The organism is Methylobacterium sp. Leaf91, assembly GCF_001422815.1.
Classification (GTDB): domain Bacteria; phylum Pseudomonadota; class Alphaproteobacteria; order Rhizobiales; family Beijerinckiaceae; genus Methylobacterium.
Map to the genome: position 1 here is coordinate 283,340 of NZ_LMMP01000023.1, position 56,455 is coordinate 339,794.

Sequence of the window (56,455 nt, forward strand, 5' to 3'; positions counted from 1 at the left end):
TCCTCGGGGATGAGGACCGTCTTGATGCCGCCGCGCAGGGCAGCGAGCAGCTTCTCCTTCAGACCGCCGATGGGCAGGATGCGGCCACGCAGGGTGACCTCTCCGGTCATCGCCACATCCTTCCTCACCGGGATGCCGGTGAGGGTCGAGATGATGGCGGTGGCCATGCCGATACCGGCCGACGGACCGTCCTTCGGGGTCGCCCCTTCCGGAACGTGGACGTGGATGTCGCGACGCTCGAACAGCGGCGGCTCGATGCCGAAGTCGAGGGCCCGGGAGCGGACATAGCTCGCCGCCGCCGAGATCGACTCCTTCATCACGTCACGCAGGTTGCCGGTGACCGTCATCTTGCCCTTGCCGGGCATCATGACGCCTTCGATCGTCAGCAACTCGCCGCCGACCTCGGTCCAGGCGAGACCCGTCACCACGCCGACCTGATCCTCCTCGTCGATCTCGCCGTAGCGGAACTTCGGCGCGCCGAGGAAGACCGGCAAGTTCTCTTCGGTGACGGCAACGGCCTTCACCTTGGTGATGAGGATCTCCTTCACCGCCTTGCGGATCAGGTTCGAGATCTCGCGCTCCAGGTTACGCACGCCCGCTTCCCGCGTGTAACGGCGGATGAGCATGAGGACGCCAGAATCGTCGATCTCCCATTCCTTGGCCGTGAGGCCGTGCTTCTTTACGGCACCCGGGATAAGATGCTTGCGGGCGATCTGAAGCTTCTCTTCCTCGGTGTAGCCGGCGATGCGGATCACCTCCATGCGGTCCATCAGGGGCGCAGGGATGTTGAGCGTATTTGCCGTCGTCACGAACATCACGTCCGAGAGATCGTAATCGACCTCGAGGTAGTGATCGTTGAACGTGCCGTTCTGCTCCGGGTCGAGCACCTCGAGGAGAGCCGCGGACGGATCGCCGCGGAAATCCTGGCCCATCTTGTCGATCTCATCGAGCAGGATGAGCGGGTTCGAGGTCTTGGCCTTGCGCATCGACTGCACGATCTTGCCGGGCATCGAACCGATATAGGTCCGGCGGTGACCGCGGATCTCGGCCTCGTCACGCACACCACCCAGCGACATCCGGACGAATTCGCGACCGGTCGCCTTGGCGATGGACTTGCCGAGCGAGGTCTTGCCGACGCCGGGAGGACCGACGAGGCACAGGATCGGACCGGTGAGCTTGTTCGCACGCTGCTGCACGGCGAGATACTCGACGATGCGCTCCTTGACCTTTTCCAGACCGAAATGGTCCTGGTCGAGCATGACCTGGGCGCCCAGCAGATCCTTCTTGATCCGCGACCGCTTCGACCACGGGATGCCGAGCATCCAATCGAGGTAGTTGCGCACGACCGTGGCCTCGGCCGACATCGGCGACATCTGGCGAAGCTTCTTCAGCTCGGCCATCGCCTTCTCACGGGCTTCCTTCGAGAACTTGGTCTTCTCGATCTTCTCTTCGATTTCGGCGAGCTCGTCCTTGCCGTCCTCTGAATCGCCCAGTTCCTTCTGGATCGCCTTCATCTGCTCGTTGAGGTAGTACTCGCGCTGGGTCTTCTCCATCTGCCGCTTCACGCGGGTCCGGATGCGCTTTTCCACCTGCAGCACGGAGATCTCGCTCTCCATCAGCGACAGGACGCGCTCGAGACGCTCCGCCACCGTGGGAATTTCGAGGATCGCCTGCTTGTCGGCGATCTTGACCGCGAGATGCGAGCCGACGGTATCGGCGAGCTTCGACGGCTCGTCGATCTGGGTGACCGCGGAGACGACCTCGGGCGAGATCTTCTTGTTGAGCTTCACGTAGTTCTCGAACTCGGAGATGACCGAGCGGGCGAGAGCCTCTGCCTCGACGGGATCGCCGAGCTCATCCGTCAGCGTCTCGACATCGGCTTCGTAGAAGGAATCCGACTTGTTGAAGTTCGTGATCTTGGCGCGGCCCGCGCCTTCGACGAGCACCTTCACGGTACCGTCGGGCAGCTTCAGGAGCTGAAGGACGCTGGCGAGCGTGCCGATCTTGTAGATCGCATCGGTCGACGGATCGTCGTCGCTGGCATTGATCTGGGTGGCCAGCAGGATGTGGCGGTCGGTGCGGACGGCCTCTTCGAGGGCGCGGATCGACTTCTCGCGGCCGACGAAGAGCGGCACGATCATGTGCGGGAAGACGACGATGTCACGCAGGGGCAGAACGGCGTAGGAGCCCGTCGAACCCGGGACGACCGGCTGGCGAGATTTCGATTGGGTCATGTCGGACTTCCTCTTGATGGATTCCGGGCTCTAGCTCCTCGAAATGAGCAAGCATCCTGCCACGGACCGACCAGTCCGCATCGCGGGGTCGGAAGCATCGCTGAACTGTGAGGCTGGAGGCGGGACACCGCACCTCAGAAGGTGAGCGTGCGGCCATCGCCGTCTGACACTTCAGATGGAAGCCGGGGAGAGCTTTTTCAAGAATTCTCCCCGGACCGTTTCGGCGGCTAAGTCTCTGCCGCCGCTTTGCGCCCTTAGGCGCTGACGCTCGCGGGAACGTCCTTGTTGCGGTCGCCATGGATGTAGAGCGGGCGCGACTTGCCCTCGACCACCTCGGGACCGATCACCACCTGCTCCACCGAATCGAGGCCGGGCAGGTCGTACATCGTCTCGAGCAGGATCGTCTCCAGGATCGAGCGCAGGCCGCGGGCGCCGGTCTTCCGCTCGATGGCCTTGCGGGCCACCATGGAGAGCGCCTCTTCCTGGAACGTCAGGTCGACATTCTCCATCTCGAACAGGCGCTGGTACTGCTTCACCAGGGCGTTCTTCGGCTCCTGCAGGATGCGCTTGAGGGCGACCTCATCGAGGTCCTCCAGCGTCGCCAGCACGGGCAGACGGCCGACGAACTCGGGGATCAGGCCGAACTTCAGCAGGTCCTCGGGCTCGACATTGCGGAAGATTTCGCCGGTGCGGCGGTCGTCCGGGGCCTGCACGGTCGCGCCGAAGCCGATCGAGGTGCCCTTGCCGCGCGCCGAGATGATCCGCTCCAGCCCGGCGAACGCGCCGCCGCAGATGAAGAGGATGTTGGTGGTGTCGACCTGCAGGAATTCCTGCTGCGGGTGCTTGCGACCGCCCTGCGGGGGCACGGAGGCAACGGTGCCTTCCATGATCTTCAGGAGGGCCTGCTGCACGCCTTCGCCCGACACGTCGCGGGTGATCGACGGGTTGTCGGACTTCCGCGAGATCTTGTCGATCTCGTCGATGTAGACGATGCCGCGCTGCGCCCGCTCGACGTTGTAATCCGACGCCTGGAGCAGCTTCAGGATGATGTTCTCGACATCCTCGCCGACATAGCCGGCTTCGGTCAGCGTCGTCGCGTCGGCCATGGTGAAGGGCACGTCGAGGATGCGGGCGAGGGTCTGCGCGAGCAGAGTCTTGCCCGAACCGGTCGGCCCGATCAGCATGATGTTGGACTTCGCCAGCTCGACGTCGTTGTGCTTCGAGGCGTGGGCGAGGCGCTTGTAATGGTTGTGGACCGCGACGGAGAGAACCTTCTTCGCGAAATCCTGGCCGATGACGTAATCGTCCAGGACGCGGCGGATCTCCTTCGGCGTGGGCACGCCGTCGCGCGATTTCACCAGCGAGGACTTCGATTCCTCACGGATGATGTCCATGCACAGTTCGACACACTCGTCGCAGATGAACACCGTCGGGCCCGCGATCAGCTTGCGGACCTCGTGCTGGCTCTTGCCGCAAAACGAGCAGTACAGCGTGCTCTTCGAGTCGTTGCCGCCAGTCTTGCTCATATCGGTCTCCGTTCGCGGGTGCGACGCCAGCCCCGGGGCGCACGCGCATCTTCTAAGATCTAAGGGCGCCCGCCTAAAGAAACAGTCACCTGCGCGCTTTCTGCCGGTAGGTCAGACTCGCGATGCAAGCATGCTGCCGCGACGGGATCAAGGCAAAGCCGCATTGGCGGCCCGCCTCTAAAGGACGCGCCGGGGCCGCCATGCGGCCACGGCGCGGTCGAGATCAGGCTGCGGCCGGCTCAGGACGCTTCTGGATCACTTCGTCGATCAGGCCGAATTCCTTGGCCGCGTCGGCGGTCATGAAATTGTCGCGCTCGAGCGCCTGGACGATGGTGTCGTAGTCGCGACCGGTATGCTTCACGTAGATCTCGTTGAGGCGCTTCTTCAGCGCTTCGATCTCGCGGGCATGGATCAGGATGTCCGTGGCCTGGCCCTGGAACCCGCCGGACGGCTGGTGGACCATGATTCGGGCGTTCGGCAGGGCGAAGCGGTGGCCGGGCTCACCGGCGGTGAGCAGCAGCGATCCCATCGAGGCGGCCTGGCCGACGCAGAGGGTCGTCACCGGGCAGCGGATGAACTGCATCGTGTCGTAGATCGACAGGCCCGACGTCACCACGCCACCGGGCGAGTTGATGTAGAAGGATATTTCCTTCTTCGGGTTTTCGGCTTCGAGGAACAGCAGCTGCGCGACGATCAGCGAAGCGCCGTAATCTTCGACCGGGCCGGTGAGGAAGATGATCCGCTCACGCAGCAGGCGGGAATAGATGTCGAATGCACGCTCGCCGCGGCTCGACTGCTCGACCACCATGGGAACGAGTGCGCTGTTATAATAGTCGACCGGATCTCTCATCATTCTCGTGCCCCAGGCTTCAAGGGGTCCGGCCGCGCGAATGGCGCGCGAGCCGGACGTGTCAGCGAACTACGGCGGCGGTGAACGCCGCCTTTACATCCAAGCCCGCCGCCCTTTTCGGAGCCTCGAGCTCAATCGGCCTTTGCGACGGCCGGGAGATCGTCGCCCGAAGGAGCCTGGGATTTGTCCGTCTCCGACTCCGTCGATCCGGCGCTGGCCGCATCGGCGTCCTCATCTGCGAACAAAGCATCCTTCGAAACAGGCTCTTCGACCAGCTTCACCTGGGCGAGGACATGGTCGACGACCTTCTCCTCGAACAGGGGTGCGCGAAGCTCGGCCAGGGCCTGTGCGTTCTTCCGGTAGAAGTCCCAGACCTGCTGCTCCTGCCCGGGATACTGCCGGACACGGGCGATCAGGGCCTGGTTCACCTCGTCGTCACTGACCTTGATATCGGCGGTCTCGCCCACCTGCGCAAGCACCAAGCCGAGACGGACGCGCCGCTCGGCGATCTTGCGGTACTCGGCCGTGGCCTTTTCCTCGGTGGTTCCCTCGTCCTCGAAGGTCTTGCCGCGGGTCTTCAGGTCCTGCTCGACCTGGGCCCACACGGCAGCGAATTCCTGGTGGACGAGGCTCGGGGGCAGGTCGAAAGCGTACTTGCCGTCGAGGGCGTCGAGGAGCTCCTTCTTGAGCTTGCGGCGCGACTGGGCCTCGAAATCACCACCGAGGGCGCCGGCGACGGCTTCCTTCAGCTTCTCCAGCGATTCCATGCCGAAGCCCTTGGCGAGCTCGTCGTCGATCTTGGTCTCGCCCGGAGCCTGGATCGCCGTGACGGTCACGTCGAACTCGGCATCCTTGCCGGCGAGGTGCTCGGCACCGTAGGCCTCGGGGAAGGTCGACTTCACCACCAGCGACTGGCCGACCTTGGCGCCGACCAGCTGGTCTTCGAAGCCGGGGATGAACGAGCCCGAGCCGAGCTCCAGATCCACGCCTTCGCCCTTGCCGCCGTCGAACTCGACGCCGTCGATCTTGCCGACGAAATCGATCGTGACGCGGTCGCCCGTGGCGGCCTCGGCGCCCTCGTCCTTCGGGGTGAAGGCGCGGTTCGAGGAGGCCATGCGGTTGATTGCCTCGTCGACCTCTTCGTCGCTCGGCTTGGCGACCTGCTTCGTCAGGGTGACGTCGGACAGGTCGACGAGCTCGAAGCTCGGCAGGACTTCGAGGGCGACGTTGAAGGACAGGTCGTCCTTGGCCTCGAGCGCCCGGTCGACGATGGAAGCCTCACCGGGGAATTCGATCTTCGGCTCGAGGGCGAGCTTGAGGTTGTTGTCGGTGACGATCTTCTGGTTGGCCTCGTTGACCGCGTTCTGCAGCACGTCGGCCATCACCGAGCGGCCGTAGAGCTTGCGCAGATGGGCCACCGGCACCTTGCCGGGGCGGAAGCCCTTGATCTGGGCCTTGTCCTTGAGGGTGGACAGCTCGGTCGTCAGGCGCTCTTCGAGCTCCTTGGCGGCCAGAAGCACCTGGAACTCGCGCTTCAGACCCTGGGAGAGTGTCTCGGTCACCTGCATCGTCGTCTTCCCGCTGTCGTCCGTGTGATCGGTCAAAAAATCTCGAATGGCGCCGCCGTCGAGGGCGGGACACCACAGGCGGCGTTTGACAAAGCACGCCCGACCGGAGGCCGACTCCGAGCGGCAGAGCGGGCCGGCCATCGCTGTGAGCCATTCCGTTCCCAACGGCGAAGGCTGGTGCGGGCGGAGGGGCTCGAACCCCCACGACTCTCGTCACTGGAACCTAAATCCAGCGCGTCTACCAGTTCCGCCACGCCCGCAAGCGCCAACGCCCGGCGTGCCTTTTCAGCCGCCAGAGCGCGGTCCTATAGCATGCGCGCGCAAGTCCGCAGCAAAAAAATAAGACCTCGCCCATCAGGGGCGTGGCGGCGGTTGGCGCCGCGCGGGACCGCCGTCTACAAGCGGGCGAAAGCGCCGGATGCGCCTGAGCATCCCTTCATTCCCGTCCGAGGTGACATGCCGAGTTCCGACCTGAAGAATGACCACCCGCCCTCGGAGACCGGTGGCCTGTCCCGCCGTTCGCTGATCGGCCGGGCGGCGGCCCTCGGACTTGCCGGACCGGCTTTCATCACGGGCGCGGGGGCGCAAACCGGATCGGGCAAGGCTACCCCAAAGGCAGCGCCCGTGCCGGCCAAGCCGTCCGAGACCAAGCCAGCCGAGACCAAGCCGGCCGAGCCGTTGCCCGAACCGCGCGCGCTCGTAGCCGGACCGGGCACGAACCGCCTGAAACCCGAGCCGGCCGCCGAGACGCCGGTCTGGACCTTCGACGGCAAAGCGACCCTTCCCGTCATCCGGGTGAAGCTCGGCGAGACTGTCCGCCTGCGCGTCGAGAACAAGACGGACAAGCCGCTCTCTCTCCACTGGCACGGGGTCCGCAACCAGAATGCCATGGACGGCGTCGGCGCCGTGACCCAGCCGCCGATCGCTCCGGGTGCGGACTTCACCTATTCCTTCGTCCCGCCGGATGCGGGCACGTTCCTGATCCGGCCCCTCGTCGTGGGCGGTTCGAGCGAACCGTCCGGACGTGGCCTCGCCGGTGCGTTGATCGTCGAGGAGACCTCGCCGCCCTCGCTTGACCAGGACCTCGCGCTGCTTATGCAGGATTGGCGTCTGGAGGAGAACGGCGCGCTGATGCCGTTCGGACAGACGGCTTTCGCCGCGGCCTCCGGGCGCCTCGGCAATCTCGTCACGATCAACGGCAGGCCGGTTCCCGAAGCGGTGGAGGTGCGCCCGGGATCGCGGATCCGCCTGCGGCTCGGCAATGTCTGCAACGCGCGCGGAACCCGCATCCGTTTCGAGGGCGCCAAGGTCTACGTTGTGGCGGTGGACGGCCAGCCCACCGACACGTTCGAGCCGTTGCGGGCGACGCTGCCCTTCCCCCCCGGCACCCGCTACGACCTGATGCTCGACATGCCGGCGGAGGCCGGCGCCAGCGTCACGGTCAATGCCCTGGTGGGCAACGGCCTCGTCCTGGCGACACTCACCACCAAGGGCCAGCCAGTGACGGAGAAGCGTCCGCCGATCGCACCGGTGGGCGAGAACAAGCTCCTGCCCGCCGAGGTCAAGCTCCAGAACGCAATCCGCCGCGACATCGCGATCACCGGCGGCGCCAAGCTCGACAAGGACAAGCCCAACGCCGAACCGGCCTATGCCGGTGACCCGAATCGGGTCTGGGCGATCAACGGCATCACGGGAGCCTCCGGCACCGCTCCCTCCTTCACGGTGAAGCGCGGCCAGGTTGTGGTCCTGGCGATCCGGAACGACACCGCCTTCCCGCAGGCCCTGCACGTCCACGGCCACGCCTTCCGGCTGCTTCACCCGCTTGACGACGGCTGGGAGCCCTATTGGCTCGACACGTTCCAGCTGCTCGAAGGCCGTACGGCCCGGATCGCCTTCAAGGCGGACAATCCCGGCCGCTGGGTCATCGGCTCCACGGTGCTGGAGCGGTTCGACACCGGATTGTGGACGAGTTTCGAGGTCACTTGACCAGACCGGCGAGAACCCGCGGCATCATCTCCGGCAGATCCTCGGCGATGAGGCCCGGCCCATGCCGCAAACCGGCATCGCCGTGGAGCCAGACCGCCGCGCAGGCGGCCTCGAAGGCCGGCATGCCCTGCGCCAGCAGGCCGGCGACGAGGCCGCCGAGGACGTCGCCCGAACCGGCCGTGCCGAGATAGGGCGTGGCGTGGTCGTTGATGGCGGCACGTCCGTCGGGCGCGGCGACGATGGTATCGGCGCCCTTCAACACCACCACCGCCCCGGCGACAGACGCCGCCCTCAGCGCCCGTTCGAGCTTGCTCGCCGTCGGGTCGATAGCGGCCGTATCGGCGAAGAGGCGGCCGAACTCACCGGAATGCGGGGTCAGCACTGCCTGCCCCCCGCCATCCGCGATGAGGCTCGCCAATTGGTCGACCTGACCCTTGAAGCTCGTGAGCGCGTCGGCGTCGAGGACGAGGCTTCGCCCGACGCCGGCCGCCACGGCGACACGCTCGCGGGTCGCCTCGCCGCTCCCCATGCCGGGGCCGGCGAGGATGACGTTGAGGCGCTCGTCCACGAGGAGATCGTCGAGGTCGTCGGCGGTCTCGCATGGCGTCAGCATGATCGCGGTGAGATGCGCGGCGTTCTCAGGCATCGCGGCGGTGGGGGAGGCCACGGTGACGAGGCCGGCCCCGACCCGCAACGCCGCCCGTGCCGCGAGGCGGATCGCCCCGGTCTTGAAGGCCGGCCCGGACAGGGCGAGGACATGCCCCCTGGTGTATTTGTGACTGACGGCGTCGAGCCTCGGGAAATCAGAGTCCCAGAGACCCGGCCCGTTGCGCCAGACCCTCGGCGTGCCGGCCAACCCCTGTTCGACGGCAGCGTCGCCGATGCCGATATCGGCCACATGGAGATGACCGCAATGGTCGCGACCCGGCTGCAGCAGATGGCCGGGCTTGAGCGCGACGAAGGTTACCGTCTCGCGCGCCCTGAACGCGACCCCGCGTAAAGCGCCCGTATCGCCGTCGATCCCGCTCGGAATGTCGACGGCGAGAACGGGCACGTTCGCCGCCGCGACCCGCTCGACCATGGCCCTCGCCGCGCCGTCGAGGTCGCGGGACAGGCCCGCCCCGAACAGGGCATCGATGACGAGGGCGGCCCCCACCGGATCGGCCTCGGATAGGACGGGCCCCTGCCAGTCAGCGGCGGCCAACGCGGCGTCGCCGGTCAGGCTCACCACCGGCGCGGTGCAGACGAGATTGACCGCATAGCCGCTGCGTTCGAGGAGGCGGGCGGCAATGAGACCGTCCCCACCATTGTTGCCGGGTCCGCAGAGGACGAGGATGCGGGAGGGCGCGGCGACCATCGTGGCGGCCCTCTCGGCCACGGCGGCGCCTGCCCGGCGCATCAGCTCGATCCCCGGAACGCCCGCCGCTATGGCGGCGGCGTCCATTCTCCGCATTGCTTCGACGGTGATCAGACGGTGTGGGGGCATTCGAAACTTCGCCTTGTCCATGTGTCCATGCCTGCGCACCGCTCATGCCGCGCCGTTATTTCAGGCGCAAAGCGGGCTTGGCTGAAACGATTTGCATTCGTTGCCTACCGAATGGGCAATTTAACGCCTGTCTCGGGGAAAACGGCGTGGCGAAGGCCGTGCCGCGATGGTAGGAAAAGGGCCCGGAGCAGCATTCAGGTCAGGCCCGTTCGGCATGAAGAAGATCGAAGCGATCATCAAGCCATTCAAGCTGGACGAGGTGAAGGAGGCCCTTCAAGAGGTCGGCCTTCAGGGCATCACCGTGATCGAAGCCAAGGGGTTCGGCCGGCAGAAGGGCCATACCGAGCTCTATCGCGGCGCCGAATACGTGGTCGATTTCCTGCCCAAGGTGAAGCTCGAGATCGTCCTCTCCGACGCCCTGGTCGAAGGTGCCGTGGAAGCCATCCGCAAGTCGGCCCAGACCGGACGCATCGGCGACGGCAAGATCTTCGTCTCGACCATCGAGGAAGCGATCCGCATCCGCACCGGCGAGACCGGCACCGACGCGATCTGACGCCCGCTTCCGGCGGATGTTCCGGCATGGCTTCGGCCGGCCGGCGGCGGCGGCGGTCGAACGGAACCATGGGGCGAAGGCGCCGGCCTGTTACAATCCGGCCAAGCGCGGCTCTAGCCTCGCGCCGCCCTAGAAGCTAAGTCCCTCGCGCACGCCCCTTCCCAATCCGCGGCACGCCACCGCGTGGTGCGGCAAAACCACGGCCGAGACAGGCTGAGCCTCGAAGGAGACACAGGGATGGCAAAGACCGCCGATCAGGTCCTCAAGGAAATCAAGGACAACGACGTCAAGTACGTCGATTTCCGCTTCACCGATCCCCGGGGCAAGTGGCAGCACGTCACGTTCGACGTGTCCCTCGTCGATGAGGAAATCTTCGCCGAAGGCACGATGTTCGACGGCTCGTCGATCGCCGGCTGGAAGGCGATCAACGAATCCGACATGCTGCTGATGCCCGACCCGGCGACGGCCTGCATGGACCCGTTCTTCTCGGCCTCCACCATGTCGATCGTCTGCGACGTGCTCGAGCCCTCGTCCGGCCTGCCGTATTCGCGCGATCCGCGCAGCACCGCCAAGCTCGCCGAGGCGTTCCTCAAGTCCACCGGCATCGGCGACACGATCTATGTCGGCCCCGAGGCCGAGTTCTTCGTGTTCGACGACGTGAAGTTCGGCTCCGACCCGTACCATACCGGCTTCCAGCTCGATTCGGTGGAACTGCCCACCAACGGCTTCACCGATTACGAGGGCGGCAACCTCGGCCACCGCGTCGCCACCAAGGGCGGCTACTTCCCAGTGCCGCCGCAGGATTCGGCGCAGGACATGCGCGGCGAGATGTTGGCCGCCATGCAGTCCATGGGCGTCAAGGTCGAGAAGCACCACCACGAGGTCGCCTCGGCCCAGCACGAGCTCGGCATGAAGTTCGACACGCTGACCCTGCTCGCCGACCACATGCAGATCTACAAATACGCGATCCACAACGTGGCCCAGAGCTACGGCAAGACCGCGACCTTCATGCCGAAGCCCGTCTACGGCGACAACGGCTCGGGCATGCACGTGCACCAGTCGATCTGGAAGGACGGCAAGCCGATCTTCGCCGGCGACAAGTATGCCGATCTCAGCCAGGAATGCCTCTGGTACATCGGCGGCATCATCAAGCACGCCAAGGCGCTGAACGCCTTCACCAACCCGTCCACCAACTCCTACAAGCGTCTGGTGCCCGGCTACGAGGCCCCCGTGCTGCTGGCCTACTCGGCCCGCAACCGCTCGGCCTCCTGTCGTATCCCGTGGACGACGAACCCGAAGGCCAAGCGCGTCGAGGTCCGCTTCCCCGACCCGATGGCGAACCCCTACCTCGCCTTCTCGGCCCTGCTGATGGCCGGCCTCGACGGCATCATCAACAAGATCGATCCGGGCCCGGCCATGGACAAGGATCTCTACGACCTGCCCCCGCGCGAGTTGAAGAAGATCCCCACCGTCTGCGGCAGCCTGCGTGAAGCCCTCACGAACCTCGACCGCGACCGCGGCTTCCTGAAGGCCGGCGGCGTGTTCTCGGACGACCAGATCGACTCCTTCATCGAACTGAAGATGACGGAAGTGATGCGCTACGAGATGACCCCGCATCCGGTCGAGTTCACGATGTACTACTCGCTCTGAGAGCGGGCCGGCCGGGCGCGATCGCCCGGCCTTTCGGACAGTTCGCGACGCCGGGGCCTCGAAAGGGGCTCCGGCGTTTCGCGTTTCACCCCCCCCCCGATTTCGTAACTGATATTATGCTATTATTCCTTTATAGGTATAATAGCTTGATCAAGGGGGTTAATCCGATGTCGTCGAGCGCAACGGCCCTTCTGCGGGCGAGATGGCTGATCACGTCGTGCCGTGTTCAGGTCGCGTTTCAGCGGTTGCGTCTGTCGCTCCGTGCGTACCACGCCGATCAACCCCGCGTGCCGGCCGGACATCCGGACGGCGGCCAATGGACGGACGGCGGTGCGGGCGACGGATATGATTCCGGTGACGATGCGCGGATCGTCCACGTCTCGGATGACCTCAACCGTCGGTACACGGTCGTGCTCTCCGAAGAAGAGGTGCGCGGCGGCCATACGCTTCGCGAGCATGTCGGTAAGACGGACGCGCAGAAGATGCAGCGCGTCCAGTCCAGCAAAAGGAGATTTCTGTTCGTAGACTATGGCCTCAGGCGAGATGGCACGTTCGTGTCTGTGGAGACCGCAAACGATCTCTTCAACCGCACCTTGGAACAGAACGCCTCCGAAGTTGATGACGTCGCAACCGGGAAAAAGGCCAATGCATTCCTAAAGTCCCGATTTGGATACAAAACTGGTCGGGAAGCCTACACGGCGGGGCAGCTTGAGCCGTACATGCGTACGACTTAAGGTGTCGGAATCTTTATCCTTCACGATCCGGGCAACCCCCGCGGGTACCGCATCCATACCGCCTATCCGGGCAACGACGGAGATTGACATGCGAGCGTCCCCGGAATTCCTGAAGTTCGGCCGTTGGTTCATGCAGGACATCAGTGGCGGCGCGCCGACGCTCGACGAGATGTACGATTTCGTTCTCAACCTCTTCCGCGGCGAGGAGCGCGTCCGGTTGCGGCAGTTCATCGACCGCGCCCTCCGCGAGGCGTCCGACGAGACGTTGAAGGGATTGTGGAAGGAGACGGACGCCGACATCTACTTCCCCACCGCGCAGGATCTGCGCGCATTCCTGACCGGCGCCCGCGACCGGCTCTGAACGCCGTTTCGTTCGCCCTGCGCGGGTGTCGGCAGCCTACGATCATCACACATTTCGCGGGATACGCGGCTCTCCTCCCCCTTGTGGGGAGATGGACGCGCTCCGCCTGTCCGAGGAGTGGTGTGAACCCGGTCGGTCAAAAACTCCGCGTCGGCCGGTCGAGGACGCTGCGTCCCATCAGGCTGGCGGCGAGATCCGTCATCAGGATCGCGGTGCGGCCGCGCTCGTCGAGGAAGGGGTTGAGCTCGACGAGATCGAGGCTGCGGACGAGGCCGCTATCGTGCAGCATCTCCATGGCGAGATGCGCCTCGCGGAAGGTGGCGCCGCCCGGAACCGTGGTGCCGACGCCCGGCGCGATGCCGGGATCGAGAAAATCCACGTCGAGGCTCACATGCAGCCATCCGCCGGCGGCGGCCACCCGTTCGAGGAAGGCCTTCAGCAGGATGCCGATGCCGAACTCGTCGATGGCGCGCATGTCGTGCACGGTGATCCCGGCCTCGCGGATCGTCTGCCGCTCCGCCGGATCGACGCTGCGCAGGCCGATCATGCAGACGTTGTGCGGTTTCACCGGCGCGACGGGCGGCGGCAGGTAGGGGGCGAACCCCTTGAGACCGATCGCATAGGCCATCGGCACGCCGTGGAGATTGCCGCTCGTCGTCGTTTCCAGGGTGTGGAGGTCGGGATGCGCGTCGAGCCAGAGCACGTGCAACTCGCGGCCCGCCTCGGCCGCCCGCCGGCTCATGCCCGAGACCGTACCGGCAGAGAGGCTGTGATCGCCGCCGAGGAAAATCGGCAGGCCCTCGCCCCCGGCCCGATAGGCGGCCTCGCTGAGCGCCGACGTCCAGCGCACGAAGTCGGAGAGGTTGGTCACGCTCGGATTGGGATGGGCGACGGCCTCGCCGGGGGGAGGGGCGATGTTCCCGCGATCCTCCACCACCAGGCCGAGGGAGGTGAGGGCGCCGCCCAAACCGGCGGCCCGGTAGGCGCTCGGGCCCATGTCGCAGCCCAGCCGGCTCGTGCCCTCCTGGACCGGCACGCCGATGAGGATGCAGCGTTTCTCGTCCATGGTTTCACTCTCCGATCCGCCGATACCATAGGGGCCGCGCACGACAGCCGTGAGGCGCGGGCCGGCGGATCGTCATGGCGCCGCAGGATCGGGACCAGCCCGGCCCTCCGCCCGAAGCAGCATCCCGAACAGGTCGCGGGGATCGTCCGGGTCCGCCAGCAGGTCGAGATCCTCGAAGAAGCCGGTGCCGGCCAGCACCGAGCGCAGGTATCGCAGGGCGGAGAAATCCTCGACCGCGAAGCCGACGGAATCGAACAGCGTGATCTGCCTGTCGTCGCTCCGCCCCGGCACCTCGCCGGCGATCACCCGCCAGAGTTCGGTGACGGGGTGATCGGCCGGCAATTGCTGGATCTCGCCTTCGAGCCGGGTCTGGGGCGCGTATTCGACGACGATGTCCGAACGGCGAAGGATGTCGGGGTGGAGCTCGGTCTTGCCGGGGCAATCCCCGCCGACGGCGTTGATGTGGATGCCGGGGCCGACGAGGTTGTCGGTGAGAATGGTGGCGCATTGCTTGTCGGCCGTCGCTGTCGTGACGATATCGGCGCCTTCCACGGCCTCTGCGGTGCTCGAACAGATCGCGATCCGGAAGCCGAACCCCGCGAGGTTGCGCCGGCACTTGGCGCTGGCGGCCGGGTCGATGTCGTAGAGCCGCAGGGAATCGATGCCGATGAGGGCCTTGAAGGCCAGGGCCTGGAACTCGGCCTGGGCGCCGTTCCCGATGATCGCCATGGTCCGCGCCCCTTTCGGGGCGAGGTATTTCGCCGCGACCGCCGACATGGCGGCGGTGCGCAGAGCCGTGAGGATCGTCATCTCGGTGAGCAGCATCGGATAACCGTTGCCGACATCGGCCAGCACGCCGAAGGCGGCCACTGTCTGACGCCCGCTGCGGGCGTTCTTCGGGTGACCGTTGACGTATTTGAAGCCGTAGGTGGTGCCGTCGCTGGTCGGCATCAGTTCGATCACGCCGTCGGCGCTGTGGGAGGCCAGGCGCGGCTGCTTGTCGAACAGATGCCAGCGCCGGAAATCCTCCTCGATCGTGGCGGCCAGTTCCCGCAGGAACCGCTCGACGCCGATCGCGAGGACGAGCCTCATCATGTTGTCGACGCTGACGAAGGGAACGACATTCAGTTTGTCCGCCATGACGCCTCGTCTCCCGGACCGATACCGAATCGATCATAGGCAGGATGCGCGCCCGCGCGAGGCGGCATAGCCCTTGCTGCGATGGGAGAGGGCGAAATGGGCAGGGCAACATGATCGGCACCTCTCGCCCCGGTCGCTGTGAGGTCGCGTCGCGATGGGGTCGTTGATCGGATCGGACGGGGGACCGAGCGACTGGCGCCGGTCGGTACTTCGGCGCAAACCCATATCCCCCGCGACGCAGGGTGCCGATGCCGGAGCCCGGCCCCTCGAACGCTCCATCGGCCTGTTCCGCCTCGTCATGCTCGGGGTCGGCGCCACGGTCGGCACCGGCATCTTCGTGATCCTGAGCGCGGCGGTGCCGGAGGCCGGCCCCGCCATCCTGGTCTCGTTCCTGCTGGCCGCCGTCACGGCGGGTCTCACGGCGCTCTGCTACGCGGAACTGGCTTCGGCGCTTCCGCTCTCGGGCTCGTCCTATTCCTATGCTTACGCCACCCTCGGGGAACTCGCGGCCTTCCTCGTCGGGGCCTGCCTTCTCCTCGAATACGCGGTCTCCGCCTCGGCCATCGCCGTCGGATGGGGCCAGTACCTCAACGAGGTGCTCAGTGCGCTCCTCGGCTGGACCATGCCGGATTCCATCAGCCAGCCCCCCGGCAGGGGCGGCTACGTCAACCTGCCGGCCATCGTCCTCATCGGCCTGTGCACCCTGCTGCTCCTGCGCGGCACCGCCGAATCCACCGCGATCAACGCGGTCCTCGTAGTCCTGAAACTCGCCGTGCTGGTGTTCTTCGCCGTGGTCGCCCTCACGGCGTTCGAGCCTGCGAACCTCACGCCCTTCGCTCCCCTCGGCTGGGCCGGCATCGGCACCGCTGCCTCGACGATCTTCTTCTCCTATATCGGCCTCGATACGATCTCGACGGCGAGCGAGGAGGTGCGCGACCCGGCCCGCACGCTGCCCCTGGGCATTCTCCTCTCCCTGGTCATCGTCACCGCGATCTACCTCCTCGTCGCCCTCGCGGGGATCGGAGCCCAACCCTGGACGCACTTTGCCGGGCAGGATGCCGGGCTGGCGGTGATCCTCAGAAACGTCACCGGGACGCCCTGGCCGGCCCTCGTCCTGTCGATCGGGGCGGTCATCTCCATCTTCTCCGTGACCCTGGTGACGATGTATGGCCAGACCCGCATCCTCTTCGCCATGAGCCGGGACGGGCTGCTGCCGACGCTGTTCCAGCGCGTGGACCGGCGCAGCCGGAGCCCGAACGCCAATACGCTGGTGGTGGGATTCTTCGTCGCCTCGCTGGCGGCGCTCGTTCCCCTCGACGTGCTCGCCAACCTCACCAGCATGGGCACCCTCGTGGCCTTCACGGCGGTTTCCCTCAGCGTGATCATCTTGCGCCGGCGACGCCCCGACTTGCCGCGAGGATTTCGCGTGCCGCTCTACCCGCTCGTGCCCCTCGCGAGCCTCGCCTGCTGCCTGATGCTCATCGCGGCGCTGCCACGGGACACCTACCTGCTCTTCGCGATCTGGATCGGTGTCGCGCTGGTGATCTACACCGCCTATTCCCAGCGTCATTCGCGATTGGCTCGGGGCTGAGAGCCGGTCTGATGAGGTTTCTCTGCGTATCGTCTTGCCAGGGTCGATCATCCAAGCCGACCACCTCATCCTGAGGTGACATTTGCGCAAGCAAAGGGCTTGAGGGAGCCTCCAGGGATCGCGCGTCGACTGGAGGCCTCCTTCGAGGCCGCTTCGCGGCACCTCAGGATGAGGTGGTGCGTTGGAAAAATACCTCACATCTGCTCTGAGACCAGACTGCGACGAGCGTGCCTCATGGGCTTTGCCTGCCTGCGATGACACGGCGGAGGACCGGTTCCGCCCTGCAAGACGGGCCAGCGGGACTTGCGCCGCCGCGCCTCGGTTTCCAGCTGATATCGGCTGTTCCTCAAGCCGATCGAGTGCTGCGATGCCCCGCTTCTTCTTTCACACCCATATCGGCCGGGAGGTCATCGCCGATCCCACAGGCACCGAATTGCGGGATGCCGACCATGCCTGGGAGGTCGCCCGCGACACGATCCAGGCGACGATGAGCGAGGCGGAGGCCCAGGCCCGCCTGATGGGGGCAATTCTCGTCGTCACCGACGAATCCGGCGAAACGGTCCTCGAATTCCCGTTCTCCGAGGTTGTCACCCTCGCGCCGGAAGAGCCGGGCCCCACCGTGCATTGAGTGCCTGCGTGATTGGATGCTCATGCCGGAGCCGATCATCCCAGCAGACCACCTCATCCTGAGGTGCCCGCGACAGCGGGCCTCGAAGGAGCCCTCCAGCGGGCGCGCGATCCCTGGAAGCCTCCTTCGAGGCCGCTGTGCGGCACCTCAGGATGAGGTGAAGCCCTGGGAAAAACAACGGAAATAAGCGGTGAGACGCCCTGTCGCCTCACCGGGTCTTGGGAGCCTCGCTTTCCGCCGTAACGGCCTGCCGGATCGCCGCCAGGAGGGCGCCTTCGAAGAGCAGGGCGGAACCGTAATGGAACTCGAGGTCGAAGGGGCGGCGCGAGTTCATCGAGAGCGAGGCGCTCTGCATCGCCACGAGACGGCCCGACAGGTCGAACAGGCCGGAGCCCGAGCCGCCGAACCCGTCATTGCAATTGTGCCGGGCGCGGCGGATGTCGTCCTCCGTCGGCGGATCGATCTGGTGGATCGCGCAGGTCTCGGTGCTGCTCGGCCCGCGATAATTCTCGTGCCCGCCGGGTGAGACCATCACCACGGGGATCTCCGCGATGCCGGTGGCAAGGGTCGGCGCGTCGGGGACCGGCTGCGGCGGCGCGCCGACCACCGCCTCCGTGAGGTCGAGCAAGGCCCAATCGTCGGTGATGTGCAGGGCCTTGGCGTCGGTTGCCGCGCCGAGGCGCAGGCTCGCCGGCACGAAGCCGTAATTCCGCCCGCCGATCTGGAAGAAGCAATCCTCCACCTCCCGCGTCACCTCCATGCGGCGGTTGCGAAAATTGTGCGCGTTCATCACCACGAGGCGTGACGAACCGACGAGCCAGGCGGCCGCCGCCTTCTGCGGGATACCGTCCGGCCGGCGATGGCAGAACAGGACGCCCGCGCCGGGATAGCGGGTGATGTCGGCCCCCGTCAGATCGCGGCGCCCGTCATGCGGATAGAGAGCGGCCATGCGCCCTTCCTCCGCCGAGGCCGCCCCCGACACCATGAGCGCGAGCCCGGCCAGCACCCATCTCCGCAGCGGACGGGACCGGCCATCGTGCCTCCGGCGGATCGAGCTTTCGGCTGCGACAGGAATCATCTGTGATGTGAACCGATGCTGATGCTGCGCCATCGCCGCTCGATCCGAGGAGGAGGGCGGTTCGGAATGTCGTCGGCCTCGCGCACGGGGCAGGGCCCCACGGGGACCACCTATTCCGGCGGGTCCTTCTTCACGGACACGCACATCTTCACCGCCGATTCCAGCTTGATCTCGCCCGGATTGCCGATATTCGCGGTCTCTTCCAGGCAGCGGATGAAGTAATTCTTGTCGAGCTCGGCGTTCAGGCTGGAGAAGGCCTTGCCCATGCGGGTGGCGAAATCGATCTTCTCGTCCGTGGAGGCGCGGGGCCAGCGCGATACCTTGTCGTCCATGGTCAACCGTGCCGCATCGGCAATCGACGGCAGGACAATCAGGCAAATCACGAGTGCAGTTGTTCTTCTGATCATCGGCATGTCTCGTTTTTGTTTCCTACCCACCATCAGTTTAGCGCTGGTCGGCAACGAGTAAAGCACAGGCTCACCGGCACAGGACGCTTTTCCTGCTGCGACACTGTGCATAAACCTTGCGCATCGCGACCGCGCATCGTCCGCCTCCCGTGCCTCTGCGCCACCGAACACCGGACCGCTCCGAGAGGCCGACGACGACCGACCTGCAGCGCAAGTGCTTCGACCCACAGGGCAAGTGCTTCGACCGAAAGGGAAAGACCGGTCGTTCACCTATGTCGGTCTTCCGCAAGTCTTACCCAGGATCACCCGCCAGACCGGGATAAAAGCATGGAACAAGTTGCCAAATCGTCCTGTAAAAAAAGGTTGAAGTGGCTAAAGACATCAGGCAAAGCAAATGATTATATAGCTAGCCGATGGATCAGTAATAAGTCTTTTATAAGAGCGGCCAGCGTCAGGTTATTCTTATAAATACGTTCATAATATCGATCGACTGACTGTTTGCTGAACCGGCGAAAGCAATGGCTGCGGCCGATCCCCTGGGGTCGAGCACGCGGCAGAAGGGCAGGAGACGCAGAATGAACAGGTTACTGAATTCAGTCTCGGTGCTGGCCGTCTTGGCCCTGGCACCGATCGGATTGTCAGGGATCGCTCACGCCAACGACAAGCTCATCGATCTGTCGAACAGCGATGAAAACTGGGTGATGCCGGGCAAGAACTACGACTCGGACAATTACAGCAAGCTCAAGCAGATCAACACGACGAACGTGAAGGACCTCAAGGTCTCCTGGTCGTTCTCGACCGGCCTGCTCAACGGCCACGAGGGCGCGCCCGTCGTCGTCGACAACAAGATGTATATCCACACCTCCTTCCCGAACAACACCTTTGCTCTCGCCCTCGACGATCCGGGCAAGATCCTGTGGCAGGACAAGCCCAAGCAGAACCCGGCCGCCCGCGCCGTCGCCTGCTGCGATCTCGTCAATCGCGGTCTGGCCTACTGGCCCGGCGACGGAAAGACCCCGGCGCTGATCCTCAAGACCCTGCTCGACGGCAACGTCATGGCGCTCAACGCCGAGACCGGGGAGACGGTGTGGAAGGTCGAGAATTCCGACATCAAGGTCGGCTCCACGCTGACGATCGCCCCCTACGTGGTGAAGGACAAGGTCATCATCGGCTCCTCGGGCGCCGAGCTCGGCGTGCGCGGCTACCTCACCGCCTACGACGTGAAGACCGGTTCCCAGGTCTGGCGCGCCTACGCGACCGGCCCGGACAAGGACCTGCTGCTCGCCTCCGACTTCAACATCAAGAACCCCCATTACGGCCAGAAGAACCTCGGCACCTCCACCTGGGAGGGCGATGCCTGGAAGATCGGCGGCGGCACCAACTGGGGCTGGTACGCCTACGATCCCGGCACCAACCTGATCTACTTCGGCACCGGCAACCCGGCGCCGTGGAACGAGACCATGCGTCCCGGCGACAACAAGTGGACGATGACCATCTTCGGCCGCGACGCCGATACGGGTGAGGCCAAGTTCGGCTACCAGAAGACCCCGCACGACGAGTGGGATTACGCCGGCGTCAACGTGATGATGCTGTCGAACCAGAAGGACAAGGACGGCAAGGACCGCAAGCTCCTGACCCATCCGGACCGGAACGGCATCGTCTACACGCTCGACCGGACGGACGGCTCGCTCGTCTCGGCCAACAAGATCGACGACACCGTCAACGTGTTCAAGTCGGTGGACCTGAAGACCGGCCAGCCGGTGCGCGATCCCGAATACGGCACCCGCATGGACCACCTCGCCAAGGACATCTGTCCCTCGGCGATGGGCTACCACAACCAGGGCCACGATTCCTACGATCCCGAGCGCAAGCTCTTCTTCATGGGCATCAACCACATCTGCATGGATTGGGAGCCCTTCATGCTTCCCTACCGTGCCGGTCAGTTCTTCGTCGGCGCCACTCTGAACATGTATCCCGGCCCGAAGGGCGATCGCCAGAACTACGAAGGTCTGGGCCAGATCAAGGGCTACAACGCCATCACCGGCGAGTTCAAATGGGAGAAGATGGAGCGCTTCGCCGTGTGGGGCGGAACGACGGCGACCGCCGGCGGTCTCGTGTTCTACGGAACGCTGGACGGCTACATCAAGGCGCGCAACTCGGACAACGGAGACCTTCTCTGGAAGTTCAAGATGCCGTCGGGCGCCATCGGCTACCCGATCACCTACAGCCACAAGGGTGATCAGTACGTCGCCATCTACTACGGCGTCGGCGGCTGGCCGGGTGTCGGCCTCGTGTTCGACCTTCAGGACCCGACTGCCGGCCTCGGCGCGGTGGGCGCGTTCAAGAAGCTCGCCAACTACACCCAGATGGGCGGCGGCGTGATGGTGTTCTCGCTGAACGGCAAGGGTCCGTACGACGATCCGAGCATCGGCGAGTACCAGACCGCAGCCAAGTAACGGCTGCATCGGGAAACGAGCGCGTCCCTCTCCCCCTAGTGGGGAGAGGTTAGGAGTGGTGGTGGTTGGGTGACCCGCAGACTGCAGAGGCCAGCGGAGCCACCCCCACCTCCAACTCCTCCCCGCAATCTCGACGGATCTCGGGCAGGCCCGAGATCCGCTGCGGAGGAGAGCGGCGCTCCGTTCGCAGCGCCTCGATCCCAAAGAATCCGACCCATAAAAAACAACGGAAACGCTCTCATGTCCTTCGCCAAAGGATGCCTGTCCGTCGCGGCTCTCCTCGCCCTCGGCAGTGCCGCGTTCGCGCAGGCCGATACGAAATCCGCGCCCGACGACACCGTGCTTCGGGTCTGCGCGGCCAACCAGCCGCCGCTCTCGATGAAGGACGGCTCCGGGCTCGAGAACCGCATCGTCTCCGCCGTGGCCGAGGCCATGGGGCGCAAGGCGCAGTTCGTCTGGTCCGACAAGGCGGCGATCTATCTCGTGCGCGACAGCCTCGACAAGAAGCTGTGCGACGTGGTGGTCGGCCTCGACAGCGACGACCCGCGCGTGCTCACCACGAAGCCCTATTACCGCAGCGGCTACGTCTTCATCACCCGCGCCGACCGGGACCTCGACATCAAGTCCTGGTCCGATCCGCGCCTGAAGACGATCGACCACATGGTCGTCGGTTTCGGCACGCCGGGCGAGGCGATGCTGAAGGATATCGGCCGCTACGAGGAGGACATGGCCTACCTCTACTCGCTGGTGAACTTCCGCGCGGCCCGCAACACCTACACGCAGATCGACCCGGCCCGGATGGTCAGCGAAGTCGTCGCCAACAAGGCCGACGTCGCCGTGGCCTTCGCGCCGGACGTCGCCCGCTACGTCAAGGATTCGAGCCAGCCCCTGCGCATGAATCCGGTGCCGGACGATACGGTGCGCAGCGACGGCCAGAAGGTGCCGCAGAGCTTCGACCAGTCCATGGGCGTCCGCCGCGACAACCAGGCCCTCAAGACGGCCCTCGACGCCGCGATCGCCAAGGCTCGCCCGCAGATCGAGGCGATCCTCCGCCAGGACGGCGTGCCCGTCACCCCCGTTTCCAACTGATCCTCCGAACCCTGTCCCGCGTCGCCGGTGCGCTGAGCACCGGTACGCCCACCTCGGCCGCAAGTCCGGGGATAAACAGAGCAAATTGATGCGTCACACGAACCGTGTCCTCGCCGCCCTTCTCGGGCTCGGCCTCGCCTCCGCCGGTCTGGCGGCCCTGGCCCAGCCCTCCGCGGGCCCCTCGACGGGGATCACCTTCCGCAACACCGTGACCGGCGAAGAATTGAACGTCTCGGAAGGCAAGGAAGGCGGGCGCGACACTCCCGCCGTCAAGGAGTTCTTCCAGACCGGCAAGAACCTCTACATCGACGACAAGTCGTGCCTGCGTAACGGCGAGTCGCTGTTCGCGACCTCGTGCTCCGGCTGTCACGGGCACCTCGCCGAAGGCAAGCTCGGTCCCGGCCTCAACGACAATTACTGGACCTATCCGTCCAACACCGAGGATACCGGCCTGTTCGCCACCATCTTCGGCGGCGCCAACGGCATGATGGGTCCGCACAACGAGAACCTGACGCCCGACGAGATGCTGCAGACGATCGCCTGGATCCGGCACCTCTATACCGGCCCGGTCAAGGACGCCGTCTGGCTCAACGACGAGCAGAAGAAGAAATACACGCCCTACAAGCAGGGCGAGACCTTCCCCAAGGACGCTCCGGGCCAGTGCCCACCGCTGGAGTAGCAGTCTTGGGAAGTCACGTCGCGCGAGGATGCCTCGCGCGGTGAGCGAGAAGCGGCGAACGCCGTAACAATCAAACCAGAGGAAACGACCATGCGGACACTCATCACGGCTCTCGCAATCGGTGCGGGCGCGCTGCTCGCCGTTCCCGCGCTCGCCTATGACGGCACCAAGTGCAAGGCCGCCGGCGATTGCTGGCAGCCCAAGCCCGGCTTCCCCGAGAAGATCGCCGGCACGAAATACGACCCGAAGCACGATCCGAAAGAGCTGAACAAGCAGGCCGATTCGATCAAGCAGATGGAAGAGCGCAACAAGAAGCGCATCGAAGCCGCCAAGAAGACCGGCAAGTTCGAATACGACGTCACCAAGATTTCCTCCAACTGACGTCGTCGCCGCCTATCGCTTTGGGCGGCCATCACGGTGACCGCGATCCCCTCAGGCGCCTGGACCGCTCCGTCCGGGGATCGCGGCCGCTGTCCTCAAAGGCAAACCCCATGAACGACATCCGCTCCGGCGACGCGATGCTCACCGATTGGCGCGAGGCGGCCGGCCGTTTCGAGCGCGCGGTCCGCGGCGCCGTGGTGGGCCAGGACCGCGCGATCCGGCTTCTCACCATCGCCCTCTTCGCCCGGGGCCACGTGCTGCTGGAAGGCGATGTCGGCGTCGGCAAGACCACCCTGCTGCGCGCCGTGGCGCGGGCGCTCGGCGGCGCCTACGAGCGCATCGAGGGCACGGTGGACATGATGCCGTCCGACCTCATCTATCACACCTACCTCGCCGATGACGGCCGCCCGCGCGTGGAGCCGGGGCCGGTGCTGCGGCAATCCGAAGACCTCTCGATCTTCTTCTTCAACGAAATCAACCGCGCCCGTCCGCAGGTCCATTCGCTCCTGCTCCGCCTCATGGCCGAGCGCAGCCTGACCGCGTTCAACCGCGAATACCGTTTCCCCAATCTCCAGGTCTTCGCCGACCGCAACCGCGTCGAGCGCGAAGAAACCTTCGAACTCCCGGCCGCCGCCCGCGACCGCTTCCTGATGGAGATTGGGCTCGAAGCCCCGCGCGATGCCGAGGCGCGCCGCGCCCTCGTCTTCGATCCGCGCTTCCACGACACCGATGCCCTCATCGCGGGAATCGACGGCGGCGTCCTCGATCACGCCGCCATGGCCGGGATCGGCGCGGCGATCCAGCATGGCATCCAGGCGAGCCCGGCCATCGAGGCCTACGTGGTCGGCCTGTGGGAGGCCCTGGTCCGCCCGCACGAGGCCGGCATCCGCCTGCCCGGCATCGACATGTCGGCGCTGATCCAGGGCGGGGCCTCGCCGCGCGGCGTCGCCTTCCTCGTCCGCGCCGCCCGCGTCCGCGCCTGGCTGGAGGGCCGCGACTGGCTCGTGCCCGAGGACATCCGGGCGATCTTCCCCGAGGTGATGGCCCACCGCGTCTTCCTCGAGCCGATCTACGAGATGCGCCGCAGCACCATCGTGCCGGAGCTCTGCCGCGCCGTGTTCGACACCGTGCCCGCCCCGTGACGGCGCCCGAGAGAACGCCCCAGGAGCCGACGCCGGACATCGTCTATCGCCCGCGCGGCCGCGTTCCCGGCACGATGGCGGGTGCCCATCGCGGCCGCGATGCCGGCGGTCTCGGCACCTTCCGCGACCAGGTGCCGTTCCTGCGCATGCCGGATGCCCGCCGCATCGACGTCCGCGCCACCCTGCGCGATCCGTTCGAAGGCACCTATGTCCGGCGGTTCGAGAGCCGCACGGCGCTCGAAATCTGGGCACTGGTCGATCTCACCGCCTCCATGCGCTTCTCCGGCGAGGCGGACAGGATGGGGCTCGTCTCGTCCTTCTGCGGCTGCCTCGCCGCCTCGGCCACGCGCATCGGGGACGCTTTCGGCCTGCTCGGCTGCGATGCCACCCTGCGGGAGGACGTGTTCCTGCCCGCGAGCCGTCGCCGCAGCATTGCCGGCGACGTCGTCTCCAGGCTGATGGACGCCGCCTGTACCGGCGACCGCGCGGACGGGATGGGGCAGGCGGCCCGCCGCCTCGTCGGCCGTCCCAAGATCGTGTTCCTGGTCTCCGATTTCCGCTGGCCGGAGGCACTCATTACCGAGACCTTCGCGAGCCTGTCGGGCCACGACCTCGTGCCGGTGGTCCTAGCTGATGCTGCCGAGAAAGACGGCCTGCCCGAATGGGGCCTGATGGAACTCGACGATCTCGAAGGTGCCGGCCGCCGCGTGGTCTTCATGCGCCCGAGCCTGCGCCGCCGCTGGATCGCGCGCGAAGCGGAGCGGGCGGAGACCCTGCGCCGGATCGCCTCCACCTATGGGCGACCGCCTTTCCGCCTCGCGGGCCGCTTCGACCCGGACGCGATCAGCCGTCACCTCCTGGCGAGTTGAGGCATCCCATGCGCCGCCTCGCCCCGCTCCTGTTCTTGCTCTGCTCGTCGCTCGCCGCCCAGTCCCAGGTGCGGACCGTCGAGGTGCGCACGCCGCGCCCGTTCGGCTACTTCCTCGGCGATCTCGTCCGCGCCCAGGTCGATATCGTGGTCGAGCCGGGCTTTGCCCTGCAGGCCGCCTCGCTGCCCCAGCCCGGCGCGATCACCTATTGGCTCGACCTTCGCACCGTCGCGGTCACGCAGGCATCCGTGGGCGGCGGCAGCCGGGTGCGCCTCGATCTCACCTACCAGAACTTCTACGCCGCCCTCGATGCCCGCGCCCTGGAGATCCCCGGTTTCGTCGTCACCTTCGTGAGCGAGACGGACACGGGCGCGACCACGGCCAAGGCCCAGGTTCCGCCGTGGTCGTTCAACATCTCGCCCCTGCGCGAGGTCCAGCCGCCGGCTCAGGAAGACCCGAGGAACTACCTGCGTCCGGACGGGCGGGTCGCCTCCCTCGACACGCAACCCCTCGTCGTCGGCGGCGCCGGCTTCATGGCCATGGCCCTTCTGGCCTTCGCCGGCCTTACCTGGGACCGGACATGGTGGCCCTTCGCCAAGCGCGAAGGACGCGCCTTCGCGGCGTGCCTGCGCCGCCTGCGCGTCCTCGCCGGACGGAGGGAGGACGAGGCGGCCTACGAGACCGCGCTTCTCGCGCTTCACCGGGCGCTGGACGAGACCGACGGGCGCCGGGTCCTGGCCGACGACCTGCCGGCCTTCCTCATCCGCCATCCCGCCTATGCGCGGGAACGGGCCGGCCTCGCCGCCTTCCTCGACGCGTCGCGTCACAGCTTCTTCGGACCCGGTCCGGCCGCCACCATGCAGCGTCTGCCCTTGGCCGACATCGTCGCCCTGACCCGGAAACTCACCGCCATAGAGCGGGAATCATGAACGAGCCGAAAGCCCGTCCGATGGCGGTCGAAGCATGGGTCTGATGGCGGTGGTGTCATGCGCCTGATGGCGGATTTTCCCTGGGTCTTGTGGCTGCTGCCGCTGGCGCTGCTGCCGCTCGCCGCGTCGAGCCAGCGGGTCACTCCGCTGTCCAGCATCGCGGCCAGCCCCGTCGACGGCCTGTCGCGCCTCATCGGCTGGAGCCTGCGCGCGGCCGGAATCCTCGCCATCGGCGGCCTCGTCGTCGCCCTGTCAGGTCCCTATCGCCAGGGCGAGACCATCACCCGGACGGGCATCGGGGCCCAGGTCTCGATCCTGGTCGATCGCTCGGGAAGCATGAACGAGACCTTCGCCGGGATGCAGCCCTCCGGTGCCGAGGAATCGAAGGCGGCGGCCTCGCGCCGGCTGCTCGGCGAGTTCGTCGGCAGCCGCGCCCATGACCAGTTCGCCGTCTCGGCCTTCTCCACGGCCCCCATGCTCGTGGTGCCGATGACCGACCGGCACGAGGCGGTCCGCGCGGCCATCGCCGCCATCGACCGGCCGGGCCTCGACTACACCAACGTGGCGCGCGGCCTCGGCATGGCCCTCTCGCAGTTCGGCGCCAGTACCGCCAACGTCTCGCGCGCCCTGCTCATCGTCTCGGACGGCGCTGCGGTGATCGATCCCCGCGTCCAGGGGACGTTGCGCGCCGAATTCGCGCGACTTCGCCCGAACCTCTACTGGCTTTTCCTGCGGACGAAGGGCTCGCCCTCCATCTCCGACCGGCCATCGGGCGAGGACACCCCTCAGGCCGCGCCCGAACGTCATCTCGATCTGTTCTTCAAGAGCCTCGGCATCCCCTACCGCGCCTTCGAGGCCGAGGGCGCCGAGGCGGTGGCCGATGCCATCGGCCAGATCGAGCGCCTTGAGCGCGACCCGATCCCCTATATCGAGCAGCGGCCACGGCGCGACCTCGCGGGATGGGCCTATGGAATCAGCCTGTTAGGCTTGATTCTGCTCGTCGCGGCCAAGCTCGCCGAGGCGGATCTCAGCTTGCGCCGGCCGGTGGTTTCCGCCTCCGCCGCGCCGGCTCCCCAGCCGCAGAGGCTCGCCGCATGAAGGCGTTTGTGAAACCAATATCGCCGCAGCGCGCCAACCCTCCCCCCTCTGCGGGGGAGGGTGGTCGCGGAGCGACCGGGAGAGGGGGCGACCTCACCGGACAGCGCGCTCCCCTCTCCCGACCCTCGCTGACGCGAGGGCCACCCTCTCCCGCAGAGGGGGGAGGGGGAGCCGGTGCCGGACTGGGCGACGCCCTGCGCCGCGCCCGCCCGCACCTCCTCCTCGCCCTGCCAATCCTCCTGCTTCTCGTGGCCCTCGGCTTCGGCGCGGCGGCCTGGCGGGCAGCGCGCGACAATGCTGCGATCGCGGCTCTGGTAGCTGGCCGGGACGTTCCCGTTTCCCTCGACGCGCCGGCTCAGCTCCTGCTGGCGCGGGTGCAGCATCTCGCCCGTCGCGGCGTGACCGAGGAGATCGAGCCGCTGATCGAATCCCTCGACCGCCGGGGCGAGACCGACCTCTCCGCTCGCGCCCGTTATGCGCTCGGCAATGCCCGCCTGCGCCAAGCCTTCGACCATCTGGAACGGAGCAACCTCGATCCGGCCGGACCGCTCATCACCTTGGCCCGTCAGGATTATCGGCGCGCGCTCCAGGGCCGGCCGGACCTCTGGGACGCCAAGTTCAACCTCGACGTAGCCTCGCGCCTGCTCCGCGACTTCCCGGAATTCGACCGAAAGACCGGCGACGAACTGAAGGCCGAACCGAAGAAGATCTGGACCGAAATCCCCGGCCAGCCGCGGGGCGAGCCGTGAGCGCGCCCGGCCTCGTCCGGCGAAACCTGCGGGACCGGCGGTTCCAACTCCTGGCCGCCGCACTGGCTCTGGTGGCGCTAACCTTCGTGGCTCGCCCCCTTCCGCTGACCCGCAATGGCGTCGAGATTCTGGCGGTCCTCGACATCACCGGCAGCATGAACGTCCGCGATTACGTCGGGGCGGACGGCAAACCGCAGAGCCGTCTGGAGACGGCGAAGGCCGCCTTACGCGAACTCGTCACCTCGCTGCCCTGCGGGTCGCGGGTGGCACTGGGCCTGTTCACCGAGCGCCGGCCGTTCCTGCTGTTCACCCCCATCGAAGTCTGCGCCGATTTCGCCCCCTTGGACGGTGCGCTGGACGCCCTGGATTGGCGCATGGCCTGGGAAGGCGACAGCCGGATCTCGGCGGGGCTGTTCCGCTCGGTGGAAATGGCGGCCAGTCTCGGCACCGACCTCGTCTTCATCACCGATGGCCACGAAGCGCCGCCCCTGCCCAGCACCGGCGGACCCGCCTTCGACGGCAAGCCGGGCGCTGTGCGCGGCCTCATCGTCGGAGCGGGGGCCTACGCCCTGTCGCCGATCCCACGCTACAACGATCGCGGCCGCGAGACCGGATTCTATGGCTCGGGCGACGTCCAGCAGGAGAACCGGTTCGGCCCGCCCCCCGCCGATGCCGAGAGCCGCGAGGGCTACAACCCGCGCAACGCCCCCTTCGGCGCTGCGGCGGCCTCCGGCACCGAGCATCTCTCCTCGGTGCGGGAGCCCTACCTCAAGACCCTCGCTCAGGCGACGGGCCTGACCTACGCCCATCTCGACGGCCCTGCCGGGGTCGGCCCCGCGCTGGTCCGCGCGGCGACCCCGCGCCCGCTCCCGGGCAGCCTCGACCTGCGCCCCGTCTTCGGCGGGATCGCCCTCGCGCTGATCCTTGCCGTTTTCGCCGCCCCTCTGTTCGGGGCCGGCCGTTTTGTCCTGGTAAAAAAGGTCTGATCGATGCGTTTTGCCCTGCCGTCCGCGTTCCTCGCTCCCCTGGCAGCCACCGCCTTCCTCGCAACCACGGCTCTCGCGCACGGCCCGACGCCGCAGAAGGTGGACCAGTCCATCGCCATCGCGGCAAAGCCCGATGCCGTCTGGGCCGTGGTCGGCGACTTCGCCGGCATCTCGAACTGGCATCCGGACGTGGCGAAAAGCGTCGGCACCGGCGGCAACGCCTCGGGCGGCCGTCGCACGCTGACCCTGAAGAACGGTGGCACCCTCGATGAAGGCCTCGACGAGTGGGACGCGGCCAAGCGCAGCTATTCCTACCGACTCGGCGACGCCGACCTGAAGGCGCTGCCGGTCTCCTCCTACTCGGCGACGATCACCGTCTCGCCGGACGGCGAGGGCTCGAAGGTCGAGTGGCTCGGCCGCTTCTATCGCGGCGACACCGGCAACGAGCCGCCGGAGGAGCTCAGCGACGCCGCCGGCAAGGATGCGATGAACCTCTATTTCAGCAACGGGCTCAAGGGCCTGAAGGCGCGCCTGGAGGGCAAGACGGCGCGATGAATCCTTTGCGCCCGATGCTCCTTGCCGGTCTCGTCCTGACGCTCTCCAACCCTCGGGTGGAGGCCGGGCCCGTCTATGTGGCGAGCCAGGGAGCCGGGACGCTGAGCCGCATCGAGGCCGGGGCCACCACGGTCGCGGCCACCATCGCGGTAGGGCAGGGGATCGCGCAGGTGGCGGCCGGACCGAACGGCCGCCTCTACCTGAGTCAACCGGACCACGCGGGGATCGACGTGGTCGACGGGCGAACCCGTGTGGTCCTGCGGCGCCTGCCGTTTCCCGGACAGGCCTTCGGCATCGCCGCCTCGGCGGATGGCGAGAGCCTCTTCGTCGGCGACTGGGCCGGGGGACGGGTGGTCCGCCTCTCCGCATCGACGGGCGCCGTCGAGGGCGACTGCCCCGTGGGCAAGGACCCGGCCGGCCTCGTCCTCGATCGGCGGGGCCGCCTCTACGTGGCCGACCGCGAGAGCAGGCAGGTGAGTGTCATCGATACCGCGCGCATGGAGCGGGTGGCGACGGTGCCGGTGGGCGAGGGACCGTTCGCCCTCGGGCTGAGCCCCGGCGAAGACAGGCTCTACGTGGGCAATGTGCGTAGCGGCGACCTCAGCGTCGTCGACACGGGCAGCTTGACGGTGACGAACACCGTGAAGATCGGCGGGATGCCCTACGGCGTCGCGACCAGCGAGGATGGCAGCCTCGTCCTCGTCACCAACCAGCAGGCGGGCACCGTAGCGGTGCTCGACTCGGTCAGCCTCGGACTCAAGGCGACGATCCCGGTCGGGCGCTACCCGGAAGGCATCGCCGTCGATGGGGCCTTCGCCTATGTGGCGAACTGGTTTTCGGATTCGGTCTCGGTCATCGACCTGAAGTCGTTGAAGGAAACCGCCCGCATCCCCTTGGCAGAGGGGCCCCGCAGCCTCGCCGTCGGCTCGAACCCGGAGGCGGTGCGATGAAACGGGTCACACGCGCGATCCTGTGCCTTCCCCTCGCCCTGGCGGCCTGCGACAAGGGTGACGAGGCCGGCGGCGAGGCCGCGAGCACCGAGGATCAGGCCCTCGTCGCCACGAAATCGGACGCCGACGTTCCAACCTGGCTTTCGCATACGGACCCGACCGAGCCGGCCCGGTGGCTCGCGAGCCGCGAGATCGGCAGGCCCGCCGCGGAGGTGGGCTCGCAGACAGAGCATCTCCGCCACAGCCTCGCTCGCGCCAAGGAGGTCTTCATTGAGGATCCGCGCATGATGGCCAACCGCATCGTCCAGCTCGGCGAGATGCTGGCCGAGGCGGGAAAGCCCGAACCCTATGCCGATCTTCTCGACGGGCTGGAGGAGGTCGCCGCCGCCACCCACCGCAAGCAGCTCTTCGGCGAGATGTGCCAGCACTATTACAACACCCGCCAGCAGGGAGCCGACCGGGCGACGACTCTGGCGAGGCTGAAGGAGCGTTACTCGCTCCAGGGCGAGGGACGAGCCCCCCGTGAACGGGAGAACCGGCAATGACGGCCGTCCTCGTCGTGGACGATCATCCCGTGGTCCTGCGCGGCTTCCGGCGCCTCATGGAGGATGCGGGCGTCGAGACGATCCATGAGGCCACGGACATCATGTCCGCGTATCGGATCTTCCACCGCCTGCGCCCGCAGATGGTAGTCGCCGACCTCAGCCTGCAGGGCGAGGGATTGTCCGGCCTGTCGCTGATCCGGCGCATCCATAATCTCGCGCGGGACACGCGGATCCTCGCCTTCAGCATGCACAACGACCCGATCATCGTCTCGCGCGCCCTGGAAAGCGGCGCCATCGGCTACGTCTTCAAGGATGTTCGGACAGCGGAATTCCTCAGGGCCTTCGAAGCGGTACGCGCCGGGCGTAGCTACCTCGATCACGACCTCGCCGTGGAGATTGCAGTGCTGCAGGCCGGAGCCCGTCGCTCGCCCCTGGCTGATCTGAGCAGTCGCGAGCGCGAAATCCTTTCGCTCCTCAGCCGCGGCACCTCGTATCAAAGCATCGCCGACGCGCTATCTATCAAGTACCGAACGGTTCTCAACACCTGCTCCGCCATGCGTCAGAAGCTTGGCGTCAGCACACTGGCAGATCTCATTCGTATCGCGGTAGATCAGGAAAATCGATTGCGCTGAACAATGGTCTGAGACCCATGCAGCGTGACGATCCTTCGCCTTTGGCGAAGGATCGGTCAGCGATATCCGAATTGCGAACCACTCCAATTCGAGAGCACTGTCCCCTCCGACGATACCGGGCAACCGCTTTTCACAGCCCGAGCGGAGCGTTCCCGGCAGATGCAGGCGGCGACCACCCTGACAGGCGATTGGACGATGGTCGTCACCGAGCTGTTGCTCGCCGTCTGCATGGGTCTGTGGGCAAGTGGCATCGTGGCCGAAGTGGTAACGGCGATGATGTTCTTCGCCGCAGCCATGCTTTTCAAGCTCGCTCCCGCAGCGACGGTCTTTTCTGGCTTCTCATCATCCGCTTTCTGGCTCGTTCTGAGCGGGATGGTAGTCGGTCTCGCGATCACCCGGACAGGCCTTGGCACTCGCTTGGCGCGAAGCCTCGCGGGCCGGCTGACCGGATCCTATACCGGCTTTGTAGCGGTCATCGTCACCCTGTCATTTGCCCTTGCCTTCGTCATGCCGTCCAATCTCGGGCGCATCGCCCTGTTGATCCCGGTGGTTCTGGCCCTTTGTGATGCATTCGGCCTGGAGCCTGGCCGCCCCGGGCGAAACGGCGCGGTCCTCGCCGTAGCCCTGGCGACACCATTGCTCTCAGCGGCGATCCTCCCCGCCAACGTCCCCAACCTGGTCATGGCTGGCACGGCGGAGACCCAATACGGCCTGCATGTCGGCTACCTGCCCTATCTGCTGCTCCACGCGCCGATCCTCGCCGGTGTGAAGGGGATCCTTCTGGTGGCTGTCATCGTGCGCCTTTTTCCAGACCGGATGAGCCCAGCCACCATCGGTATCGGCGAGACAGGACCAGCTTTTTCCGCGCCGGAAGTGCGATTGACGATCATCCTGGCACTGACGCTGGGTTTCTGGGTGACGGACAGCCTTCACCATATCGCCCCGGCCTGGATCGGGCTGATCGCAGCAGTGATCTGCCTCCTGCCGCGCGTCGGCGTCCTTCCGGCGGAAGCCTTTGGCGCAGTGAACCTGAGAACCTGCTTCTACGTGGCCGCTCTCCTCGGGCTGGTCGCCGTGATCAATGAGACGGGTCTCGGCGCCCGGCTAGGCCATGTCCTACTTGCCGTAGCTCCGCTGGAACACGGAGCATCGGCACAGAATTTCGGCGTGCTGACGATCGTTGCGGCGCTCTTTGCCATCGTCGTCACAGCCAACGGCGCTCCCGCCCTCTACACGGCCTTGGCCGGTGAGATGTCCCGCGCGAGCGGTCTGGACCTCGCGAGCGTGGTGATGATCCAGGTCGTCGGATACTCGACCCTGTTCCTTCCCTACCAGGCTCCGCCCATCGTGATGGCAATGGATCTCGGCCGGGTACCGCTCCGATCGGCGACCATTCTGACGCTCGTAGTCGGTCTGTCGTCACTGCTCATTGTAACGCCGCTCGACTACCTCTGGTGGCGTATTCTCGGCCAGATTCCATGAGGACGAGCCGAATGACGATCATGTGAGTGTGTCACACCGCAATGCACATCTAACCGGCTTGCGCATTGGCGCATGGCCCTTACCCCTTTAGAGACGGTCCAATCTGAGCAGCATACCTGCTGGCATTGGCCCCAAAGTGCCGAGGACTTTCGCAGAATGGCCCCCACCGTCAGACCCACGATCGCGCAGCCGCTCTCGCCCTTTCTCCAGATCTACCGCTGGACCTGGACCATGGCGATGTCGGTGTTCCATCGCGTCACCGGTACCGCTCTCTACGGTGGAACCGCCCTGGTAGCGATTTGGCTTGTCGCACTTGCCTCCGGCTCGGCTGCGTACGGCTGGGTCGCTTGGTTCTTCGGCTCCATCATCGGGAAGCTGGTCCTCTTCGCCTACACCTGGATCCTGATGCACCACATGCTCGGTGGCCTGCGCCATTTCATCTGGGATTTTGGCTACGGCTTCGACCGTGAGCAGCGGTTGGGTCTGGCTCGCGCGACCCTCATCGGCTCCGTGATCCTGACCGTCCTCATCTGGGCGCTCGCCCTCGTCCTGCGCTGAGGAGCGACTCCATGGTAGACAACCGTCAGAACACGAACGTGACGATGCGTACCCCGCGTGCGCGGGTGAAGGGTCTCGGCGCCTCCGGCCACGGCGCAGGGCATTTTTGGCAGCAGCGACTGACCGCCGCCACCAACGCGCCTTTGATGCTCGGCTTTGTCGTCATCGTCGCAATGATGGCCAATCGGCCTTACCCCGAGGCGGTCGCGCTGATGTCGCACCCGCTCGTTGCACTCGTTCTCATCCTCGCCGTGATCTCGGTCACGCTCCACATGAGGATCGGCATGCAGGTCATCATCGAGGATTACGTCCACGACAAGGGACTGAAATTCCTGAGCCTGTTCGCCAACAATGCCTATGCGGTCGTCGTCGCCGTTGCCTGCCTCTACGCGATCCTCCGCGTGAGCCTCGGCAAGCTCGTCTGACCCGCCCACGAACCCGAAGGATCTGCGCATGGCCACCAACGGAACCAGCGGCAACGGCGCGCCCGCCTATTCCATCATCGACCACACCTTCGACGTGGTGATCGTCGGCGCCGGCGGGGCCGGTCTTCGCGCCACGGTGGGCTGCTCTCAGGCTGGTCTCCGCACGGCCTGCATCTCGAAGGTTTTCCCGACCCGCTCGCATACCGTGGCGGCGCAGGGAGGAATCTCTGCCTCCCTTGGAAATATGGGCGCAGACGATTGGCGCTGGCACATGTACGACACCGTGAAGGGGTCGGACTGGCTCGGCGATCAGGATGCCATCGAGTACCTCGTGCGTAATGCGCCCGCCGCCGTCTATGAACTGGAGCATTGGGGCGTCCCCTTCTCCCGCACCGAGGAAGGCAAAATCTATCAGCGCCCCTTCGGCGGCATGACCACCGATTACGGCAAAGGCACCGCACAGCGCACCTGCGCGGCGGCCGACCGCACCGGCCACGCCATGCTCCATACGCTTTATGGGCAGGCGGTGAAGAACCACACCAACTTCTTCATCGAGTACTTTGCCCTCGACCTCATCATGGACGAGGAGGGCCGTTGCCTCGGCGTCATCGCCATCGATCAGGCCTCGGGTGAAATCCACCGTTTCCGTGCCCAGATGACCATCCTGGCCACCGGCGGCTACGGACGCTCGTATTTCTCGGCAACCTCGGCCCATACCTGTACGGGTGACGGCAACGCGATGGTGCTACGCGCCGGCCTTCCGCTGCAGGACATGGAATTCGTGCAGTTCCATCCTACCGGTATCTATGGCGCCGGCTGCCTCATCACCGAGGGTGCCCGCGGCGAGGGTGGCTACCTGACCAATTCCGAGGGCGAGCGCTTCATGGAGCGCTATGCTCCAAGCGCGAAGGACCTCGCCTCGCGCGACGTGGTCTCACGCTCGATGACCATGGAGATCCGGGCCGGGCGCGGCGTCGGTAAGTCAAACGACCACATATATCTCCATCTCGACCATCTCGACCCGGCGATTCTGCATCAGCGCCTGCCGGGCATCTCAGAATCTGCCAAAATCTTCGCAGGCGTCGACGTCACCAAGGAGCCGATCCCGGTCCTGCCGACCGTACATTACAACATGGGCGGCATCCCGACGAACTATCACGGCGAGGTACTGACCTTGAAGAACGGCAACCCCGACACGGTGGTGCCGGGCCTGATGGCGTTGGGTGAAGCTGCCTGCGTCTCGGTGCACGGCGCCAACCGTCTCGGCTCGAACTCCCTCATCGACTTGGTGGTGTTCGGCCGCGCAGCCGGCCTACGCTGCGCCGAGATCGTCGAGCCGGGCCGTCGCCAGATGGACCTGCCTAAGGATTCGGCCGACAAGGCGCTCGGTCGTCTCGACCGCTTCCGATATGCTGATGGCGGCACGCCGACGGCGGAACTGCGCGCCGAAATGCAGAAGACCATGCAGAACAACTGCGCGGTCTTCCGCACCGGCGAGGTTCTGGAAGAAGGCAAGGCTCTGATCCATAAGGTCTGGCAAGGCGAAGCCGACATCAAGATCACCGATCGCTCGCTGATCTGGAACACCGACCTGCTCGAGACGCTCGAGTTCGATAATCTGATCGGTCAAGCCGTTGTCACCATGGAATCGGCTGCCAACCGCAAGGAAAGCCGCGGCGCTCATGCTCGCGAGGACTATCCCGATCGTGACGACAAGGAATGGATGAAGCACACGCTGTCGTGGCTAGACGACAAATCTCAGCAGGTGAACATCGATTACCGTCCGGTCCACACCTACACCATGTCTAACGAGATCCAATACATCGAGCCGAAGGCTCGCGTTTACTAGGAAAGCGGCTGCGGTCGCTCCCGACGATGGTACTCACGAGACGGATTTAGGCACGCCGAACCATGGCCCAATTCAACCTACCCAAGAACTCCCGGATTACCGAGGGCAAGACCTGGCCTCGGCCGACCGGGGGCAACAACCTTCAGGAATTCCGGATCTATCGCTGGAATCCGGATGACGGCGCCAACCCGCGTGTCGACGTCTATCAAGTCGATCGCGACGATTGCGGGCCGATGGTTCTCGACGCCCTCCTGTGGATCAAGGCCAAGGTCGATTCGACGTTGGTGTTCCGCCGCTCCTGCCGTGAGGGTATCTGCGGCTCCTGCGCTATGAATATCGAGGGTCAGAACGCGCTCGCCTGCACGATGGGCATCGATGAATGCCAGGAGCATGCGAAGGGTAAGAAGACCGGCGCAGTGCGGATCTACCCGCTCCCGCACATGCCGGTCCTCAAGGATCTGGTACCCGACCTGACCAACTTTTTTGCTCAGCATGCCTCGGTCGAGCCCTGGCTCCAAACCGAGACACCGGCCCCCGAAGGTGAGTGGAAGCAGACCCCGGAGGACCGTGCCCAACTCGATGGTCTCTACGAATGTATCCTGTGCGCTTGCTGCACCACGTCCTGCCCAAGCTATTGGTGGAACGGCGACCGCTTCCTGGGTCCCGCTGCGCTTCTACAGGCCTATCGCTGGCTCATCGACAGCCGTGACGAGAACACCGGCGAGCGTCTCGACGCTCTTCACGACCCGTTCCGGCTTTATCGCTGCCATACGATCATGAATTGTGCCAATGCCTGCCCGAAAAGCCTCAATCCCGCTAAGGCCATCGCTGAGATCAAAAAGATGATGGTGTCGCGCGAAATCTGATACCTGAGCCCACGACACCGAACCGCTACCAAAGCCGAGATGCCCAACATCTCGGCTTTGGTTATTCGTAGCCCTATTTCGTGATTTTTACCGAGACCGGATCGCTTGAAGGAAAGGTCTCCTCCAACGCTTCATCGAGTCGTTCGCTCATCTCATCCTGGTTATTACCGGGATTCGTCTTGTCACCGCCGCGCGCCGGGTCAACGCGAGGTTTCTCGTCGGCATCGGACGTGGCTTTTGGCTTCGGGTCGGACATCAGCGTCTCCTGGTGCTTGCCCGGTCATCACCGGGGTTGCGCATTCACCTCGATCAACGCGGATGGGACGACGCCCGATCCCTTTCATCGCTGGCGGTACGGCGGCTCGTCTGTGCGACGGTGGCGTTTACCGGACATGAGTCGATCGTCGCTACCCTGGCCATACCGGCCGGAGCCTCATGGGATCCTCGAGCTGGCCGAGGGATCGGGCGCGCCATGCATATCGTGATCCTCGCCGAGTTCGCCGTAGCGAGTGGCGGTGCTGAGAAAGTGGCGGTCGAATCTGCGCACGGCCTCGCTAAGGCGGGGATCGACATTACCTACATCCAAGCCATCGACGGCGCGGTGGATCCGTTACTCGATCATCCGAACATCCGGCACATTACCCTCGGTAACGCAGACATCTGGAGTCGCCCCCCTATGGGGGCGGCCTTGTCTGGCCTTTGGAATTGGCAATCCGCCATACGCCTGCGCTCCATACTGGGCAGCCTCCCAAGGCCAGCAGACGTTATCCACCTGCATCAATGGACCCGGAGCCTCTCACCCAGCGTGTTCCCTGTCTTATTCGACAGCGGTGTCCCCGTGGCGGTGACGTTGCACGATTACTTTCTTTCCTGCCCCAACGGCGTCTATTACCGGTTCGACCAGGATCGCCCATGTGGACTGAAGCCACTCTCAAAGTCCTGTGTCGTAGCGCCTTGCGATCCGAGGAGCCGCTTTCACAAGGCCATCCGGGTAGGGCGAAGCGTCGTTCAAAGCCGTGCCTTGCGACGGCGCCATCTCGATCTGGTTCATGTCTGCGATGCCAGCCTCCGCCGCGCTGACGATCTGCAAGGCTCGTTCTCCGTGACGCATCATCGGGTCGACAATCCCGTCCGGGTGGAAAGGGGAGTACGGGCCAACCCGGCTGGGGCGGCAGCTATTGCCTATGTAGGTCGCCTGACGCGCGAGAAAGGCGCGGACCTCGTCGCCGAGGCAGCACGCGATGCCGGCATGCCGGCCCTCTTCATCGGAACTGGACCATTAGAGGCGGAACTAAGCGTGCAGCCGCATGTGGAAATGCTGGGATGGCGCTCTCCCGACGAGGTATGGACCATCCTTGCTCAACGTGCGCGTGCCGTGGCCGCGCCGTCCCGGTGGTACGAGACGGGACCTCTCACCGTCTACGAGGCCTTGGCGACCGGGCTTCCTGTCATCGCGTCAGACCGCTCCGGTGCCGCCGAGAAAGTCGTCAACGGCGTTACCGGTTATGTAGTCGCACCGGAGCGTACAACCCTCGCGGCGGCTTTCCGAAATCTCGACGCGATGACAGCGGAGACGCTCGGGCGTTCCGCTCACGCTAGATATTGGAACGCGCCGATGTCGATTGACGCCCATGCCGATGCACTTGTCCGCCTCTATCGAAGGATCACCCGAAACGTATCGCCTGCAACGCCCGATGTCTTAGAAACACCAAGTCATCGATAGCTGCAGAAAACCTGTGCGTCGGCTCCCACGTGAGACCCATCGAAAAGGATCATCCTCAAGCCCAACATGCTCAACACAGCCGCCAATGAGTCGTTACTGCGGACGTCATATTTCACAATTCCTAACTTGCTGGCCTACATTGCATGCTCAGATCCTTCGGCATCCCGCTAATTTGAATCCAACACCGGGATGGCACTGCTACTGGTGGGCTCCCGCTAAACGCCCCATCTTGACTTCCATATTGCACCGCAACATATCGATAGTGCGGCGCGTCATCCCGTGTCGCCACCGCTCATTCAGAGAGGAACGACATGAACGCGCCAACCTACGAAATTCCTGCCGAGCTTCGCGACTTCGCGGAAAAGAGCGTCGGTCAGGCCCGGACTGCCGTGAGCAGTCTGCTCGGCACGGTCGTCAAATCCGCCGTACAGCTTCAGACCTCGTCCAACACGGTGCATGAGACGATCCAGTCCGTGATCGCCAAGGGCCTTGACCAAGTCCAGGCGAATGCAAGCTCGACGTTCGACTTCGCTCAAAAGCTGGTGCGTACCCGCGACGTGAAGGAAGCGTTCGAGTTGCAGAGCGCGTTCCTGCACAGCCAGATTGCCGCGATTCAGACCCAGGCCAAGGATCTCGGCGCCCTGGCGCAGAAAGCGACCAAAGGCGCCTGAATTTGCCTCAATGCGCGGACTGGCCGATTGCCGGTTCGCGCGCAAACCGGAGAAGCGGTATGGTGTCGGCGCAGTAAATGCGGTCCAACTGGAGTTCCGGCATGAACCGCGGAGGGTGCCGACCGGTACCTGGCGATGCATGTCCGACGATGGATGAAGGGGACGCGAATCATGGCAATACGCCGACCAGCACGCTCCGTAGAGCGCCCCAAAAGTAAAGCCAATCGATCGACCCGGCCTGCCAATGCGGACGCCGCTCCGACGACAGCCGAAGCGCCGGATATCGTAACGAAGTCGCTCGAGGTTGCTCCGACCTATCAATCGTCGAGTATCGATTCTGCCTTGGTCGGGGCATCTCTGCCTGACGGCTCTACCCCGGTCATCGCGCCCCTGTTGGAGACCGTGTCTTCAGATGCTTTGACGGCCGGACAGTCTGTGACGGAGCTCCATTCCGGCATAGCAGAGACGCTCGCGGAGGATGGGGCATCCGAAGTCCACGCGCCTGCCGCCGTAAACGTATCCAACGCCGCGCAAGATGATGCGCCAGGACATGCCGGCGATGGCGAGGCGCGAACGGAGCACGAGGCGGAACTCGCATCTCTCCTGCCTGCCGAGATTGAGAGTGCGATCGCCTCGGCGAAAGATCTTGCCGCGCAGTCGCCAACCATTGAGGCCCCCTCGGCATTGAAGGAAATAACCGCCGCCAACGATACGTTGGCGACCTATGTCCGCAACGAGAGCATTGCCACTCTTGCGCATTGGCGTGCCTTATCGGCTGCAAAGAGCCCCGCTGATGCTCTCCGTCTCCAAGTGAATGAAATGCAACGGGCAGCCGACGCCTCTCTCAGCTGCATTGCGAGTCTTGCCCGCCGCGCGGGCCGCATCGCCGACACGCTTCGACGCCCCGGACACCCCTCGCGCTGACGCCCCGGCGCGTCTAGATATCTCGGATTCCGCAGCGGCTCCGCTGTCTGCGCCTACCATCCGGGAGATCGCGATGATTCATCGGCCGCTGCTCGCCTGCCTCGTCACGGCGTCCATCGTCGTCTCGCCAAACGCTCAAGCGCAGATGATGAAGACGCCGGAAACGCACGTTCCGGCCAAGATCGTTCCCGGCTCGAAGGGCGAAGTCCATCTTTCTTTCGCGCCGGTGGTGAAGCGAGCCGCTCCCTCGGTGGTCAATGTCTACGCGTCGCATGTGGAGCAACGGGGCACGTCGCGTAGCGCCATGGACGAGTTCATGCGCCGGTTCTTCGGCGAGCAAGGCTCTGGTCGTGGCCAGGGCATGCCGGGCGAGCGGGCACAGAAATCCTTGGGGTCCGGCGTCATCGTGGATGAATCTGGGCTCGTCATCACCAACAACCACGTCATCGATAACATGAATGAGGTTCGTGTCTCGCTCTCCGACCGAAGGGAGTTCGAGGCCAGTATCGTCTTGCGCGATCCCCGCACTGACCTTGCCGTCATCAAGATCAAGAGTCCCGTTGGCGGACTCGTCCCGATGCCGATGGGGGATTCCGAGGCGCTGGAGGTCGGCGACTTCGTGATGGCGATCGGCAACCCGTTCGGCGTCGGCCAGACAGTGACGCAGGGCATCGTCTCGGCGGTGGCGCGTACCCAGGTCGGGTCTTCGGACTACCAATTCTTCATTCAGACCGATGCGGCGATCAACCCGGGCAATTCCGGCGGCGCTCTCGTTGACCTGCAAGGGCAGCTCGTCGGCATCAATACGGCGATCTACTCACAATCCGGTGGAAGCCACGGCATCGGCTTTGCCATCCCGACAAGCATGGTTCGCGCCGTGGTCGAGACAGCCAAGGGTGGTGCCACGACGGTACGCCGCCCGTGGCTTGGGGCGCGGGTGCAGAACGTGACACCGGACATCGCCGAGAGCATGGGCCTCGACCATCCGACCGGAGTCTTGGTGGCGAGCCTGCAGCCGAAAAGCCCGGCCGAAGAGGCCGGGCTGAAGCGCGGTGACCTGATCCTCACGGTGGACGACAAAGTCGTCGATGATCCGGAAGCCTTTGGTTACCGCTTTGCCCTGAAGGGAATCAGCGGAAGTGCCAAGTTCGGCATCCTGCGCGGCACCTCCCGCTCCACGATTTCGGTCAAACTCGCCTCGGCTCCAGAGACACGACCACGCGAGGCGGTGAAGCTGCGCACTCGCTCGCCCATGTTCGGCGCCACCCTGGTCAACACTTCGCCGGCCGTCGCGGAAGAATTGCAGAAGGATTTCGCCTCCGAGGGAGTAGCGGTCTCGTCCGTAGAGGAAGGGTCCATCGCGGCTCGCAACGGACTCCAGGTCGGAGACGTGGTCGTGGCGATCAACGGAGCCCCAGTGACCGCCACGAAAGATCTCGAGCGCCTGATCCGGACCAATCCCGGCATTTGGGAGATTACGATTAATCGCGGCGGCACAGTGTTGACCTCGGTGTTCGGAGGCTAGAGGCCTCATTCAGTCCACGCAGCCGGTATCCTCCGGCACCGGGCTCCGGAGGCGTGCCCTGGCGAATTAAACGTTGGTCATAGGAGGCCGGGATCGCGTGTGATTCGCTGGATGCCCATATGAGGAAGACGTGCGAGGCGCCGATCCGGTCTTTGCTCGGCATCCTAACTGCAAGGCAGGTCGGCAAGTCCACCGAAACGCGGGGACGAGGTCATTTGCAGATTGCGGGATGGCGCAGCCCGCGTCTTCTATGCGTCGATGTCCGATCTCTTCGCCTCCGCCGGTCTGCAGAACGATGCGCCTCGCCCGCTTGCGGACCGTTTGCGTCCACGCTCCCTCGCCGAGGTGGTGGGACAAGAGCACCTCACCGGACCGGACGGATCGCTGACCCGGCTCCTGAACGGCAAATCCTTCGGCTCCCTGGTATTCTGGGGGCCGCCGGGTACCGGCAAGACCACGGTGGCCCGCCTTCTGGCCCACGAGACTGACCTGAAGTTCGAACAGATCTCGGCGATCTTTTCCGGCATCGCCGATCTGAAAAAGGTCTTCGAGGCGGCGCGCCAGCGCAGGGCGATGGGTCAGGGGACGTTGCTCTTCGTGGATGAGATCCACCGCTTCAATCGGGCTCAGCTTGACGCTTTCCTTCCCGTCATGGAAGACGGAACCGTGACGCTCGTTGGCGCCACTACCGAAAACCCTTCCTTCGAACTCAACGCAGCGCTTCTCTCGCGCGCCCGCGTCCTGCTGTTCCGCTCGCTCGACGACGTCGCCATTGCCAAGCTACTGGTCCGGGCAGAGGAATTGACGGGGCGTTCGCTGCCACTGGACGAAGATGCGCGCGGCGTCCTCGTCCGCATGGCCGACGGTGACGGACGGGCCTGCCTCACCCTGGCGGAAGAGGTCTGGCGCTCTGCCAAGCGAGACGAGATCTTCGACGCTGCCACCTTGCAGGAGATCGTCCAGCGCCGGGCGCCGATCTACGACAAGAGCCAGGAGGGGCACTACAACCTCATCAGCGCACTGCATAAGACTGTGCGTGGTTCCGACCCCGATGCGGCGCTCTATTATCTCTGCCGCATGCTCGACGGAGGGGAGGACAGGCTTTTCATCGCAAGGCGCCTCGTGCGCATGGCCGTGGAGGATATCGGCCTCGCCGACCCCCAGGCCCTCGTCGTCGCAACTGCCGCTAAGGACGCATTCGATTTCCTTGGCTCGCCGGAAGGGGAATTGGCGCTCGCCCAGATCACCGTCTACCTCGCCTGCGCGCCGAAATCGAACGCGGTCTACAATGCCTACAAGGCGGCGACGCGAGTGGCTAAGGAGCACGGCTCACTGCCGCCGCCCCGGACCATCCTCAACGGCTCCACCAAGCTGATGCGCAAGATCGGCTATGGCGAGGGCTACCGCTACGACCATGATGAGCCGGATGCGTTCTCGGGCCAGGATTATTGGCCCGAGGCGCTGGGCCGCCAGTATTTCTATGAGCCCACCGACCGTGGCATGGAAACCCGCTACGGCGACCGCCTTGCCCATTGGGAGGCCTTGCGAAAGCAACGTCGTGATGAGGAACGCTGACCGCGACGTCCGGTGTTAGGGCGGCGCTCCGTCAAGCAGGAAGGCCAACCATGACTGCGAATGCCTATCAGAGCCTCGCCACCCGCTTCGCTCGCATCGGGGCCATCGACGATGCGGCCGGCATCCTGGGCTGGGACGCCCAGACATTCATGCCGGACGGCGCCGCAGAGGGTCGGGCAGAACAGATTGCGCAGTTGCGGGTCATCGCCCACGAGATTCTCACCGCCGCCGAGACCGGCGACCTGATTGCGGAGGCCTCAGACGACGAGACCGGCCTCGGGACGTGGGAGCGCGCTAATCTGCGCGAGATGCGACGAGCCTATCATCATGCGTCCGCCGTGCCGGGCGATCTCGTCGCCGCGAGCTCCAAAGCTTCGTCCCACTCCGAAATGGTATGGCGGGAAGCGCGGGCAGGATCCGATTTCGCGATGCTGGCGCCTCATCTCGCCGAGACCCTGCGGCTGCAGCGGGAGGTCGGGGAGGCGAAGGGCGCGGCCCTGGGGCTTGCTCCCTACGATGCCCTCCTCGACGGTTACGATCCCGGCATGCGCCAGGCGGCGATTGATCCGCTCTTCGCCGAGCTTCGCGCGATCCTGCCGGGATTGATTGAAGTGATCCGCGATCGTCAGGCTTCACTGCCGACACCGATCCCGCTTCCCGGGCCGTTTCCGGTGGAGGCGCAGAAGGCCCTGGGATTGACGCTGATGCGCGCCGCCGGGTTCGACTTTCATCGCGGACGGCTCGATATCAGCCTGCATCCATTCTGCGGCGGCGCCACCAACGATGTGCGCATCACCACGCGCTACGACGAGACCGATGCCACCCGCGCCCTGATGGGCGTGCTGCACGAGACCGGCCACGCGCTCTACGAGCAGGGCCGGCCGGCCACATGGCTCCACCAGCCCGTGGGGAACGCCCGGGGGATGAGCATGCATGAAAGCCAGTCGCTGCTGATCGAGATGCAGGCCTGCCGCTCAGCCGAGTTCTGCGCTTACCTGGCACCTCGGCTGCGCGAGGCGTTCGGCGGGCAGGGAAGCGCCTGGGATGCCGACAACTTGCACCGCCTCTACACACGAGTTGAGCCGGGCCTGATCCGAGTCGATGCCGACGAAGTGACCTATCCGGCTCACATACTCCTCCGCTACGATCTCGAAACCGCGATGATCGCCGGTGATCTCGCAATCACCGATCTGCCGGGCGCATTCAATGAAGGCATGCGCTCGCTACTTGGTCTCGCGGTACCGAGCGACCGGCTCGGCTGCCTGCAGGACATCCACTGGCCCGGGGGCAGTTTCGGATATTTCCCGACTTATACCCTAGGCGCCATGGCGGCGGCGCAGTTCTTCCGCGCCGCTTGTGAGGACCTGCCCGGAATCCAAGCCGATCTGGCCGAGGGCGATTTTACCGCCATGCGCGGCTGGCTCGGCGAGAACGTGCACGGACGCGGCAGTTTCCTGGAGACGGACGAGTTGCTCGTTGCCACCACCGGCAAGCCCCTGGGCGCAGAAGACTACATGCGCCACCTGCGCCACCGCTATCTCGGGGAAGGCTGAACGCTCGCATCGGCTGGTTGCGAATCGGTTGCTGCGTGGCGATCCTTCGCGGGGTCGGACGTCCCTCGGGGTTTGCCGCTGCCGCCATGGCGCTATGCTCACAGCCGAAACAATCGTCCGAGCCGGATCGGATCCGGGGAAAGGTTCGCTTGAATGGTCGTCATCGTCGCAGTGATCGGGATCGTGGGTGCCGTCCTGTTCTGGATCATCCGCGCGCACGGCACCGCGACGGCGCTGAGGGAGGTCAATCGTGACACGAAGGGCCTTCAGCGTCGGGCGAAATCGACCCTGGAGGACATCATCGGCACACCGCTGAAGCGAGTGCGGGACGTCAGGCTCGCGGCGGTGATCCTGATGATCCAATTGGTGCGCACGGGTAGCCCCGTCACCGCCGCCGAGAAGACCAAGATCCTGGAATTCATGGATTCTCCGCTCCAGATCGATACTATCTCGGCCACGTTCGAGCGAGCGTGGACCTACACCGAGGCACGACGACCGTTCTCCCTCGTGGCAGACGAAATGCTGCCCCTGCTGCGGGACAACCTGACCGCGGCCGAGCGTCTGCATTTCATCGACATGCTTTCACAGGTCGCCAATGCCCATTCCGCCGCCAGCGAGTTGCAGCGAGAGGCAATCGTGCGGCTCAAGCGACGGCTCACCGGCGGGAGCCCTGCGCTGAAGGCGAGCCGGGCAGGCGATTTCGAGCGCTGAGACCGGTGGACCGGGACGGGCCCAGCCTGTAGGTCGACGGCCCCCCATTCCAGCGGACCAGCGTCCGGAGATCCTACATGGCGGCCTGTGGCCTCGATTTCGGCACGTCCAACACCACGCTCGGCCTTGTGACCGAGGGACGGCCCGCCCTGCTGCGACTGGAGGGTGACCACGTGACAATTCCCAGCGCGATCTTTTTCCCGCCGGGTGGGACGCCCCTCGTCGGCCGCGCGGCCATGGCGGAGTACGTCGAGGGCACGCCGGGGCGGCTGATGCGCAGCCTGAAGTCAGTGCTCGGATCCTCGCTACTCGAGGAGACGACGCCAGTCGGGCGTGAGCGAATCCGCTTCCGCGACGTCATCGCTCGCTACCTCTTCGCTGTGAAGACGCGCGCCGAGGCGCAGGCGGGAACAGCCATCGATACTGTGGTGCACGGCCGCCCGGTCCACTTCGTCGATGGCGACCCGGAGGGTGACGCCCGCGCGGAGGATGCCCTGCGCGAGATCGCCCAGAGCATCGGCTTCCGCCACGTCTCGTTCCAATACGAACCCATCGCGGCGGCGCTCGATTACGAGCAGCAGGTGACGGGGGAGGAGATCGCGCTCATCGCTGATATCGGCGGCGGCACCTCGGATTTTTCCATCGTCCGGCTCTCACCGGAGCGCCATACCAAGGTCGACCGGTCCGGCGATATCCTCGCCAATGACGGCGTACGCATCGGCGGTACCGATTTCGACCGGCGGCTCAGCCTCGGCACGGTAATGCCGCTCTTCGGGCTCGGCAGCCCGATGAACCGAGGCGACCTCGACGTGCCGAGCGGGTATTTCCACGACCTCGCCACCTGGTCGAGCATCAACCGGCTCTACAATGCCAAGACCCTCCGCGAGATCGAGGAGGTCCGTCGCGACGCGCGCCGGCCGGACCTGATCGCTCGGCTCTACACCGTGGTGGAAGCCGAACGCGGGCATTCCCTGGCGATGGAAGTCGAGGGCGCCAAGATCGCTGCCTCGGATGCCGGCCAGGGCGGCGTCGCGCTCGGCTGGGTCGAGCCGGGTCTCGCCGCCAACCTCGACCATGCCGGCCTCGTGGCGCAGACGGAAGAGCTCTCTCGGCGAATCGCCGAGAGGATCGGGCGCTGCCTGAATCAGGCGGGCTTGCCGGCCGAGGGCATCGACGCCCTGTTCCTGACCGGCGGGTCCACGGGCCTGCCGCATGTCCGTGCCGCATTGGTGGCGGGCGTCCCGAATGCCAGAGTTGTGGACGGTGATACGTTCGGCTCCGTCGGGACCGGGCTGACCATCGAGGCGGGCCGCCGCGCCGCCTGAACTGCGGTTCATGCAACGTCGCGTTCTCGAAGCGCCCCATCCTCGAAGCGCTTTGCCCAGAGGGGCGAGGGTGTTACGAGCACGCGATGACCACCAGACCACCATCACGCGGCAATGCCGGACGTAAAGGTTCCGGCGCCGGCAAAGGCAGGCCGCCCGGCAGCGGCGGCAAGCCTTACCGTCCCGGCAAGCCCGGCGCGTTCCGCAGGCCAGACCGCGAAGGCACCGGCCCGCGCACCAGCGCCCTCGACGCCGCCCATCGCGCGGCGCAGTTGCGCGGCGAGGCCGACAAGCGCGCGCCCTGGCGCCCCGGCGATGCCCCGGAGACGCCGTCCGATGACGAAATCCCGGTGGCCCGTGCGCCTCGGACGCGGGCGCCTCGCAATGAGGTCGTGGAGAAATCATTGGACGCGCCGCGTCCGCGCCGCGCTGGCACCAAGTCCCCGGAACCAGTGGTCGAAGGACCGACCCGGCGCGAACAGCGCGCCGCCGCCTCCGCGACTTTGGCCTCCGGCGTACAGACACTGATCGTCGAGGAAGACGAAGCCGAAATGCGGATCGACCGCTTCCTCACGACGCGTTTCCCGCAGCTACCCTTCACCCGTGTTCAAAGCATCGTCCGCAAGGGTGAGCTGCGTGTGGACGGTAAGCGCGCCAAGCCGAACGACCGGCTCCTGCCGGGCATGAGCGTGCGCGTGCCCCCCCTCAAGCTCGACCCGGTGGCGGAACGACCGCGCAGTGTCGCGCGTGACGCCACCGATGCCGACTTCCTACGCTCGCTGATCCTCTACGAGGATGCGGACATGATGGTGCTGAACAAGCCTTTCGGCCTCGCGGTCCAGGGTGGCTCCGGCACGGTACGCCATGTGGACGGGCTTCTCGAGGCGTTGACCGGGCCGGACGGGCAAAAGCCGCGCCTCGTTCATCGCCTCGACAAGGACACTGCGGGCTGCCTCATCGTCGCCAAGACTCGTCTGGCGGCAGCGACCCTCGCCAAGAGCTTCCGCTCGCGGTCCGCCCGCAAGGTCTACTGGGCGCTCACCGCCGGTGTCCCACGCGTGCCCCAAGGCCGGATCTCGACCTATCTCGCCAAGGAGGAAGCCCCCGACGGCGATGCCCGGATGCGGGTCGCCCAGCACGGCGACGACGGCGCGGCCCACGCGCTCACCTACTACGCGATGGTCGACAACGCGGCGCAGAAGCTGTCCTGGCTCTCGCTGAAGCCCGTAACTGGGCGTACGCACCAGCTCCGAGCCCATGCCGCGCATATCGGCCACCCCATCGTCGGTGATCCGAAATATTTCAGCGTCGAGAACTGGGCGTTGCCGGGAGGCATCCAGAACCGGCTGCACCTCCTGGCGCGTCGGATCGTCATTCCGCATCCGCGCACGTTGAAGCCGGTTGACGTCACGGCGCCTCTACCGCCGCATATGGCGCAGAGCTGGAACCTTCTGGGCTTCGACGCCTCGCGCTACGATCCCATCGTCGAGGCGCCGGAAGCGTGATCCGCTTTGGCCGCATCGGCGGAAAGCGTCCACGTATGCGCCTTGGCAATTGGGCGCCATGCCTTATCCTTGTGGTCGACCACACCCGTCGTTGCAGCGAGAAACAATGCCGATGACGTTCGCGACCATGGCCAGCACCGCCTTGATCGGCCTGTTCGTGTGCTTCGGATCAGCGTCGCTGACCGCCGAGGCTGCCGCGCAGGCGGCGGGTCCACAACAGACCCCGCCAAGTCCCGCGGTAAAAGCGGTTCCCGCTCCGGCAACGCAGAACCCAGCTCCGCCACCTCCCGCCGTCGGCCGCCATGGATCACAGGCGCGGGCGGGCGAACGCAGGCGGCGGTCCTATGCCAGTTGCAACCGGCTTTCGCACGCGCGCGGCCTGCGCGGCGGGGTCCGGCGGCGCTTTCTGATCCGCTGCAAGCTCGGCTACGAACGCCAGAAGCCAGGCCAGGCAGCGGCGCAACAACTGCAGCCAGGGCGTCAGCCGTAATGCGGCCATGCAGGACCCTTCCGTGAAGCTCGTCGTCTTCGACGTCGACGGTACGCTGGTTGATAGCCAGCACCTCATCGTTGCGGCCCAAGGCATGGCCTTCGCCGAGCACGGCATCGTTCCACCCTCGCGATCAGTCTCTCTTTCTGTCGTCGGCCTTTCACTGCCGCAAGCTTTCCGGCGTCTCGTAGGCGAGGATGGGCCTGTGGAAGGCCTGTCCGAGAGCTACAAGCGGGCCTTCAATACCTTGCGCCTGGATCCGGCCTATGAAGAGCCACTGTTCCCCGGAATGGGCGATCTGATCGAACGTCTGCATGCCCGAGACGACCTGCGCCTCGGACTCGCCACGGGGAAATCCCGGCGCGGTGTCGATCGGCTCGTAGAAAGCCATGGCTGGGGCGACGTCTTCGCCACCATCCAGACTGCCGACGACGCGCCATCGAAGCCCGACCCGGCGATGCTGCATCAGGCCATGGCCGCGGTTGGAGCACCGCCAGAGACGACAGTGATGATCGGAGACACCACCTACGACATGGATATGGCGGTGAGTGCCGGCGCGGCCGCCATTGGTGTCGCTTGGGGCTACCATCCGCCGGGAGCGCTGCTTGGCGCTGGGGCAGTGATCGTGGTCGAAACCGCTTCCGCGCTGGCAGATCTGTTCACGGGCGGCCTTCGAACGGTCGCTGTAGACATGACGATTGCGGATCTTACCCGCGAGTAAAGTTCGCTACAGCCATTCAGTATCGCGCCGGCTTCCTGCTCGCAGGCTACGAGACGATGCGCTAGAACCTCTCGCCATGAGTACAGACGATCCTGCCGATTGGCTTGGCGACGCCCCTCCGGTGCACGATCCGCACAAGGCCGTGCGCGCACAAACCCGCCCCGCATTGCCGAAGCGGTTCTACAAAGTGGCCGGCCTCGCGGGTAGCGAGGAGGGGTTTCGCCTGATTCTCGACGGGCGATCTGCCAATACACCGGCCCGTAATCCGCTGACCTTGCCGACCCGCTCACTTGGCGAAGCTATCGCCGCAGAATGGGCAGCGCAGGCCGAGTTCATCGACCCCTCGACCATGCCGCTGACTCGCCTCGCCAACACCGCCATCGACGGGGTCGCTCCCCGCCGTGACGCGGTGATCGATGATCTCTCGGCCTATGCAGGGACGGATCTCGTCGCCTACCGCGCCGGAGACCCGGAACGTCTCGTGGCCGATCAAGCCCGTGCCTGGAACCCCGTGATCGACTGGGCGCACGAGACCCTGGGCGTACGCCTGATCCTCAGCGAAGGCGTGATGCATGTGACCCAGCCGGAGACGTCGGTGAACGCACTTCGCGCTGCGATCGCTGCCGTCGAAGGGCCTTTCCGGCTGGCCGCGCTCCACACGATGACGACCTTGACTGGCTCTCTCCTGATCGCCCTCGCCACGCTGCGCGGACATCTCACTCCAATGGAGGCCTGGGCGGCGGCGCATGTGGACGAGGCCTATCAGGCCAGCGTCTGGGGTAGCGATGCCGAAGCTGAGGCTCGGCATGCCCTGCGGAAGGCTGAATTCGAGGCCGCAGCGACGCTGGCAACCCTGGCTCGTTAAATTCATTTTCGCTGCCTTTCCCCCGTGCTAAGGCGCTTTTGAAGTATACCGCCAAGCCATGCTGTCGGACACGGCACGGCTTCACCCCCCACGAACCCATCTCAAGGCTCACCACGCATGAAGGATATTCTCGAGAAGCTGGAAGAGCGGCGCGCTCAAGCCCGTCTCGGCGGCGGCGAAAACCGCGTCGTGGCCCAGCACAAGCGCGGCAAACTGACGGCACGAGAGCGTATCGAACTCCTCCTCGACCATGGGTCGTTCGAGGAATTCGACATGTTCGTGCAGCATCGCTCGACCGATTTCGGGATGGAAAAGCAGAAGATTCCCGGTGACGGCGTGGTCACCGGCTGGGGCACCATTAACGGCCGCACCGTGTTCCTCTTCTCCAAGGACTTCACTGTCTTCGGCGGCTCGCTCTCCGAGACGCATGCCGCCAAGATCGTCAAGGTCCAAGATATGGCGCTGAAGATGCGCGCCCCGATCATCGGCATCTTCGATGCCGGCGGCGCCCGCATCCAAGAAGGCGTCGCCGCTTTGGGCGGCTACGGCGAGGTGTTCCGCCGCAACGTCGCCGCTTCCGGCGTCATTCCGCAGATCTCCGTCATCATGGGCCCCTGCGCGGGCGGCGACGTCTACTCGCCCGCCATGACCGACTTCATCTTCATGGTCCGTGACACGAGCTACATGTTCGTCACGGGCCCGGACGTGGTGAAGACCGTGACCAACGAGGTCGTCACGGCCGAGGAACTCGGCGGCGCCAAGGTCCACACCACCAAGTCCTCCATCGCCGACGGGTCGTTCGAGAACGACGTGGAGGCGATCCTTCAGATCCGCCGCTTGCTCGACTTCCTGCCCGCCAACAACATCGACGGCGTGCCGGAGATCGAAAGCTTCGACGACCCGCTCCGGCTCGATAAGTCCCTCGATACCCTGATTCCGGACAACCCGAACAAGCCCTACGACATGGGCGAGTTGATCCGCCGGGTGGCCGACGAAGGCGACTTCTTCGAAATCCAGTCGACTTATGCGCGCAACATCATCACCGGGTTCGGCCGCATCGAGGGCCGCACCGTCGGTTTCGTCGCCAACCAGCCGATGGTGCTGGCCGGCGTGCTCGATTCGGATGCCTCCCGCAAAGCCGCGCGTTTCGTACGCTTCTGCGATGCGTTCTCGATCCCGATCGTGACTTTCGTCGACGTGCCGGGCTTCCTGCCGGGCACCGCCCAGGAATATGGCGGTCTCATCAAGCACGGCGCCAAGCTGCTCTTCGCTTACAGCCAAGCCACGGTGCCGCTGGTGACGATCATCACCCGCAAAGCCTTCGGCGGCGCCTACGACGTAATGGCCTCCAAGCACGTGGGTGCCGACATCAACTACGCTTGGCCGACCGCGCAGATCGCAGTCATGGGCGCCAAGGGCGCGGTCGAGATCATCTTCCGAAGTGAGATCGGCGATACCGACAAGATCGCGGCACGAACCAGCGAATACGAGGACCGCTTCCTCTCGCCCTTCGTCGCCGCCGAGCGCGGCTATATCGACGAGGTGATCATGCCCCATTCGACGCGCAAACGCATCGCCCGGGCGCTCGGCATGCTCCGTACCAAGGAGATGGAGCAGCCCTGGAAGAAGCACGACAACATCCCGCTCTGAGCGGTGGTAGGCTTCCCACCGGGGAAGCCTATTCCCAGTGGCCCACCGCGAAGTGGACGGTGGGCCATGACGTGGGGTGCGGGAGCCGAGATGACATCTTCGGCCATCCCAATCTCGACCCCATCGTCAGGTGCCGCGGCACCTGACGATGAGAAAGGCTCCAGCCGGACCTGAGCGAACGAAAGAGTTCCTCAAGACCCACATACGCGGGGCACATCTGGATGAGGTGGTTCGATGGGATGGGCGAACGTGCCCAGCCGACCGGCCGCTCGAAGTTCCGGCTCCGTCCGGTCCGGGTGATCTGACAGTCGCCCCGGAAAGCCGCCATACCTACCAAAGGCTCGGCACCCTCACCCCTATCGCGATTGTTCCCGGATGCGGCCAGGATGATCCGACGCAGGAGGGACAGATCGAGAGCTTGCGCCGATGGTTCGCGGCATGCGCCGGCAAGGGCCGGCTACCAGCTCACTGGGTTGGGTTGGACCGGAATCTCCGCTTTTGAGCTTCCCCAACGCCCCATCATGGCAAGACAAACAGTACCTTTTCTTTCAAGGGCATTGTCAGCACTGCCGTGAACAAACCCGCAAATCCCTATCACCGATTACCGTCTCATCAATACAGAAATGAACCGCTCCAACGATTATTGCCTTAAAAACAACCTGCCTCTCTTTTTTCAGTTGCAACCTCAAATTTGACCGCTACGCTCAACCTAGTGATCGAGATCCTTATTGGATAGATTCTAGGATTCGCCATGCCGACCATTAAAATCACGGTAGGTACAGGTTACAATGATGACGATTCCATCACTGTATTTCCTCCGCAACGGTATGACGACGATCCGGAAGCAGATATTTATGTCCGCTCCGTCGGGGTCGATGAGCGACTCGTGATTCGCGATAGCGATGGAGACGGGACAACATTATTCTACTTTTCTGAAGATCGCTTGTCGCACCATGCTACGGCGTTTTCGGGAGGCTACGATTTCAACTTCTCCGACCGCCTTGGAAAAACGACACTCGAGGGCGGAAATTTCGCCGATGTCCTGACCGGTGGATCCGGCTCGGACAGTCTTCTTGGAGGGCTCGGAGACGACACGCTCAACGGTCGTCGCGGCAACGACGTGCTGGAAGGAGGCGCTGGCGCTGACATCTTGAACGGCAGCTTGGGAACCGACACGGCGAGCTACGAGCATTCCTCCGCGGGAGTCACCGTCAACCTGAGCACGGGCGTCAATCGAGGTGGCGATGCCGAAGGCGACGTCTTGATCAGTATCTCCAAGATCAATGGCAGCACCCATGGAGACCATCTCACGGGCAACGCCGCCGCCAACACTTTGATCGGCAACGGAGGAAACGACTCTCTTTACGGCCTAGGTGGCAATGACCGCCTCGTCGTTTCCGAGGATCCCGTCATCATCGACGGAGGCACCGGGAAAGACGTACTGATTGTTACGGGCGTTATCGAACTCACAAACAGCAACTTCAATAGTATCGAAAGGACCTACGTTCGGAACGGCGGTGATGTGTCGTTCGAGTTCGTAACGCAAGGTCAAACCATCGTATCTCAGACGACTTTGGAAAATAGCACCATCATCTATGGCACCCAGGGCAATGATTGGATCTTGTCCGGCGACGGCAACGACAGTATCACTGGCGGCGCCGGCAACGATAAGTTGTTTGCAGGTTCGGGCGAAACCATTTTCGGCTATACGGACAGTAATTTCGGCCGAGACAACATTTATAAATTCGAAGTCGATATCGATCGCCTTAATGTAACACTCATCGCGAAAAACTTCAGTGACATTAAAATTAAAGCGATCAACGGCGGACAGGATACGCAAGTTACGTTTGCTGGAATTGCAGACCCTGCGCAGAAAATCATCTTGCACGATGTCGTGGCATCGAGCCTGACGGACGGTAGTTTTATTATCTAGCTGTTCCTACACGGCAACTTTACTGAAAGCATCAGCATGCGCCTGACAGGCAGGCATTGCTTCCTGCTACGAGTGCATTCCGGCGACGCAGTCGCCGGATCCTCGAGAGAGGCGCATTTTTACAATGGCCTTGGGGTACTGTACTCAAGCGGCGGTGTCGGTCGCGCCCACTGAAGACGCCCTTATCGCTCGTGAGGCCATGTGAGGTATTCTGGCGGCAGGGTAGGTGGATGGCGCTGAGCGGTCGATCGTGAGCGCAAAACTCCGCTTGGCCAAGCGTGGCAGTGTTTGTCCGTCGCCACCCTGACCGCGCGGTGAGCCAGCTCGAGCCATTCGAGTGGGCGACAATCGCTTCAGGCGCCTCTCAGCTCGAAGATCAGGTTCAGCCGCGTGCGGGCGATCTGGCGATAGCCGCGCGATTCGAGCAGGCCAACGAGGTTGATCTGCCATTGCGCCGTGCCATCCTCGATGAGGAGCAGGCGAGGGTGCAGGGAGACCGGCGCCTCACGAAAGAACGGCTCCAAGATCAGGTCCTCTGCCCCCTCCACGTCGAGCTTGATCGCATCGATCCGGGTGATGCCTTCGCCCTGGGCAAGGCCCAGCAAGGTCACTGCAGGCACTCGGATCTGTGCGCCCTCGTTGGTGCCGACAATCTTCAAACTCGATTCGCCCCGGTTGCGCGGATCGACGAACAAGGTCAGTTCACCGGCCTTATCGGCCACCGCGCAAGCCACGGCCTTCACCGTGCCGAACGGGTTCTGGGCAATATTGTAGGTGAGCCGATCGAAGATGTCGGGTTGGGGTTCCACGGCAAGGATCCGCGCGCGGGGACCGGCGAAGGCGGCCACGGACAAGGCGTAGGCGCCGATATTGGCCCCGATATCGAGGAAGGTGCAGCCGGGCTCCAGCCGTGACGCCAGAAGCGCACGTTCTTCGGGATCGAAGAATTGCGGCGTGAACAGCACCTTCTTCTCACAATTGTTGTTGTAGGGGTGCAGCCGCATCCGTGCGCCAAAACGCTCCACGTCGAGGGGCTGCCCCTGCAGCATCGTGATCGCGAGTCGCCTCAGCAGGAAGCCGAGACGCCGCCCCGCCCAGCTTTTGCCCGAGAGGTTCACCGTGCGCTTGGTGATGCGTGCCACAAGCCCCTTGGGCGCGTGGGTGCCGAAGGGCCGGATGCCGGGAGAATGCGTATCGGTCATTGCGCCGGGTGATGCCAGCCCGGCAGCCTGACGGCAAGCTTCTCCTGTCGTCCAGCACCGCCCCTGAAGCCTGCATAATCCGACGCCATGCCCACAAACGGCGCACGTCCCCGATTATCGACTGCGCAAACGGTTATCGGGGAGGCATCCTCCGCAGGACTGGCACCTTCATGAAAAGGGTAGGGGAACAATGCAGCCCCAGGGAAAGCCGCAGTGACGGGCGGCCTTACGGAATCGCTTAGAGCAGCTGGCACATACCATGCAGATGGCTTCAGGTGGGCAACGGCGCCTGCGAGAGACGCCTTCGATGACGGGCGGCTCGTGCTCACTGTGGCGTGAGCGACCAATCTCTCCCCACCCCGTTCATGGGGGCCACTCGCGAGGAGTGCCGGGAGATATCCGATCGCCTGGAGCCTCTCCGCATGCAGTCCCAAAAAGCGACCCGAATCGATCTCTTCAGTCTGGCCACGCCCCAGATGCGGGCCTTCCACATCACCTGGCTCGCCTTCTTCGTCTGCTTCTTCGCCTGGTTTGCCGTCGCTCCGCTCATGCCGGTCATCAAGGGCGAGTTCAAGCTGACCAACGATCAGGTCTACAATATCAACATCGCCGCAGTCGGTATCACCATCCTGGTGCGCCTCCTGATAGGTCCCATGTGTGACCGGTTCGGGCCGCGCCTGACCTACACGGGTCTGCTGACCCTCGGTGCGATTCCGGTGATCGGCATCGCCTTCGCCAATTCCTATGAGAGCTTCCTGTTCTTTCGCCTCGCCATCGGCGCCATCGGGGCGAGTTTCGTCATCACGCAGTTTCATACCTCGGTCATGTTCGCACCGAACGTGGTCGGTACGGCCAACGCCACGGTCGGCGGCTGGGGCAATGCCGGCGGTGGTGTCACCCAGAGCGTGATGCCGCTGATTCTGGCGGCCCTCGTCAGCATCGGCGTCGAGAAGACGATGGGCTGGCGCCTGTCGATGATCGTGC

52 protein-coding genes and 1 tRNA gene (2 of these 53 cut by a window edge) are annotated in these 56,455 nt (G+C 65.1%); 41 read left to right on the forward strand and 12 right to left on the reverse strand.

The window, feature by feature from the left end; translation table 11 throughout:
- From lon to ASF32_RS16030, 5 genes are all read right to left on the reverse strand, one after another.
- Nucleotides 1-2,234 carry the 5' portion of an endopeptidase La gene (gene lon, locus ASF32_RS16010; RefSeq protein WP_056430302.1) on the reverse strand. Its footprint begins 196 nt before the window's first position, so only the first 2,234 of its 2,430 coding nucleotides appear in the window; the start codon lies at nucleotides 2,232-2,234; its stop codon lies beyond the left edge, outside the window.
- A gap of 254 nt (nucleotides 2,235-2,488) precedes the next feature.
- Complete coding sequence (clpX, locus tag ASF32_RS16015; protein WP_019904739.1) at nucleotides 2,489-3,760, reverse strand: ATP-dependent Clp protease ATP-binding subunit ClpX; 1,272 nt, start codon at nucleotides 3,758-3,760, stop codon at nucleotides 2,489-2,491.
- Between the two features lie 223 nt (nucleotides 3,761-3,983).
- A complete protein-coding gene (locus ASF32_RS16020; RefSeq protein WP_026176059.1) occupies nucleotides 3,984-4,610 on the reverse strand; it encodes an ATP-dependent Clp protease proteolytic subunit in 627 nt (208 codons plus the stop codon).
- Between the two features lie 131 nt (nucleotides 4,611-4,741).
- Entirely contained in the window at nucleotides 4,742-6,178 is a 1,437-nt protein-coding gene (gene tig / locus ASF32_RS16025) for a trigger factor (RefSeq protein WP_056430576.1), read from the reverse strand.
- A gap of 175 nt (nucleotides 6,179-6,353) precedes the next feature.
- Nucleotides 6,354-6,438: transfer RNA gene (locus tag ASF32_RS16030), tRNA-Leu, on the reverse strand.
- Nucleotides 6,439-6,634: 196 nt separating this feature from the next.
- Between ASF32_RS16030 and ASF32_RS16035 the strand changes: the two genes are divergently transcribed.
- Nucleotides 6,635-8,164: a multicopper oxidase family protein gene (locus ASF32_RS16035; protein ID WP_056430305.1), complete on the forward strand. Its 1,530-nt coding sequence runs from the start codon at nucleotides 6,635-6,637 to the stop codon at nucleotides 8,162-8,164.
- Here ASF32_RS16035 and ASF32_RS16040 read toward each other — a convergent pair.
- The gene (locus ASF32_RS16040; RefSeq protein WP_056430579.1) at nucleotides 8,157-9,650 is read right to left on the reverse strand and encodes a bifunctional ADP-dependent NAD(P)H-hydrate dehydratase/NAD(P)H-hydrate epimerase; all 1,494 of its coding nucleotides are present in this window, start codon (nucleotides 9,648-9,650) and stop codon (nucleotides 8,157-8,159) included. The genes ASF32_RS16035 and ASF32_RS16040 overlap by 8 nt on opposite strands.
- 214 nt (nucleotides 9,651-9,864) lie before the next feature.
- On the opposite strand from ASF32_RS16040, the gene ASF32_RS16045 reads away from it, so the two are divergent.
- The 4 genes from ASF32_RS16045 (at nucleotide 9,865) to ASF32_RS16060 (ending at nucleotide 12,948) form a co-directional block, all read left to right on the forward strand.
- The gene (locus tag ASF32_RS16045) at nucleotides 9,865-10,203 is read left to right on the forward strand and encodes a P-II family nitrogen regulator (protein WP_003600526.1); all 339 of its coding nucleotides are present in this window, start codon (nucleotides 9,865-9,867) and stop codon (nucleotides 10,201-10,203) included.
- A gap of 237 nt (nucleotides 10,204-10,440) precedes the next feature.
- Entirely contained in the window at nucleotides 10,441-11,853 is a 1,413-nt protein-coding gene (glnA, locus tag ASF32_RS16050; protein WP_056430308.1) for a type I glutamate--ammonia ligase, read from the forward strand.
- Between the two features lie 146 nt (nucleotides 11,854-11,999).
- Complete coding sequence (locus tag ASF32_RS26595; protein WP_244478130.1) at nucleotides 12,000-12,587, forward strand: RNase A-like domain-containing protein; 588 nt, start codon at nucleotides 12,000-12,002, stop codon at nucleotides 12,585-12,587.
- 88 nt (nucleotides 12,588-12,675) lie between these two features.
- Nucleotides 12,676-12,948 (forward strand): hypothetical protein, encoded by a 273-nt coding sequence (locus ASF32_RS16060; protein ID WP_056430311.1) that lies wholly within the window; start codon nucleotides 12,676-12,678, stop codon nucleotides 12,946-12,948.
- 136 nt (nucleotides 12,949-13,084) lie between these two features.
- Here ASF32_RS16060 and rocF read toward each other — a convergent pair whose 3' ends face one another.
- Together rocF and ASF32_RS16070 are read right to left on the reverse strand one after the other, a co-directional pair.
- Entirely contained in the window at nucleotides 13,085-14,014 is a 930-nt protein-coding gene (rocF, locus tag ASF32_RS16065) for an arginase (RefSeq protein ID WP_056430314.1), read from the reverse strand.
- Between the two features lie 72 nt (nucleotides 14,015-14,086).
- Nucleotides 14,087-15,154: an ornithine cyclodeaminase gene (locus tag ASF32_RS16070; RefSeq protein ID WP_056430317.1), complete on the reverse strand. Its 1,068-nt coding sequence runs from the start codon at nucleotides 15,152-15,154 to the stop codon at nucleotides 14,087-14,089.
- Between the two features lie 154 nt (nucleotides 15,155-15,308).
- Here ASF32_RS16070 and ASF32_RS16075 point away from each other — a divergent pair, with 154 nt between their 5' ends.
- Both ASF32_RS16075 and ASF32_RS16080 read left to right on the forward strand, forming a co-directional pair.
- Nucleotides 15,309-16,745: an amino acid permease gene (locus ASF32_RS16075; protein ID WP_056430320.1), complete on the forward strand. Its 1,437-nt coding sequence runs from the start codon at nucleotides 15,309-15,311 to the stop codon at nucleotides 16,743-16,745.
- A gap of 367 nt (nucleotides 16,746-17,112) precedes the next feature.
- Nucleotides 17,113-17,373, forward strand: coding sequence for a hypothetical protein (locus ASF32_RS16080; RefSeq protein ID WP_056430323.1), 261 nt, complete (start codon nucleotides 17,113-17,115; stop codon nucleotides 17,371-17,373).
- 208 nt (nucleotides 17,374-17,581) lie between these two features.
- On the opposite strand, the gene ASF32_RS16085 is transcribed toward ASF32_RS16080, so the two are convergent.
- Nucleotides 17,582-18,358 carry a trypsin-like peptidase domain-containing protein gene (locus ASF32_RS16085; protein WP_244478137.1) on the reverse strand — a complete coding sequence of 259 codons (777 nt, stop codon included), beginning with the start codon at nucleotides 18,356-18,358 and terminating at the stop codon, nucleotides 17,582-17,584.
- A 203-nt stretch (nucleotides 18,359-18,561) separates the two neighbouring features.
- On the reverse strand, nucleotides 18,562-18,864 hold the full coding sequence (locus ASF32_RS16090; RefSeq protein ID WP_244483667.1) for a hypothetical protein: 303 nt from the start codon (nucleotides 18,862-18,864) through the stop codon (nucleotides 18,562-18,564).
- Nucleotides 18,865-19,433: 569 nt separating this feature from the next.
- On the opposite strand from ASF32_RS16090, the gene ASF32_RS16095 reads away from it, so the two are divergent.
- From ASF32_RS16095 to ASF32_RS16185, 19 genes are all read left to right on the forward strand, one after another.
- The gene (locus tag ASF32_RS16095) at nucleotides 19,434-21,314 is read left to right on the forward strand and encodes a methanol/ethanol family PQQ-dependent dehydrogenase (protein ID WP_056430328.1); all 1,881 of its coding nucleotides are present in this window, start codon (nucleotides 19,434-19,436) and stop codon (nucleotides 21,312-21,314) included.
- A 240-nt stretch (nucleotides 21,315-21,554) separates the two neighbouring features.
- On the forward strand, nucleotides 21,555-22,403 hold the full coding sequence (gene moxJ / locus ASF32_RS16100) for a methanol oxidation system protein MoxJ (protein WP_056430333.1): 849 nt from the start codon (nucleotides 21,555-21,557) through the stop codon (nucleotides 22,401-22,403).
- An 88-nt stretch (nucleotides 22,404-22,491) separates the two neighbouring features.
- Nucleotides 22,492-23,082: a cytochrome c(L), periplasmic gene (moxG, locus tag ASF32_RS16105; RefSeq protein WP_056430336.1), complete on the forward strand. Its 591-nt coding sequence runs from the start codon at nucleotides 22,492-22,494 to the stop codon at nucleotides 23,080-23,082.
- 90 nt (nucleotides 23,083-23,172) lie between these two features.
- Nucleotides 23,173-23,463 carry a methanol dehydrogenase [cytochrome c] subunit gene (locus ASF32_RS16110; protein WP_056255295.1) on the forward strand — a complete coding sequence of 97 codons (291 nt, stop codon included), beginning with the start codon at nucleotides 23,173-23,175 and terminating at the stop codon, nucleotides 23,461-23,463.
- Nucleotides 23,464-23,573: 110 nt separating this feature from the next.
- Entirely contained in the window at nucleotides 23,574-24,605 is a 1,032-nt protein-coding gene (locus tag ASF32_RS16115; protein WP_056162404.1) for a MoxR family ATPase, read from the forward strand.
- A gap of 74 nt (nucleotides 24,606-24,679) precedes the next feature.
- Nucleotides 24,680-25,474, forward strand: a complete 795-nt coding sequence (locus ASF32_RS16120; protein WP_244478138.1) for an MxaS protein — start codon at nucleotides 24,680-24,682, stop codon at nucleotides 25,472-25,474.
- 8 nt (nucleotides 25,475-25,482) lie between these two features.
- The gene (locus tag ASF32_RS16125) at nucleotides 25,483-26,403 is read left to right on the forward strand and encodes a hypothetical protein (protein WP_056430342.1); all 921 of its coding nucleotides are present in this window, start codon (nucleotides 25,483-25,485) and stop codon (nucleotides 26,401-26,403) included.
- Nucleotides 26,404-26,460: 57 nt separating this feature from the next.
- Nucleotides 26,461-27,501 carry a vWA domain-containing protein gene (locus ASF32_RS16130; RefSeq protein WP_056430345.1) on the forward strand — a complete coding sequence of 347 codons (1,041 nt, stop codon included), beginning with the start codon at nucleotides 26,461-26,463 and terminating at the stop codon, nucleotides 27,499-27,501.
- Nucleotides 27,498-28,250, forward strand: a complete 753-nt coding sequence (locus tag ASF32_RS16135) for an MxaK protein (protein ID WP_348271048.1) — start codon at nucleotides 27,498-27,500, stop codon at nucleotides 28,248-28,250. Before ASF32_RS16130 ends, ASF32_RS16135 begins: the two co-directional genes overlap by 4 nt.
- Nucleotides 28,247-29,236 carry a vWA domain-containing protein gene (locus ASF32_RS16140; protein ID WP_056430347.1) on the forward strand — a complete coding sequence of 330 codons (990 nt, stop codon included), beginning with the start codon at nucleotides 28,247-28,249 and terminating at the stop codon, nucleotides 29,234-29,236. Before ASF32_RS16135 ends, ASF32_RS16140 begins: the two co-directional genes overlap by 4 nt.
- A gap of 3 nt (nucleotides 29,237-29,239) precedes the next feature.
- On the forward strand, nucleotides 29,240-29,791 hold the full coding sequence (locus ASF32_RS16145) for an SRPBCC family protein (protein ID WP_056430350.1): 552 nt from the start codon (nucleotides 29,240-29,242) through the stop codon (nucleotides 29,789-29,791).
- Nucleotides 29,788-30,741 carry a cytochrome D1 domain-containing protein gene (locus ASF32_RS16150; protein WP_056430353.1) on the forward strand — a complete coding sequence of 318 codons (954 nt, stop codon included), beginning with the start codon at nucleotides 29,788-29,790 and terminating at the stop codon, nucleotides 30,739-30,741. The genes ASF32_RS16145 and ASF32_RS16150 overlap by 4 nt, the downstream gene beginning before the upstream one ends.
- Entirely contained in the window at nucleotides 30,738-31,286 is a 549-nt protein-coding gene (locus ASF32_RS16155) for a hypothetical protein (RefSeq protein ID WP_056430356.1), read from the forward strand. The genes ASF32_RS16150 and ASF32_RS16155 overlap by 4 nt, the downstream gene beginning before the upstream one ends.
- Nucleotides 31,283-31,918, forward strand: coding sequence for a response regulator transcription factor (locus ASF32_RS16160; protein WP_056430359.1), 636 nt, complete (start codon nucleotides 31,283-31,285; stop codon nucleotides 31,916-31,918). The genes ASF32_RS16155 and ASF32_RS16160 overlap by 4 nt, the downstream gene beginning before the upstream one ends.
- 159 nt (nucleotides 31,919-32,077) lie before the next feature.
- Nucleotides 32,078-33,400, forward strand: a complete 1,323-nt coding sequence (locus ASF32_RS16165; RefSeq protein WP_056430362.1) for an SLC13 family permease — start codon at nucleotides 32,078-32,080, stop codon at nucleotides 33,398-33,400.
- 156 nt (nucleotides 33,401-33,556) lie between these two features.
- Entirely contained in the window at nucleotides 33,557-33,958 is a 402-nt protein-coding gene (gene sdhC / locus ASF32_RS16170; protein WP_056430365.1) for a succinate dehydrogenase, cytochrome b556 subunit, read from the forward strand.
- Nucleotides 33,959-33,969: 11 nt separating this feature from the next.
- Nucleotides 33,970-34,383, forward strand: coding sequence for a succinate dehydrogenase, hydrophobic membrane anchor protein (gene sdhD, locus ASF32_RS16175; protein WP_056430368.1), 414 nt, complete (start codon nucleotides 33,970-33,972; stop codon nucleotides 34,381-34,383).
- 28 nt (nucleotides 34,384-34,411) lie between these two features.
- Nucleotides 34,412-36,232, forward strand: coding sequence for a succinate dehydrogenase flavoprotein subunit (sdhA, locus tag ASF32_RS16180; protein ID WP_056430371.1), 1,821 nt, complete (start codon nucleotides 34,412-34,414; stop codon nucleotides 36,230-36,232).
- Between the two features lie 62 nt (nucleotides 36,233-36,294).
- Nucleotides 36,295-37,098, forward strand: coding sequence for a succinate dehydrogenase iron-sulfur subunit (locus ASF32_RS16185; protein WP_056430374.1), 804 nt, complete (start codon nucleotides 36,295-36,297; stop codon nucleotides 37,096-37,098).
- Between the two features lie 73 nt (nucleotides 37,099-37,171).
- Here ASF32_RS16185 and ASF32_RS16190 read toward each other — a convergent pair whose 3' ends face one another.
- Nucleotides 37,172-37,354: a hypothetical protein gene (locus tag ASF32_RS16190; RefSeq protein ID WP_056430377.1), complete on the reverse strand. Its 183-nt coding sequence runs from the start codon at nucleotides 37,352-37,354 to the stop codon at nucleotides 37,172-37,174.
- 216 nt (nucleotides 37,355-37,570) lie between these two features.
- Here ASF32_RS16190 and ASF32_RS16195 point away from each other — a divergent pair, with 216 nt between their 5' ends.
- From ASF32_RS16195 to ASF32_RS16255, 14 genes are all read left to right on the forward strand, one after another.
- Nucleotides 37,571-38,821: a glycosyltransferase gene (locus tag ASF32_RS16195; RefSeq protein WP_056430380.1), complete on the forward strand. Its 1,251-nt coding sequence runs from the start codon at nucleotides 37,571-37,573 to the stop codon at nucleotides 38,819-38,821.
- Nucleotides 38,822-39,132: 311 nt separating this feature from the next.
- Nucleotides 39,133-39,492, forward strand: coding sequence for a phasin (locus ASF32_RS16200; RefSeq protein WP_056430384.1), 360 nt, complete (start codon nucleotides 39,133-39,135; stop codon nucleotides 39,490-39,492).
- Nucleotides 39,493-39,645: 153 nt separating this feature from the next.
- The gene (locus ASF32_RS25460; protein WP_156467847.1) at nucleotides 39,646-40,416 is read left to right on the forward strand and encodes a hypothetical protein; all 771 of its coding nucleotides are present in this window, start codon (nucleotides 39,646-39,648) and stop codon (nucleotides 40,414-40,416) included.
- Between the two features lie 73 nt (nucleotides 40,417-40,489).
- The gene (locus tag ASF32_RS16210; protein ID WP_056430390.1) at nucleotides 40,490-41,941 is read left to right on the forward strand and encodes a DegQ family serine endoprotease; all 1,452 of its coding nucleotides are present in this window, start codon (nucleotides 40,490-40,492) and stop codon (nucleotides 41,939-41,941) included.
- Nucleotides 41,942-42,199: 258 nt separating this feature from the next.
- Nucleotides 42,200-43,516: a replication-associated recombination protein A gene (locus ASF32_RS16215; protein WP_056430586.1), complete on the forward strand. Its 1,317-nt coding sequence runs from the start codon at nucleotides 42,200-42,202 to the stop codon at nucleotides 43,514-43,516.
- A gap of 50 nt (nucleotides 43,517-43,566) precedes the next feature.
- The gene (locus ASF32_RS16220) at nucleotides 43,567-45,069 is read left to right on the forward strand and encodes a carboxypeptidase M32 (protein WP_056430394.1); all 1,503 of its coding nucleotides are present in this window, start codon (nucleotides 43,567-43,569) and stop codon (nucleotides 45,067-45,069) included.
- 153 nt (nucleotides 45,070-45,222) lie between these two features.
- Nucleotides 45,223-45,780, forward strand: coding sequence for a TerB family tellurite resistance protein (locus ASF32_RS16225; protein ID WP_056430397.1), 558 nt, complete (start codon nucleotides 45,223-45,225; stop codon nucleotides 45,778-45,780).
- 77 nt (nucleotides 45,781-45,857) lie between these two features.
- Nucleotides 45,858-47,105 (forward strand): Hsp70 family protein, encoded by a 1,248-nt coding sequence (locus ASF32_RS16230; protein ID WP_056430400.1) that lies wholly within the window; start codon nucleotides 45,858-45,860, stop codon nucleotides 47,103-47,105.
- Nucleotides 47,106-47,191: 86 nt separating this feature from the next.
- The gene (locus ASF32_RS16235) at nucleotides 47,192-48,610 is read left to right on the forward strand and encodes an RluA family pseudouridine synthase (protein WP_056430403.1); all 1,419 of its coding nucleotides are present in this window, start codon (nucleotides 47,192-47,194) and stop codon (nucleotides 48,608-48,610) included.
- 106 nt (nucleotides 48,611-48,716) lie between these two features.
- Nucleotides 48,717-49,100, forward strand: a complete 384-nt coding sequence (locus tag ASF32_RS24670; protein ID WP_082470490.1) for a hypothetical protein — start codon at nucleotides 48,717-48,719, stop codon at nucleotides 49,098-49,100.
- A 7-nt stretch (nucleotides 49,101-49,107) separates the two neighbouring features.
- Complete coding sequence (locus tag ASF32_RS16240; protein WP_056430406.1) at nucleotides 49,108-49,821, forward strand: HAD-IA family hydrolase; 714 nt, start codon at nucleotides 49,108-49,110, stop codon at nucleotides 49,819-49,821.
- 76 nt (nucleotides 49,822-49,897) lie between these two features.
- A complete protein-coding gene (locus tag ASF32_RS16245; RefSeq protein WP_056430409.1) occupies nucleotides 49,898-50,686 on the forward strand; it encodes an ATP12 family protein in 789 nt (262 codons plus the stop codon).
- Nucleotides 50,687-50,803: 117 nt separating this feature from the next.
- Entirely contained in the window at nucleotides 50,804-52,336 is a 1,533-nt protein-coding gene (locus ASF32_RS16250; protein WP_056430411.1) for an acyl-CoA carboxylase subunit beta, read from the forward strand.
- A 751-nt stretch (nucleotides 52,337-53,087) separates the two neighbouring features.
- Entirely contained in the window at nucleotides 53,088-54,269 is a 1,182-nt protein-coding gene (locus ASF32_RS16255; protein ID WP_056430413.1) for a calcium-binding protein, read from the forward strand.
- A 353-nt stretch (nucleotides 54,270-54,622) separates the two neighbouring features.
- Here the strand turns inward: ASF32_RS16255 and ASF32_RS16260 are convergent, their stop codons facing one another.
- The gene (locus ASF32_RS16260; RefSeq protein WP_056430417.1) at nucleotides 54,623-55,471 is read right to left on the reverse strand and encodes an FkbM family methyltransferase; all 849 of its coding nucleotides are present in this window, start codon (nucleotides 55,469-55,471) and stop codon (nucleotides 54,623-54,625) included.
- A 422-nt stretch (nucleotides 55,472-55,893) separates the two neighbouring features.
- Here ASF32_RS16260 and ASF32_RS16265 point away from each other — a divergent pair, with 422 nt between their 5' ends.
- Nucleotides 55,894-56,455, forward strand: the 5' end (the start) of a protein-coding gene (locus tag ASF32_RS16265; RefSeq protein ID WP_056430421.1) for an MFS transporter. 785 nt of this gene lie beyond the right edge of the window; the window shows 562 of its 1,347 coding nt (coding positions 1-562); the start codon lies at nucleotides 55,894-55,896; its stop codon lies beyond the right edge, outside the window.

What these genes read in the sequence shown, in the direction of transcription:
- ASF32_RS16110 (WP_056255295.1), top strand. Translation starts at nt 23,173, where the DNA reads ATGCGGACACTCATCACGGCTCTCGCAATCGGTGCGGGCGCGCTGCTC.
- ASF32_RS16020 (WP_026176059.1), bottom strand. Translation starts at nt 4,610, where the DNA reads ATGAGAGATCCGGTCGACTATTATAACAGCGCACTCGTTCCCATGGTG.
- ASF32_RS16135 (WP_348271048.1), top strand. Translation starts at nt 27,498, where the DNA reads ATGAAGGCGTTTGTGAAACCAATATCGCCGCAGCGCGCCAACCCTCCC.
- ASF32_RS16210 (WP_056430390.1), top strand. Translation starts at nt 40,490, where the DNA reads ATGATTCATCGGCCGCTGCTCGCCTGCCTCGTCACGGCGTCCATCGTC.
- ASF32_RS16150 (WP_056430353.1), top strand. Translation starts at nt 29,788, where the DNA reads ATGAATCCTTTGCGCCCGATGCTCCTTGCCGGTCTCGTCCTGACGCTC.
- ASF32_RS16120 (WP_244478138.1), top strand. Translation starts at nt 24,680, where the DNA reads ATGGCGGGTGCCCATCGCGGCCGCGATGCCGGCGGTCTCGGCACCTTC.
- ASF32_RS16195 (WP_056430380.1), top strand. Translation starts at nt 37,571, where the DNA reads ATGCATATCGTGATCCTCGCCGAGTTCGCCGTAGCGAGTGGCGGTGCT.
- ASF32_RS16215 (WP_056430586.1), top strand. Translation starts at nt 42,200, where the DNA reads ATGTCCGATCTCTTCGCCTCCGCCGGTCTGCAGAACGATGCGCCTCGC.
- ASF32_RS16060 (WP_056430311.1), top strand. Translation starts at nt 12,676, where the DNA reads ATGCGAGCGTCCCCGGAATTCCTGAAGTTCGGCCGTTGGTTCATGCAG.
- moxG (WP_056430336.1), top strand. Translation starts at nt 22,492, where the DNA reads ATGCGTCACACGAACCGTGTCCTCGCCGCCCTTCTCGGGCTCGGCCTC.
- ASF32_RS16255 (WP_056430413.1), top strand. Translation starts at nt 53,088, where the DNA reads ATGCCGACCATTAAAATCACGGTAGGTACAGGTTACAATGATGACGAT.
- ASF32_RS16160 (WP_056430359.1), top strand. Translation starts at nt 31,283, where the DNA reads ATGACGGCCGTCCTCGTCGTGGACGATCATCCCGTGGTCCTGCGCGGC.
- ASF32_RS16260 (WP_056430417.1), bottom strand. Translation starts at nt 55,471, where the DNA reads ATGACCGATACGCATTCTCCCGGCATCCGGCCCTTCGGCACCCACGCG.
- ASF32_RS16165 (WP_056430362.1), top strand. Translation starts at nt 32,078, where the DNA reads ATGCAGGCGGCGACCACCCTGACAGGCGATTGGACGATGGTCGTCACC.
- moxJ (WP_056430333.1), top strand. Translation starts at nt 21,555, where the DNA reads ATGTCCTTCGCCAAAGGATGCCTGTCCGTCGCGGCTCTCCTCGCCCTC.
- tig (WP_056430576.1), bottom strand. Translation starts at nt 6,178, where the DNA reads ATGCAGGTGACCGAGACACTCTCCCAGGGTCTGAAGCGCGAGTTCCAG.
- ASF32_RS16090 (WP_244483667.1), bottom strand. Translation starts at nt 18,864, where the DNA reads ATGCCGATGATCAGAAGAACAACTGCACTCGTGATTTGCCTGATTGTC.
- ASF32_RS16070 (WP_056430317.1), bottom strand. Translation starts at nt 15,154, where the DNA reads ATGGCGGACAAACTGAATGTCGTTCCCTTCGTCAGCGTCGACAACATG.
- ASF32_RS16235 (WP_056430403.1), top strand. Translation starts at nt 47,192, where the DNA reads ATGACCACCAGACCACCATCACGCGGCAATGCCGGACGTAAAGGTTCC.
- ASF32_RS16125 (WP_056430342.1), top strand. Translation starts at nt 25,483, where the DNA reads ATGCGCCGCCTCGCCCCGCTCCTGTTCTTGCTCTGCTCGTCGCTCGCC.
- ASF32_RS16095 (WP_056430328.1), top strand. Translation starts at nt 19,434, where the DNA reads ATGAACAGGTTACTGAATTCAGTCTCGGTGCTGGCCGTCTTGGCCCTG.
- clpX (WP_019904739.1), bottom strand. Translation starts at nt 3,760, where the DNA reads ATGAGCAAGACTGGCGGCAACGACTCGAAGAGCACGCTGTACTGCTCG.
- ASF32_RS16240 (WP_056430406.1), top strand. Translation starts at nt 49,108, where the DNA reads ATGCAGGACCCTTCCGTGAAGCTCGTCGTCTTCGACGTCGACGGTACG.
- ASF32_RS16045 (WP_003600526.1), top strand. Translation starts at nt 9,865, where the DNA reads ATGAAGAAGATCGAAGCGATCATCAAGCCATTCAAGCTGGACGAGGTG.
- ASF32_RS16190 (WP_056430377.1), bottom strand. Translation starts at nt 37,354, where the DNA reads ATGTCCGACCCGAAGCCAAAAGCCACGTCCGATGCCGACGAGAAACCT.
- sdhD (WP_056430368.1), top strand. Translation starts at nt 33,970, where the DNA reads ATGGTAGACAACCGTCAGAACACGAACGTGACGATGCGTACCCCGCGT.
- ASF32_RS16230 (WP_056430400.1), top strand. Translation starts at nt 45,858, where the DNA reads ATGGCGGCCTGTGGCCTCGATTTCGGCACGTCCAACACCACGCTCGGC.
- sdhC (WP_056430365.1), top strand. Translation starts at nt 33,557, where the DNA reads ATGGCCCCCACCGTCAGACCCACGATCGCGCAGCCGCTCTCGCCCTTT.
- ASF32_RS16225 (WP_056430397.1), top strand. Translation starts at nt 45,223, where the DNA reads ATGGTCGTCATCGTCGCAGTGATCGGGATCGTGGGTGCCGTCCTGTTC.
- ASF32_RS16185 (WP_056430374.1), top strand. Translation starts at nt 36,295, where the DNA reads ATGGCCCAATTCAACCTACCCAAGAACTCCCGGATTACCGAGGGCAAG.
- ASF32_RS16200 (WP_056430384.1), top strand. Translation starts at nt 39,133, where the DNA reads ATGAACGCGCCAACCTACGAAATTCCTGCCGAGCTTCGCGACTTCGCG.
- ASF32_RS16155 (WP_056430356.1), top strand. Translation starts at nt 30,738, where the DNA reads ATGAAACGGGTCACACGCGCGATCCTGTGCCTTCCCCTCGCCCTGGCG.
- ASF32_RS25460 (WP_156467847.1), top strand. Translation starts at nt 39,646, where the DNA reads ATGAAGGGGACGCGAATCATGGCAATACGCCGACCAGCACGCTCCGTA.
- ASF32_RS16035 (WP_056430305.1), top strand. Translation starts at nt 6,635, where the DNA reads ATGCCGAGTTCCGACCTGAAGAATGACCACCCGCCCTCGGAGACCGGT.
- ASF32_RS16040 (WP_056430579.1), bottom strand. Translation starts at nt 9,650, where the DNA reads ATGCCCCCACACCGTCTGATCACCGTCGAAGCAATGCGGAGAATGGAC.
- ASF32_RS16220 (WP_056430394.1), top strand. Translation starts at nt 43,567, where the DNA reads ATGACTGCGAATGCCTATCAGAGCCTCGCCACCCGCTTCGCTCGCATC.
- glnA (WP_056430308.1), top strand. Translation starts at nt 10,441, where the DNA reads ATGGCAAAGACCGCCGATCAGGTCCTCAAGGAAATCAAGGACAACGAC.
- rocF (WP_056430314.1), bottom strand. Translation starts at nt 14,014, where the DNA reads ATGGACGAGAAACGCTGCATCCTCATCGGCGTGCCGGTCCAGGAGGGC.
- ASF32_RS16075 (WP_056430320.1), top strand. Translation starts at nt 15,309, where the DNA reads ATGGGGTCGTTGATCGGATCGGACGGGGGACCGAGCGACTGGCGCCGG.
- ASF32_RS16080 (WP_056430323.1), top strand. Translation starts at nt 17,113, where the DNA reads ATGCCCCGCTTCTTCTTTCACACCCATATCGGCCGGGAGGTCATCGCC.
- ASF32_RS16145 (WP_056430350.1), top strand. Translation starts at nt 29,240, where the DNA reads ATGCGTTTTGCCCTGCCGTCCGCGTTCCTCGCTCCCCTGGCAGCCACC.
- ASF32_RS16245 (WP_056430409.1), top strand. Translation starts at nt 49,898, where the DNA reads ATGAGTACAGACGATCCTGCCGATTGGCTTGGCGACGCCCCTCCGGTG.
- ASF32_RS16115 (WP_056162404.1), top strand. Translation starts at nt 23,574, where the DNA reads ATGAACGACATCCGCTCCGGCGACGCGATGCTCACCGATTGGCGCGAG.
- sdhA (WP_056430371.1), top strand. Translation starts at nt 34,412, where the DNA reads ATGGCCACCAACGGAACCAGCGGCAACGGCGCGCCCGCCTATTCCATC.
- ASF32_RS16085 (WP_244478137.1), bottom strand. Translation starts at nt 18,358, where the DNA reads ATGGTGTCGGGGGCGGCCTCGGCGGAGGAAGGGCGCATGGCCGCTCTC.
- ASF32_RS16250 (WP_056430411.1), top strand. Translation starts at nt 50,804, where the DNA reads ATGAAGGATATTCTCGAGAAGCTGGAAGAGCGGCGCGCTCAAGCCCGT.
- ASF32_RS16130 (WP_056430345.1), top strand. Translation starts at nt 26,461, where the DNA reads ATGCGCCTGATGGCGGATTTTCCCTGGGTCTTGTGGCTGCTGCCGCTG.
- ASF32_RS24670 (WP_082470490.1), top strand. Translation starts at nt 48,717, where the DNA reads ATGCCGATGACGTTCGCGACCATGGCCAGCACCGCCTTGATCGGCCTG.